At 69.5% G+C, this 51063-nt stretch carries 44 protein-coding genes and 1 pseudogene (1 of these 45 only partly in view); 18 read left to right on the top strand and 27 right to left on the bottom strand.

The features are described 5' to 3' along the window. The first annotated feature begins 100 nt into the window (after positions 1-100). Positions 101-514 carry a hypothetical protein gene (locus tag Q0A34_RS12395; RefSeq protein ID WP_291480305.1) on the top strand — a complete coding sequence of 138 codons (414 nt, stop codon included), beginning with the start codon at positions 101-103 and terminating at the stop codon, positions 512-514. A gap of 12 nt (positions 515-526) precedes the next feature. Here the strand turns inward: Q0A34_RS12395 and Q0A34_RS12390 are convergent, their stop codons facing one another. The 3 genes from Q0A34_RS12390 to Q0A34_RS12380 are packed head-to-tail and all read right to left on the bottom strand — an operon-like array spanning position 527 to position 2884. After that, a complete protein-coding gene (locus Q0A34_RS12390) occupies positions 527-835 on the bottom strand; it encodes a YdeI/OmpD-associated family protein (RefSeq protein WP_291480304.1) in 309 nt (102 codons plus the stop codon). 25 nt (positions 836-860) lie between these two features. Beyond that, the gene (locus tag Q0A34_RS12385; RefSeq protein ID WP_291480303.1) at positions 861-1622 is read right to left on the bottom strand and encodes a hypothetical protein; all 762 of its coding nucleotides are present in this window, start codon (positions 1620-1622) and stop codon (positions 861-863) included. After that, on the bottom strand, positions 1619-2884 hold the full coding sequence (locus Q0A34_RS12380) for a cystathionine gamma-synthase (protein WP_291480302.1): 1266 nt from the start codon (positions 2882-2884) through the stop codon (positions 1619-1621). The genes Q0A34_RS12385 and Q0A34_RS12380 overlap by 4 nt, the downstream gene beginning before the upstream one ends. Before the next feature lie 111 nt (positions 2885-2995). On the opposite strand from Q0A34_RS12380, the gene Q0A34_RS12375 reads away from it, so the two are divergent. Beyond that, the gene (locus tag Q0A34_RS12375; RefSeq protein ID WP_291480301.1) at positions 2996-3592 is read left to right on the top strand and encodes a sugar O-acetyltransferase; all 597 of its coding nucleotides are present in this window, start codon (positions 2996-2998) and stop codon (positions 3590-3592) included. Positions 3593-3744: 152 nt separating this feature from the next. Then, the gene (locus Q0A34_RS12370) at positions 3745-5634 is read left to right on the top strand and encodes a hypothetical protein (RefSeq protein WP_291480300.1); all 1890 of its coding nucleotides are present in this window, start codon (positions 3745-3747) and stop codon (positions 5632-5634) included. Between the two features lie 123 nt (positions 5635-5757). Here the strand turns inward: Q0A34_RS12370 and Q0A34_RS12365 are convergent, their stop codons facing one another. Further along, positions 5758-6702 (bottom strand): hypothetical protein, encoded by a 945-nt coding sequence (locus Q0A34_RS12365; protein ID WP_291480299.1) that lies wholly within the window; start codon positions 6700-6702, stop codon positions 5758-5760. 169 nt (positions 6703-6871) lie between these two features. Here Q0A34_RS12365 and phoA point away from each other — a divergent pair, with 169 nt between their 5' ends. From phoA to Q0A34_RS12350, 3 genes are all read left to right on the top strand, one after another. Further along, complete coding sequence (gene phoA, locus Q0A34_RS12360) at positions 6872-8419, top strand: alkaline phosphatase (protein WP_291480298.1); 1548 nt, start codon at positions 6872-6874, stop codon at positions 8417-8419. Between the two features lie 80 nt (positions 8420-8499). Next, positions 8500-9750, top strand: coding sequence for a dicarboxylate/amino acid:cation symporter (locus Q0A34_RS12355; protein WP_291480297.1), 1251 nt, complete (start codon positions 8500-8502; stop codon positions 9748-9750). Beyond that, on the top strand, positions 9750-10370 hold the full coding sequence (locus Q0A34_RS12350) for a histidine phosphatase family protein (RefSeq protein WP_291480296.1): 621 nt from the start codon (positions 9750-9752) through the stop codon (positions 10368-10370). Before Q0A34_RS12355 ends, Q0A34_RS12350 begins: the two co-directional genes overlap by 1 nt. An 8-nt stretch (positions 10371-10378) precedes the next feature. Here the strand turns inward: Q0A34_RS12350 and lepB are convergent, their stop codons facing one another. The 3 genes from lepB to Q0A34_RS12335 are packed head-to-tail and all read right to left on the bottom strand — an operon-like array spanning position 10379 to position 14097. Continuing rightward, a complete protein-coding gene (gene lepB, locus Q0A34_RS12345; protein WP_291480295.1) occupies positions 10379-11098 on the bottom strand; it encodes a signal peptidase I in 720 nt (239 codons plus the stop codon). Positions 11099-11108: 10 nt separating this feature from the next. After that, on the bottom strand, positions 11109-11888 hold the full coding sequence (locus Q0A34_RS12340; RefSeq protein WP_291480294.1) for an ATP-binding cassette domain-containing protein: 780 nt from the start codon (positions 11886-11888) through the stop codon (positions 11109-11111). 28 nt (positions 11889-11916) lie between these two features. Next, positions 11917-14097, bottom strand: coding sequence for a hypothetical protein (locus Q0A34_RS12335; protein ID WP_291480293.1), 2181 nt, complete (start codon positions 14095-14097; stop codon positions 11917-11919). Positions 14098-14594: 497 nt separating this feature from the next. Here Q0A34_RS12335 and Q0A34_RS12330 point away from each other — a divergent pair, with 497 nt between their 5' ends. The 6 genes from Q0A34_RS12330 (at position 14595) to Q0A34_RS12305 (ending at position 19642) form a co-directional block, all read left to right on the top strand. After that, on the top strand, positions 14595-15857 hold the full coding sequence (locus Q0A34_RS12330; protein ID WP_291480292.1) for an alkane 1-monooxygenase: 1263 nt from the start codon (positions 14595-14597) through the stop codon (positions 15855-15857). Positions 15858-15859: 2 nt separating this feature from the next. Then, the gene (locus Q0A34_RS12325; RefSeq protein ID WP_291480291.1) at positions 15860-16252 is read left to right on the top strand and encodes a hypothetical protein; all 393 of its coding nucleotides are present in this window, start codon (positions 15860-15862) and stop codon (positions 16250-16252) included. Between the two features lie 101 nt (positions 16253-16353). Then, positions 16354-16521 (top strand): rubredoxin, encoded by a 168-nt coding sequence (locus Q0A34_RS12320; protein WP_273370138.1) that lies wholly within the window; start codon positions 16354-16356, stop codon positions 16519-16521. A 51-nt stretch (positions 16522-16572) separates the two neighbouring features. Next, positions 16573-16755: a rubredoxin gene (locus tag Q0A34_RS12315; protein ID WP_244803277.1), complete on the top strand. Its 183-nt coding sequence runs from the start codon at positions 16573-16575 to the stop codon at positions 16753-16755. 65 nt (positions 16756-16820) lie between these two features. Further along, positions 16821-18098: an NAD(P)/FAD-dependent oxidoreductase gene (locus Q0A34_RS12310; RefSeq protein ID WP_291480290.1), complete on the top strand. Its 1278-nt coding sequence runs from the start codon at positions 16821-16823 to the stop codon at positions 18096-18098. 17 nt (positions 18099-18115) lie between these two features. Then, positions 18116-19642: a carboxylesterase family protein gene (locus tag Q0A34_RS12305; protein WP_291480289.1), complete on the top strand. Its 1527-nt coding sequence runs from the start codon at positions 18116-18118 to the stop codon at positions 19640-19642. A 30-nt stretch (positions 19643-19672) separates the two neighbouring features. Here the strand turns inward: Q0A34_RS12305 and Q0A34_RS12300 are convergent, their stop codons facing one another. Then, on the bottom strand, positions 19673-21046 hold the full coding sequence (locus Q0A34_RS12300) for a dicarboxylate/amino acid:cation symporter (protein WP_291480288.1): 1374 nt from the start codon (positions 21044-21046) through the stop codon (positions 19673-19675). A 283-nt stretch (positions 21047-21329) separates the two neighbouring features. Here Q0A34_RS12300 and Q0A34_RS12295 point away from each other — a divergent pair, with 283 nt between their 5' ends. After that, the gene (locus Q0A34_RS12295) at positions 21330-22127 is read left to right on the top strand and encodes a CPBP family intramembrane glutamic endopeptidase (protein ID WP_291480287.1); all 798 of its coding nucleotides are present in this window, start codon (positions 21330-21332) and stop codon (positions 22125-22127) included. A 34-nt stretch (positions 22128-22161) separates the two neighbouring features. Here Q0A34_RS12295 and Q0A34_RS12290 read toward each other — a convergent pair. The 3 genes and pseudogenes from Q0A34_RS12290 to dps form a co-directional block, all read right to left on the bottom strand. Then, positions 22162-23185: pseudogene (locus Q0A34_RS12290) on the bottom strand (DUF1524 domain-containing protein). A 63-nt stretch (positions 23186-23248) separates the two neighbouring features. Then, complete coding sequence (locus tag Q0A34_RS12285) at positions 23249-24508, bottom strand: glycosyltransferase 87 family protein (protein ID WP_291480286.1); 1260 nt, start codon at positions 24506-24508, stop codon at positions 23249-23251. A 147-nt stretch (positions 24509-24655) separates the two neighbouring features. Beyond that, on the bottom strand, positions 24656-25159 hold the full coding sequence (gene dps / locus Q0A34_RS12280) for a DNA starvation/stationary phase protection protein Dps (RefSeq protein WP_291480285.1): 504 nt from the start codon (positions 25157-25159) through the stop codon (positions 24656-24658). Positions 25160-25269: 110 nt separating this feature from the next. On the opposite strand from dps, the gene Q0A34_RS12275 reads away from it, so the two are divergent. Beyond that, complete coding sequence (locus tag Q0A34_RS12275) at positions 25270-26130, top strand: DUF4442 domain-containing protein (RefSeq protein ID WP_291480284.1); 861 nt, start codon at positions 25270-25272, stop codon at positions 26128-26130. Next, positions 26127-26987, top strand: coding sequence for a DUF4442 domain-containing protein (locus Q0A34_RS12270; RefSeq protein WP_291480283.1), 861 nt, complete (start codon positions 26127-26129; stop codon positions 26985-26987). Before Q0A34_RS12275 ends, Q0A34_RS12270 begins: the two co-directional genes overlap by 4 nt. 100 nt (positions 26988-27087) lie before the next feature. Here Q0A34_RS12270 and Q0A34_RS12265 read toward each other — a convergent pair whose 3' ends face one another. Both Q0A34_RS12265 and Q0A34_RS12260 read right to left on the bottom strand, forming a co-directional pair. Next, on the bottom strand, positions 27088-28107 hold the full coding sequence (locus Q0A34_RS12265; RefSeq protein WP_291480282.1) for a CNNM domain-containing protein: 1020 nt from the start codon (positions 28105-28107) through the stop codon (positions 27088-27090). Further along, positions 28100-29476, bottom strand: coding sequence for a hemolysin family protein (locus Q0A34_RS12260; protein ID WP_291480281.1), 1377 nt, complete (start codon positions 29474-29476; stop codon positions 28100-28102). The genes Q0A34_RS12265 and Q0A34_RS12260 overlap by 8 nt, the downstream gene beginning before the upstream one ends. 162 nt (positions 29477-29638) lie before the next feature. On the opposite strand from Q0A34_RS12260, the gene mgrA reads away from it, so the two are divergent. Beyond that, positions 29639-30685, top strand: coding sequence for an L-glyceraldehyde 3-phosphate reductase (gene mgrA / locus Q0A34_RS12255; RefSeq protein WP_291480280.1), 1047 nt, complete (start codon positions 29639-29641; stop codon positions 30683-30685). Positions 30686-30857: 172 nt separating this feature from the next. Here the strand turns inward: mgrA and ggt are convergent, their stop codons facing one another. From ggt to Q0A34_RS12230, 5 genes are all read right to left on the bottom strand, one after another. After that, complete coding sequence (gene ggt / locus Q0A34_RS12250) at positions 30858-32948, bottom strand: gamma-glutamyltransferase (RefSeq protein WP_291480279.1); 2091 nt, start codon at positions 32946-32948, stop codon at positions 30858-30860. Positions 32949-33000: 52 nt separating this feature from the next. Then, positions 33001-33570 (bottom strand): type 1 glutamine amidotransferase domain-containing protein, encoded by a 570-nt coding sequence (locus Q0A34_RS12245; protein ID WP_291480278.1) that lies wholly within the window; start codon positions 33568-33570, stop codon positions 33001-33003. Between the two features lie 67 nt (positions 33571-33637). Further along, the gene (locus Q0A34_RS12240; RefSeq protein ID WP_291480277.1) at positions 33638-35179 is read right to left on the bottom strand and encodes an aldehyde dehydrogenase family protein; all 1542 of its coding nucleotides are present in this window, start codon (positions 35177-35179) and stop codon (positions 33638-33640) included. 116 nt (positions 35180-35295) lie between these two features. Beyond that, positions 35296-35733 (bottom strand): DoxX family protein, encoded by a 438-nt coding sequence (locus Q0A34_RS12235; RefSeq protein ID WP_291480276.1) that lies wholly within the window; start codon positions 35731-35733, stop codon positions 35296-35298. Between the two features lie 110 nt (positions 35734-35843). Further along, positions 35844-36605, bottom strand: a complete 762-nt coding sequence (locus Q0A34_RS12230; RefSeq protein ID WP_291480275.1) for a class I SAM-dependent methyltransferase — start codon at positions 36603-36605, stop codon at positions 35844-35846. A 113-nt stretch (positions 36606-36718) separates the two neighbouring features. Between Q0A34_RS12230 and Q0A34_RS12225 the strand changes: the two genes are divergently transcribed. Next, a complete protein-coding gene (locus Q0A34_RS12225) occupies positions 36719-37921 on the top strand; it encodes a DUF418 domain-containing protein (protein ID WP_291480274.1) in 1203 nt (400 codons plus the stop codon). Between the two features lie 9 nt (positions 37922-37930). Here the strand turns inward: Q0A34_RS12225 and Q0A34_RS12220 are convergent, their stop codons facing one another. From Q0A34_RS12220 to deoC, 6 genes are all read right to left on the bottom strand, one after another. Beyond that, complete coding sequence (locus tag Q0A34_RS12220; protein ID WP_291480273.1) at positions 37931-38488, bottom strand: isochorismatase family protein; 558 nt, start codon at positions 38486-38488, stop codon at positions 37931-37933. A gap of 138 nt (positions 38489-38626) precedes the next feature. Further along, entirely contained in the window at positions 38627-40294 is a 1668-nt protein-coding gene (locus tag Q0A34_RS12215; protein WP_291480272.1) for an ABC-F family ATP-binding cassette domain-containing protein, read from the bottom strand. 145 nt (positions 40295-40439) lie between these two features. Then, on the bottom strand, positions 40440-40904 hold the full coding sequence (locus Q0A34_RS12210) for an SRPBCC family protein (RefSeq protein ID WP_291480271.1): 465 nt from the start codon (positions 40902-40904) through the stop codon (positions 40440-40442). Positions 40905-40934: 30 nt separating this feature from the next. After that, the gene (locus tag Q0A34_RS12205; RefSeq protein WP_291480270.1) at positions 40935-42773 is read right to left on the bottom strand and encodes an ABC transporter ATP-binding protein; all 1839 of its coding nucleotides are present in this window, start codon (positions 42771-42773) and stop codon (positions 40935-40937) included. Further along, entirely contained in the window at positions 42770-44527 is a 1758-nt protein-coding gene (locus Q0A34_RS12200) for an ABC transporter ATP-binding protein (protein WP_291480269.1), read from the bottom strand. The genes Q0A34_RS12205 and Q0A34_RS12200 overlap by 4 nt, the downstream gene beginning before the upstream one ends. A gap of 93 nt (positions 44528-44620) precedes the next feature. Beyond that, positions 44621-45277 (bottom strand): deoxyribose-phosphate aldolase, encoded by a 657-nt coding sequence (deoC, locus tag Q0A34_RS12195; RefSeq protein ID WP_291480268.1) that lies wholly within the window; start codon positions 45275-45277, stop codon positions 44621-44623. A gap of 237 nt (positions 45278-45514) precedes the next feature. Here deoC and Q0A34_RS12190 point away from each other — a divergent pair, with 237 nt between their 5' ends. Next, a complete protein-coding gene (locus Q0A34_RS12190; RefSeq protein WP_291480267.1) occupies positions 45515-47758 on the top strand; it encodes an acyltransferase family protein in 2244 nt (747 codons plus the stop codon). Here the strand turns inward: Q0A34_RS12190 and Q0A34_RS12185 are convergent. The 3 genes from Q0A34_RS12185 to Q0A34_RS12175 all read right to left on the bottom strand — a co-directional run. Then, positions 47742-48317 carry an NAD(P)H-dependent oxidoreductase gene (locus Q0A34_RS12185; RefSeq protein ID WP_291480266.1) on the bottom strand — a complete coding sequence of 192 codons (576 nt, stop codon included), beginning with the start codon at positions 48315-48317 and terminating at the stop codon, positions 47742-47744. The genes Q0A34_RS12190 and Q0A34_RS12185 overlap by 17 nt on opposite strands. Before the next feature lie 86 nt (positions 48318-48403). Further along, entirely contained in the window at positions 48404-50419 is a 2016-nt protein-coding gene (locus Q0A34_RS12180; RefSeq protein ID WP_291480265.1) for an oligopeptide transporter, OPT family, read from the bottom strand. A 104-nt stretch (positions 50420-50523) separates the two neighbouring features. Continuing rightward, positions 50524-51063, bottom strand: the 3' portion of a protein-coding gene (locus Q0A34_RS12175) for an MFS transporter (protein WP_291480264.1). 1032 nt of this gene lie beyond the right edge of the window; 540 of the gene's 1572 nt are visible here — the last part of the coding sequence; its start codon lies beyond the right edge, outside the window — the gene reads right to left on this strand; it ends in the stop codon at positions 50524-50526.

Below are 51063 nucleotides of genomic sequence, written 5' to 3'. Positions count from 1 at the left end.
ATGTCGGATAGTCGCCCTCCTGTGCAGCATTCGGGCCCGAATTCCTACCTGGGAGGGCGACTATCCGACATCGGGGTACGTGACTAAGCTGGGCCGGACCATGACGCCCACACCACACCACACCACCGCGAACACCGAGTCCCACCCCGGCTGGCCCTACATCGACGGCCTCGCCGACGCCCACCCCGGGACAGTGAAAGACGACTACACCATCCCCCGCACCGGCGATGCGCAGGCGAGACCCGCTGTCGAACGGCTCACCCGGGTCGACGGGGCCATAGTGACCCGGCTGGCGTTCCGCGACGGCGACCTGATGGCGGACCACAGTGCCGCCGCTCCGATCCTGATTCTCGGTCAGGTCGGCACCGTCGAGGTGACCATCCGCCGCGACAGCGACGGCGGCACAGACCCCGTCACCCTCTCCCCCGGCTCGGCGATGCACATCGACGCAGGTCGCGTGCATGGTCTCCGTGCCGTGGGGCCCGCCACCGTGACGTTGCTGGTCCTCGGCTGAGTCCGTCCTGCGTCAGCGGTGCCTGCATCCGGGCCAGCAGCAGGGGCGGCGTTTGCCTTCCTCGAGTTCCTCACAGGTGCGTCGCACGCGGCGGGCGCGTGTCGCGGACTGTTTGGCGTCCTCCACCCAGCAGATGAACTCGTTGCGCGCCAGCGGGGTGATGTCCTCCCACAGGTGCAGGACGCTGCGGGCCACCGACGGGCTACCGTCGTCGCCCGCGCCGCGCGGACCGCCGAGGATCGCGGCGCGCAGGTCGTCCGGCAGGTCGTGGACGACGCCGCCGGGGACTGGGGACGGTGCAGGGGTGGCTGTTCCGCTCATGGTCCTGAAGCTACACCGCAGTCGTTCACACGCGGTAGGCGCGGACGGCGTCCCACGCCGGGTCATTCTCCTCGTCGACGACCGTGTCGCCGTACTGCCAGGCCGACGCCACCGCACGCAAGGTGTTCAGCACCGACCTGTCGGCCACGGCCGGGGCCTGCGGGTCGAGGTAGAAGTGCAGGGTGTCCGCCCCGGGCCGGAACTCGGTGACGGCGAGGACGCCGGCGTTGTTCTCGTCGACGGTGTCGGCGAGTGCGTCGCGGACGGCGGCGGAGCGGTCCTCGATCTGGGCCATCGTCAGGTCGGACGACGCCACGGGGTCGGTCCCCAGCGTCACCTGGACGTGCAGGTCGCAGCCCGGCGCCACCGTCGGTGACAGGGGCAGGACGATCCGCGCCGTCCTGCGCGTCGCGTCCTGCCCGGTATTCAGGACGGTGTGCGCGGGACGGCCGTCGGGGCCCACGGCGTCCGCCGCCATACGTCCGACGCGGTCCTGCAGCTCCCCCATGCCGACCGCGTTCCGCGGACTGCGGTCGGTGACGGTCACCCGCCCCAGCCAGGCGGCGGCCCGGTCGGCGCCGAGGGCGTCGTCCAGCATCCGGTGGGCGACCGTGGCGTCCGGCGCCGCTCCCCCGGCGGGGCCGTCGGCGCCGAAGAGGCTGCGGCGCAGCGCGTCGGTGGCTGCGGTGCCCCAGTTCGGGTGCCACAGTTCCACGTGCAGGACGGCGTGACCGGGGGTGATCCCGATGCGGCAGGCCGCGGGGTCGTAGGTGGGGCCTGCGCTCACAGGGCGTCCAGCGCCTGCCCGAGGTCGGCGAGGAGGTCCTCGATGTTCTCGATGCCGATGGAGATGCGCACCAGGTCGTCCGGCACCTCCAGGGCGGAGCCGGCGGCGGACTGGTGGGTCATCTTCGCCGGGTGCTCCAGCAACGACTCCACCCCGCCGAGCGACTCCGCCAGGCAGATCAGCCGGGTGTTCTCGCAGAACTGCAGGGCAGGCGCCTCGCCACCGGCGAACCGCACCGAGACCATGGCGCCGAAACCGTCCATCTGCGCGGCGGCGGTCGCGTGCCCCGGGTGGTCGGGCAGACCCGGGTAGAGCACCTGCGAGATCTCCGGACGCGTCGTGAGGTACTCGGCCACGGCCTGCGCGTTGGCGCAGTGGCGGTCCATCCGCACACCGAGGGTCTTGATGCCGCGGTAGGTCAGGTAGGCGTCGAAGGGGCTGGGCACCGCACCGACACCACCCTGGAGGAAGAGGAGCTCCCCGTCCAGATCCTCGTCGTCGGTGACGATGACACCGCCCACCACGTCCGAGTGCCCGCCGAGGTACTTCGTGGTCGAGTGCATCACCACGTCCGCCCCCAGCGCCAGGGGCCGCTGCAGGTAGGGGCTGGCGAAGGTGTTGTCCACGATGAGCCTGGCCGGGTGGCCCTCCAGCGCACCGGCGGTGGCGGCGATGTCGGTGACGCCGAGCAGCGGGTTGGTGGGGGTCTCCAGCCACACCAGCTTCGTCTCGGGGCGCAGGGCCGCGGCGACCTGCGCGGTGTCGGCAGTGTCGACCACCGACACCTCCACACCCCAGTCCCGGTAGGTGGTGTCGAGCAGGCGGAACGTCCCGCCGTAGGCGTCGTTGCCGAGGATGACGTGGGCGCCGGGCTGCAGTAGAGCCCGCAGGACGGTGTCCGTAGCCGCCATGCCGGAGGCGAAGGCCCGCCCGAACTTCGCGCCCTCCAGGGCGGCGACCGTCTCCTCCAGGGCGGTGACCGTCGGATTGCCGCAGCGCGAGTACTCGAAACCGCCGCGGAGCCGGGCGACACCGTCCTGCGCGTAGGTGGTGGAGGCGTAGATCGGGGCGTTGATCGCGCCGGTCTGACCGTCCGGTTCATAGCCGGAGTGGATGGCGTTGGTGTCGAACCCGAACGGCCGGCCGGTGGCGTCCGTCAGACGCTGGCCCGCCTGCAGGGCGGCGGCGCGGCGGGCGGCGGTACCGGCGTCAGCGCGCGACTCATGCTCGGTGGGCTGGGCGGACGGGGCGTCGCTGCTCATCTCTGGTACTCCTGGGCTGCTCGGGACGGAACGTGCCCATCCTACCGAACCGAGCGGTCTACCCCGGGACGCGCCCCTGCCCTTCCTCCGCCTTCTGGCAGGGTGGGCCGCATGGACAGCACTGACCACAGCCTCCCCGACCCCGCCGACAACCGTTCCATGTGGGACCGCATGGTCGCCGGCGACCACTACCTGGCCACCGACCCGGAGATCGCCGCCGCCTCCCTGGCAGCCAGGTCCGCCTGTTTCCGCCTGTCGCAGACCGACCCCTCCGACACAGCGTCGTGGGACAGGCAGATCCGGGACCTGCTGGGAAGTGTCGGGGCCCGCACCGAGGTCTGGCCGGGGCTCCGGGTGGACTACGGGACGAACGTGCGCCTGGGCGACGACGTGTTCGTCAACGTCGACGCCACGATCCTCGACGTCTGCCCCGTGACGCTGGGCGACCACTGCCGGATCGGGCCGGGTGCACGGTTCCTGACCCCGCTGCACCCGATGGAGGACCATGACCTGCGCGCCAGCGGCTGGGAGTACGGTGCGCCGATCACCCTGGGCCGCAACGTGTGGTTCGGCGGCGGGGTCACGGTGTGCGCCGGGGTGACGGTCGGGGACGACGTGGTCGTCGGCGCCGGGTCGGTGGTGACGCGCGACCTGCCGTCGGGCGTCCTGGCGGTGGGGACGCCGGCGCGGGTCGTGCGGGAGCTCTGAGAGGAACCTGACCGTGACGGTCGTGGGGTACCCGCGGGGGTAAGGAAGTTACGGGTGTTACTTATGTGACTGAAGTGGCGTATGTTACTTATGTGAAACTTCCTCTCCTGTCACATCCGTCTTCCCTGCCGTAGCACCGAAAGCCTCAACCCGTGACTGTCTTCCGCCGCACCTGCCGCAGCATCGCCGCTGCCGCCACCGCCGTCGCACTCGGCGTGACCATGCTCCCCACCGCCGCCGCCCAGGAGGAACCCCTGGCCGGCCCCGAGGAACGACCGGCCTCCAGCCCCGCCGACATCGACCTCGGCCAGATCGGTGACCTGCTGGAGAACGAGATGATCCTCGACTACGTCGAACTCTGCCGGTCCGGCGACCCCGGCAACCTCCCCCTGAACATCGCCGACACCGACGGCACAAACGGCACCGGCGGCACAGGTACCGCACCGGAGGTCACCGCCGTCGCGGACTGCAGCCAGTCCACCGGAGACGGCATCGCCGTCGTCCTGCCCGAGAGCATCGAGGTGGGCGCCGCCGCCGAGGACATGACCATCGACCTGGGCGACGACATCACCATCCCGATCATCGGGACCTTCCGGCTCGGTGAGCGCAACCTGATCGAGATCCTCAGCGCCGTGGCCCTGGACCAGGACGCCCTCAGCCCCGCCGTACGCCGCGCCGCAGTGGCACTCGGCTACCCGAGCATCGAACCCCGCCGCCTCGGCGCCTACAGCACCTACGCACAGGTCCAGCAGGAGGCGGCACTGCCGTACAAGGCAGCATTCCGCACCGAGAACGGCAAATGCGTCAGGAAGGTCCTCGGCTTCTGCGTCGAATACGAGAAGATCCAGGTCGAATACGACGCCAACCTCACCAAGCGCACCGAGGCGCTGAAGATCGCCGAGTACCTGACCGGCCAGAAGTACGACTACACCAGGCCCGTCGAGCTTCCGGACCGTCCGGCGCCGCGCGGCACCTCCACCATCGTCGGTGACGGCACCCAGGTCGCCGCCTCCATGCGCGGCGGCGACGCGACCGCCGAGGCCCACGAACTCTTCGGACTGCCCGGGATCGCACTCGCCGCCGCCGACGAGGACCGCAGCTCGGTCGCCTACACACGCCTCGGCTTCGCCTCCGCGATGAACATGGACACCGACGAGATCGGCCTGACCTGGTTCGGCGGGGCCCTCGACTTCGACCGGCTCCGCGAGGACGGCATCGTCGACTTCGCCGGCGACGAGGTCGAGGACATGATCAACACCGTCGACGACCTCGACATCCCCGCCCTCAAGGAAGTCAGCTGCTTCGGCCTGAACTCACGCGCCACCGCCGAAGGCCTCGGCAAGTGCACGAACATCCTGGGCACCTTCGACACCTACCAGGACCTGCGTGACCCCGAGCCCGGCGAGCACCGGCAGACCCAGGTCGGCATCACGGACGTCACCTCCCTCGTCCTCGGCAACGACGCCCTGCTCAAGCAGTTCACCGGGGACGCCGAGAGCACCCCGTTCCTCGACGACCTGATGCACAACATCACCTCCGAGGACGACCGCCTGAAGTTCGCCAAGGACTTCGTCCGCCTCACCTCCGACACCTACACCGACGAGGTCGAGACCCCCGTCCTCGACGAGGACGGCAACCCCGTCCTGGACGACGCCGGCGAACCGGTCACCGAGACGACCACCCGCACCACCACCGCCGCCTGGCTGACCAGCGACTACGGCTTCCGGGACCCCGTCACCGTCGAGTGGCTGGGGCATCGCGTGGTGTTCTTCCCCGCCGTCGAGGTCAACGGCGACGAGCGCCCGAACTACCTCAGCCTGCCGGAGATCGAGGCCGTCGCCGATGACGCCGACGCCGGCCTGCTCCCCAAGGTCAGCCTGGTGACCTGGGACAACGCCTTCGGCCTCGGCACCGTGACCCTCGACGACCCCTCCCGCCCGGACGTCATCTTCGCCAACTGGCTGGACAGCGTGACGCTCGTGGACGACATCGTCTGGCTCAGTGGCCTGCTCGGCGGGTCTGAGCCCGCCGGCGCCTCCTGACTCCTCCTTGCCACGGGACGCCACGACGCTGACGGCGTACCGAAACGGGCATGGAGCCCCCGGATCGACACGATCCGGGGGCCCCATGCTCGTTTTCGTACAGTCCAGGTTCCGACAGGGCGGCTACACGCCGTCCTTCACCGACTTCCCCGCCTTCTCCGCGACGAGCTCACACTTGTCCGTGGCGCCGGGAGCGCAGATCACCGTCCAGTCCCCGTCCGAGACGGACGTCATCTCGTCCCTGCCGACCTCCTTGAAGACGTCCTTCTTCTCCAGGTCGTCCACGCTCATGCCGAAGGTGACGAGCATCGAGGACAGGTTGCACCAGGCCACCTCACCCTCCGCCGCCGGCTCCTCCCGGCACGAGATGTCCCAGGCCTCCAGCTGCTCCCGGGCCTCGTCGAGATTGTCCCAGCCGCTGTAGGTCTGCAGCTCGCGCTTCTTCTCCTCTTCCTCCCGCTTCCGCTGCTCCTCGTACTCCCGGGCGTCGCGCTCCCGGTCCTCCTTGCGCTTCTTCTCCAGTTCCTCGCCGGTCAGCGCGCCTTCCGGCAGTGTGGCCTCCAGGCCCAGGGCCTCGGCCACCTCGTCGCAGCCGTCCCGGAAGTCCTGGCACCAACCGACGACCTCGTCGCCCTCGAGGGCGCGGTAGTTGCTGCCGAGCTCCTCGCGGGAGAGGCCCCCTTCCGTGCCGTCATGGGCCTTCATCACCTTGTCGAGTTCCGCCTCGACCAACTCGCTCCCCGACTCCCGGTCCGCCCGGTCGAAGATCGAGATCTGCGGCAGTTCCGCCTCGGTGCAGGACAGCCGCACCGTGGTCAGGTCCTCGGCGGACGCCGGGGCCATCATGCAGTCGGGGTAGCCGTACTCCTCCGCCTTCACCTGCATGGCCTGCAGCACCTCGCTGCCCTCCAGCCCGGCGGCCGCGGCCGCCGCGTCGGTGGTGCCGGCGGCATCGGCGGCGTCGGCGTCGTCCCCTCCGCACGCGGTCAGCATCCCGCCGGTCAGCACCAGGGCCGCGGCGAACGCGCCGCCGGTGAGCTTCTTCTTCCTCATATAAGTGAACGTCATGTCATTATAAAACCATATGCCTTCACGGCCTCCTCAGGCAGTTCACGGCTTGTTCATCTTGTCGACGCCTGGAGGGCCCGGAGACCTCACCGCCGGTCCACCTCCGCGCCGTAGCGTCACGGTCTGTTCCTGACGTTGTCTCATCGAGAGTTCCCACAGAGAGTAGACCGTGAATCACAACCGCACCGCCGTCGCCGTCCTGAAGACCGGGCTGGGCCTTGTCGGCACCGTTTCCCTCCTCGCCACCGCCGTCGCCTGCAGCGACGGCAACGCCGACAACGGCGCCGGGTCCGGAACCCCCACCCTCCAGCACCGTGAGGCCGACGGCGACATCACCGCCAACGGCGGCGCCCGACGCCTCGACGGCGACCAGGGCGACTACGTCCGCGACGCCGTCGACGCCACCGGCGCCAAGAACGTCATCCTGCTCATCGGCGACGGCATGGGCGACTCCGAGATCACCGCCGCCCGCAACTACGCCGAAGGCGCCGCAGGCAGCTTCAAGGGCATCGACGCACTCCCCGTCACCGGCCAGTACACCCACTACTCCCTCAACGAGGACGGCACGCCGAACTACGTCACCGACAGTGCGGCGTCCGGCACGGCGTGGGCCACCGGCACCAAGTCCTACAACGGCGCCATCGGCGTGGACGTCAAGGGCGAGTCGCAGAAGAACCTCATCGAGAAGGCGAAGGAGGCCGGCCTGGCCACCGGCAACGTCTCCACCGCCGAGATCCAGGACGCCACCCCCGCCGTCCAGGCCGCACACGTCGGCCAGCGCAAGTGCTACGGCCCGGAGGACGCCGAGAAGTGCGGCGACGACCTGCTCGACAAGGGGGGCAAGGGCTCGATCTCCGAGCAGCACCTCGAGACCCGCGCCGACGTCACCCTCGGCGGCGGCGCCGAGAGCTTCAACCAGAAGGCCAAGGCCGGCGAGTGGAAGGGCAAGACGCTGCTCGAGCAGGCCGAGGAGCGCGGCTACCAGCTGCCCACCAACGCCGCGGAGCTCGACGCCGTCAGCGAGGCCAACCAGGACTCCCCCGTCCTCGGGCTCTTCTCCGACGGCAACATGCCCGTGCGCTGGGACGGCGACACCGCCGAGAAGGAGGGCTACCTCAAGCCCGCGCAGGAGTGCACCGACAACCCTGAGCGCACCGAGGACACCCCGAAACTCGCGTCGATGACCTCCAAGGCCATCGACCTGCTGAGCAACAACGACGACGGCAAGGAGAACGGCTTCTTCCTGCAGGTCGAGGGCGCCTCCATCGACAAGGAGGACCACGCCGCCAACCCCTGCGGACAGATCGGCGAGACCGTCGACCTGGACGAGGCAGTCCAGGAGGCGCTGAAGTTCGCCGAGGAGGACGGCGAGACCCTCGTCCTGGTCACCGCCGACCACGCCCACACCAGCCAGATCGTCGGCGGCGTCAGCGAGGACGACATCAAGGAGATCGCCGAGGAGAAGGGCGTCAGTGTCGAGGAGGCCCGTGCCACGGTGTACCCCGGCCTGTCCCGCAACCTCATCACCCGCGACGGCTCCGAGATGACCATCGCCTACGCCACGTCGGACAACGTCGACACCGAGGACCAGGGCCACACCGGCACCCAGCTGCGCATCGCCGCTTACGGGCCGTCCGCTGCGAACGTCTCCGGACTCACCGACCAGACCGACCTCCACTTCACCATCGCCGAGGCGCTCGGCATCGACGAGGACTGAGTGGCAGGCCGGGCACTACACCGGCCAAAACCACCACCCCCGCTATGCCCGGGGGCAGCTGGTGGCATATCGTCACCACCATGAGTTTCAAGAAGCTGGCGGGCTCCCTGCTGTTCCGGATCGTCGTCGCCATCATCCTCGGCATCGTCTTCAGCCTCTTCTTCCCCGAGTGGCTGGCGCGGGTGTTCGCGACCTTCAACGGCCTGTTCAGCAACTTCCTGGACCTGTTCATCCCGGTCCTGATCTTCGCCCTGATCACACCGGCCATCGCCGGCATCGGCCGCGGGGCGGGCAAGTGGCTCGGCCTCACCGCCGGCATCGCCTACGCCTCCACCGTCATCTCCGGCCTCGTCGCCTTCGGCGTGGCCGCGGCGAGCTACAGCTGGCTGCTGGGGGACGAGAAGGTCAGCACCCTCGTCGACATCGACGAAGGCGCCCTGACCCCCTACTTCGAGATCGAGATGCCCGCCCCCTTCGAGGTGATAACGGCCCTGATCCTCGCCTTCTGCGTGGGCCTGGCCATGACCGCCGTGAAGTCCGACACCCTCCACGCCGCCGCCCGTGAGCTCGAGGGCGTGGTCATGAAGGTCATCAGGACGTTCGTGATCCCCCTGCTGCCGGTGTTCGTGTTCGGCGTCTTCCTGTCGATGGGCATGAACGGCAACCTCGTGGACGTCATCTCGTCCTTCGCGAAGGTCCTCGTCCTGGCCGTGGTCATGACGATCCTGCTGGTCCTCGCGCAGTACCTCCTCGCCGGCGCGGTGACCGGGCAGAACCCGGTCAAGGCGCTGGGCAACATGCTGCCGGCGTACGCGACGGCCCTGGGCACGTCCTCCTCCGCGGCGACGATCCCGGTCACACTGGCCAGCGCGAAGAAGAACGGCGTGCCGGACAACGTCGCCGGTTTCGTGATCCCGCTGTGCGCGACGATCCACCTGGCCGGGTCGATGATGAAGATCACCCTCTTCGCCCTCGCCGTGGTCCACATGTTCGACATGGACGTGAGCACCGGGCAGATCATCGGCTTCATCCTGCTGCTCGGCATCATGATGGTCGCCGCACCGGGCGTGCCCGGCGGTGCGATCATGGCGGCGGTCGGCGTCCTGCAGACGAACCTCGGTTTCGACGCCGACCAGATCGCGCTGATGATCGCCGCCTACATCGCCATCGACTCCTTCGGCACCGCCGCGAACGTCACCGGCGACGGCGCGATCGCGATGGTCGTCAACAAGCTGTCGAAGGGACGCCTGCGTGCCGGGGACGGCGACGAGGCAAGCGACGGGGACAGCGAGATCGACACCCACGGCGTGCTGGACACCGGAAAGTCCTGATGCGGCGGCTGGTCGTCGTCACCCACCCCGAGGCCACACACCACGTCGACGAGCTGGTGGGCGGCTGGTACGACTCGGTGTTGACGGGCCGGGGACGCCGTCAGGCCGACCGTGTCGCCGATGCACTGGGCGGTCTCACCGGTGTCGAGATCGTGAGCTCCGACCTGACCCGGTGCCGTGAGACCGCCGCTGCGCTGGCGGAGAAACTGGGGTGCGACGTGCGTTACCTGTCGGCCCTGAGGGAGAAGTCCTACGGATCCGGGGAAGGACGTCCCGACGCCTGGTTCCGGGAACGGTACGCTCCTCCCCCGGCGGACGGCGACCGGCTCGGCCACGACGAGGGCCTCCACGCGGAGACGCTCGGCGACTTCGCCCGGCGCGTCTACGCGGGGATGGACGAGGTGGTGGGGTCCGCACGCCACGGGACGACGGTAGTCGTGACCCACGGCGGGTCGACGACGATGGTCATCGCCCACTGGTTGCGGCTGCCTGTCGAGGCCCTGGGGCACGCCCGGTTCAGAGTGACCCCCGGCAGCATCACCGAGCTTCAGGAGGACGACTACTTCCACAACAGGACGTTGGTCCGGCTCAATGACACCAGCCACCTGGACGGCGTCTGACCGGCGGCCTACTCCACTCCGCCGATGCGGCTGAGCGGCCAGACCTTGAACTGCACCTTGCCCACGACGTTGTCCAGCGGCACCATGCCCTGCTCCGGGTCGCCGGCGAGGTTGTAGTAGCGCGAGTCCTTGGAGTTGGTGCGGTTGTCGCCCATCAGCCAGACCTTGTCGTCCGGCACGGTCACCGGGCCGAAGTACTCGCCCTGGCAGGCGTCGGACCCGGTGGTCGGGTCGACGGGGTAGGCCTTGGGGTCCCGGGTGAAGGAGTCGTCGGTCTTCTCGCCGTCGACCATGATGCCCGGGTCCCCCTCCTGGCACTGGACGGTCTGCCCGCCGGTCGCGATGACCCGCTTGACCAGAGTGAACTCGTCGGGGGCGAGGATGCCGATCTTCTCCAGGCCAGTCTGCAGGCCCTTCACCAGCGGCTGCGAGGAGCGTGTGGACACGTAGTCCTCGGCCCAGGCGCCCGGCCCGGTGAACACCACGACGTCGCCCTGCTCCACGTCACCGAAGTGGTAGGACACCTTGTCCACGAAGATGCGGTCGTCGGTGCAGCCCTCGCAGCCGACGAGCGTGGGTTCCATCGACTCCGACGGGATCTGGTACAGACGTCCGACGAAGGTGTTGAACAGGCCGAGCAGCAGTATCGCCACCGCGAAAGTGACGAGGTACTCCACCCATGCCGGGCGCTTCTTCTTCTCTGTCACGGGTTCACTGGAGTCAGTCACCCTTGAGAGCCTATCCGCTGAAGGCGAACCACCGCCCGCCGACCCGCTGGAGGCGGACGTCCATGTCGTAGAGCACCGCGAGGTTCGCCGCGGTCATTACCTCGTCGACCGGCCCGGACGCCTGGATGCCGCCGTCGCGGACCATCAGCACGTCGGTGGTCGAGGCGGCGACCTCCTCCACGTGGTGGGTGATCAGCACGGTCGTCAACCGCGGGTGGGACGCCCGGAGGTCGTCGATGACGCGCAGCAGCGTCTCGCGTCCGGGAAGGTCCAGCCCGGTGGACGGTTCGTCGAGCAACAGCAGCTCCGGGTCCGTGACCAGCGCACGGGCGATGAGTGTGCGGGCCTTCTCCCCCTGGCTCATCTGGCTCCACATCCGGTCGGCCTTGTCGTCCATGCCGACCAGTTCCAGCATCCCGGTGGCGCGTGCCCGGTGCGGTGCGTAGTCGAAGCGCCGGACGTAGCCGTTGGACGCCGACACCCCGGAGAGCACCGCTTCACCTGCGGGGATGTCGTCGAGTCGTTGTTTCGGGTCAACGTAGCCGATGCGCTTCTGGAGTTCCCGGATGTCGGTCCGCCCGACCTGCTCGCCGAGGATCCGCACGCCGCCGGTGGTGGGGTACAGTCGCCCGCCGGCGAGTTTCAGGATGGTCGACTTCCCTGCCCCGTTCGGCCCCAGGACCGCCCAGTGGCTGCCGGAGGGCACGGTGAGGGTGACGTCCCCGACAAGACGGTTCGGCCCGCGCCGGACGGTGACGTCGGTGATCTGCAGTGCGTTGCGCTCGTCCATACGGGGTCAGGCTACTCCCCGTCCGGGGTCAGGACGGCAGCTCCACCTGCTTAGACGCCCAGGAGCCTTCAGCCTGCGGGGTGAAGACGCGCAGCCGGCCGTCCGCGAACCACAGTTCACCGTCGAACCACCGTGCGTACGTCCGGAAAGTCAGGTCGGGGTTGATCTCGACATCGAGAACGGATTCGAACGTCTCCGGGTCGAGCAGGCTGTAGCAGTCCTCAGGGTCATCCGGGCCCAGGATCCCGGGTCGCCGTCCGCGACGGTCGATCCCCAGCCACGGCCCCAGCTCCACCAGGCTCTCGACGTGCCATGGCAGCCGGCGGCGCACACGCACTCCGAGATCGCTGTCCCGCACGGTCAGCACGTTCTCCATCCCCGTGAAGATCCGGCCACCGACAGTCAACAACGACATCTGCGGGGCGTTGAGGAGGCTTTCGACCCAGGTGACGTCGCCGTCGTCACTGAGCCGACCGAGGTGCTGGAGGCACCCGCCGTCCTGTTCAACACCCCACTCGGTATACACGAAGGCCCAACCACCGTCGGGATGACGCCGGACGCAGCTCGGTGAGTCTTCGAGTCCGGGGATCCCGGGAAATGCCGGTGTCTCAGGAGGGGAGTCCAGGACGGTCCCGTCCCGGTCGACGAAGAACTCCTTGCCCGCGCACCGGGCATGCAGCGACGAGCCGTCATGCGCCGGAAACTCCCAGTACGGGGGATGCCCGTACTGATGCACCACCACCGGCAGGAGCACCCGCCCGGTGTCGCCGGTCTCCAGGTCAGTGCGCCACAGGGCAGGCAGCGCCCCGCCCTCCGGACGCCACAGCGTCGTGGCCCCACCGTCCCGGGACACCGCGAAATGGTGCACTCCCCGCGGTTCATGCGTCGTCTTGACCACCGGAGGTTCCGCAGCGTCGAGGTCCACGGTGATCAGGTAGTGGTCCACTCCACCGAACCATGACCCCATGTCCCAGTCCGGAAGATCTGTTCCTTCAACGACCTCAATGGCAGGTACCCGAACCTGAAGCACCTGCGCATCCCGATGCCGCAGGTCGCACCCGAGCCGGATCCTGGCGAGTTTCCCTCTGGTCGGGGAATACGGGTGCCCCATGTCTGGGGAGGCATAGAACACCCCGGTGACCTCGACATATCCGATGACCGGCCGGTCGGCATTCCACAGCGCCGTCCATCCGTCTCCCCGCAGGACGGTCTGCCAGCGAAAATCTCTTCGGTTCATCCTCTGGTCCACAGGCTCCCCGTCCTGCACTGGTTCCGCCCAGGCCCTGACCGTGCACGGATCGACGAACGTCGAGAAGTCACCCTCGTCAACTCCGCCGGTATCGCCCGACTCCACGAACCGCAGGCGCATGTCGAGAGTGGCGCCGCAGCGCCATGCAGGAAGTGAGTCGGATGGATCCACAGGGAGCCAGCCGACAATCAGCAACGCCCTGTGTCCATCCGGAACCGGTGCTGGAGCTGGCCGGGAGAAACTCTCGATGAAACGGGTGAACTCCCTGACAGGAGGTGCCGACACCGGGGCGGCATCCCCGCTGAACGCGCCGCCGTGATCCCCGGTGCTGCGTGGCCGCCACGGTTCAGGCGCGACGGGAACCCCGTGTTTCGCCGAGTCCTCAGGTCGCCATGTGAACTCGGTGGAGGGGAGCGTCGCCGGGCACTCGAGACCGGTCAGTTCTCCTCCGCCGTCACCGTTGTCGATCCTGACCACGACTCCGGTCTCGGCGTCGACGACCATGGACCGCGGCATCTCGGGTTGTCTGTAGTGCAGGGCCGGCAGACCGGGAACGCGCCAGGCCGCCCGACCGTCGTGCGTCACCGGCTCGGCCGGCCCGGCCGGATACACCCGGTCCAGCACCGTGGTCAGAAGACGCCTGCTGAGCAGCACTCCTGCGGAACTGGTCAGTGCGAGCAACCCCGTGGCCTCGAGAGGGCCTTCCCCGCCCATGACCACCACGCGTTCGCCGTCGTCGACCAGCCGCGGCGTACCGTCGAGGTCACGGACCGTACGAGCGCGACGATGTCGGGCGAAACGGTAGGCCCCGGGGGCGAGTGCGAGGGCGGCGATCCTCTTCCCTCCCATCACCCACCCGTACCGTGATCCGTCCGGTTCGCCCCACAGCGTCAGCGTCGCCCGAAGCGGGGCGTCACACCCCTTCTCGATGAGTTCACGCAGTTCGGACCATGTCGGCATGGCACGTACCCTACCGTGTCACGCCACAAGTGGCTTTGCCGGGGAACATGTCGTATCCTGTGTGCGGCACCGGTCGTTTGCTGACAGAAGCTTGTTCCGGGCGCCCACCCGGCCCCGCCACCCCTGGGGCCAGTGCGACGACCACGATGTCGCCGACGACAGAACCCCGGACCCGGGACACGGGTCCGGGGTTTCCTGCGTCCGGCCCCGCGCACGGTCGGGGTGCGCGCCCCGGCCCGCACCCTGCTCTTCCCCGCACATCCCTGCACGCCACCCTCGATGGCGTCACTCCCGTGCGGCTCTGCTAGGCGTCGCCCCCACGTGCCCTACCCCTTTCCGGAAGCGTAATCGCTGGTCGGAGGGTTCTGTAGCAGACCATCCAGATTTTTCCCGCTAAACATTGTGTTCCTCGAATACATATTGTACTGTGAACCACACTTTACATAGTGTGTGTTCCACAACACACTTCACGCCAGTCAGATGGAGGTCGCCTAGCCATGACGACAACGAACAAGAAGACGACACCCGCCAAGGGTGGTGTCGCCGCAGACAACGGGTTCACCGCTGAAGAACAGCAGTGGGTCGACAAGAAGAAGTACGCCTGGATCCTCAGCATGGTGCCAGCCGCCATCCCGCTGATCATCTGGGGCGTGGTCGAGTGGATGAAGGCCATCAGCGCGCCCGAGTTCCTCATCTCGGCATCCTGGTTCCTCGGACCGATCGCCGTGTTCATCATCGTGCCGATCGGTGACTGGGTCCTCGGCCGCGACGGCGAGAACGCCCCGGAGGAGTTCGTCCCCTGGCTGGAGGAGACCAAGTACTACCGGGTCATCTCCTACCTGTACTTCCCCATCATGCTGGCCAGCCTCGTGCTGTGCTGCTGGCAGTGGACCTACGGTGGGCTCGAGTGGTACGAGAAGGTCGGCCTGGCCTGGACCATGGGCATGACCTCGGGCATCGGCATCGTCGCCGCCCATGAGCTCGGCCACAAGAAGGGCAGCTTCGAGCGCTGGCTCGGAAAGATCGTCCTGGCGGTCCCCGCCTACGGTCACTTCTACGTCGAGCACAACAAGGGCCACCACGTGAAGGTCGCCACCCCGGAGGACCCGGTCAGCTCCCGCATGGGCGAGAACGTCTACGTCTACCTGCTGCGCTCCATCCCCCGTCAGATCCCCCGTGCCTGGGACATCGAGAAGAAGCGTCTCGCCCGTGGCGGCAAGAGCCAGTTCAACCTCGACAATGACGTCCTCAACGCCTGGCTGATCACCGTCCTGCTGTGGGGCGGCCTGCTGATCGGCTTCGGTATCGGCATCCTGCCGTACCTGCTGATCCAGGCGGTCATCGGCATCGCCCTGCTGGAGTTCGTGAACTACCTGGAGCACTACGGTCTGCTGCGCCAGAAGCTCGAGGACGGCCGCTACGAGCGCTGCTCCCCGGAGCACTCCTGGAACTCCGACAACCTGACCACCAACATCTTCCTGTACCAGCTGCAGCGCCACTCGGACCACCACGCCAACCCCACCCGGCGCTACCAGTCCCTGCGCTCCGACGTCTACGCCCCGGAGCTCCCCCAGGGCTACGCCACCATGATCGCCGTCGCCTCGTTCCCGCCGCTGTGGTTCGCGATCATGGACAAGCGTCTGATGCAGTACTACAACTACGACACCGAGCGTGCGAACCTCTACCCGCGCAAGGCCGCCAAGCTGCGCGCCAAGTGGGCCAAGAAGGCTCCCGCCGGAACCGCTGCCAAGGAGTCCTGACCATGACCGCGACAGCACACCAGAACCAGAACCCGGATTCGCCTGACCTCGCCGCACTGCGCTCCACCGGTGGCGCGGACATCCCCGAGAACCAGGCGCCCCCGCAGAAGATGACCGACCCGAAGAAGCACTACACCCTGTGCGTCGTCTCCACCCTCGTCGGTGCAGGTGCACTCGCCCTGGGCATATTCGGCGCCTACGGCACCGCCTACGTCGACGCGGTGGCCCCCTGGCTGATCCTCATCTCGCTGTTCTTCCTGCTCCCGGGCGTCGTCGGGCTCTACCGTGGTCCCGGAGTGCCCTCCACCCACGTGATCCCGCGACCGAAGAACCGCAAGCCGATCGACTACGCCGCCGGAGCAGGTGGAGCCGCCGGCCCCGCCCCCACGGCCTGACACCCCGGCGGACCCGTCCGCCACGGCCGGCGCGAGCTGTTCGCGCCGGCCACGACTGCACCACAACGACTTCCTGAGAAGAGAAAGGACTGGTGGCCACCGTGGCTGTGTACCAGTGCCCCCTGTGCGACTACCGAGTCGACACCGACAAAGGCGACGACGCTGAAGGATTCAACCCCGGTTTCGACTGGGACGCCGAGGTCCCCGAGGACTGGTTCTGCCCGGACTGCGGAGTCCGTGACAAGGTCGACTTCGAGAAGGTCAGCTAGATGACCGCGGCAACGGCGACGCCGGCTACCGGCTCAGGAAAGGAGCTCACCATGGACGACTACAAAGTCTACGAATGCCTGCAGTGCGGGTACATCTACGACGAGGCGGAAGGCGACCCCGCGGAGGGCTTCCCCCCGGGCACCCGCTGGGAGGACATCCCCGACGACTGGGAGTGCCCGGACTGCGGAGCGGCGAAGGCCGACTTCGAGATGGTCCAGATCAGCCGCAAGTAGGCGTCGCCACCCGTCGCCACCCGTCCCCACCGACCCCGCACCACAGAAAGAGACAGGACCAGCACATGACTCAGCCCGACCACCAGCGCATCGCCGTCATCGGCGGCGGTGTGGCCGCCCACTCGGCGCTCAAGGCCTTCCTCGCTGCGGCCGGGGACACCGTCGGAACCACCAGTGTCGACGTCTTCACCCGCGAGGCGCACCGGCCCTACCGCCGGCCGTCGGTGAACAAGGACATCCTCATCGACGGTAAGAGCGCCGACGAGGTCGCCCTGCCGGGTGCCGTCTTCGACGGTTCCGACTCCGTGGACGTCACCCTGCACCTGGACAGCGAGGTCACCGCGGTGGACACCGCCGCGCGCACCCTCACCGTCGACGGCGGGGACGTCGCCTGGGACCAGCTGATCCTCGCCACCGGCGCGTCGCCGCGCCGCCTCGACGCCCCGTGGCTGGAGGGGCGGGAGGTCCACTACATCCGCACGCCGGAGCACTCCACGGCGTTGCGGGAGTCCCTCACCGCCCTGAGCGCCGACGACAACGTCGTCGTCATCGGCGGGGGGATCCTCGGACTGGAGGCCGCCGCGGGCGCCTCGACCCTCACCGACGCCACAGTCACCGTGCTGGAGGCGCAGGACGACATCTGCCGTCGCATCATGCCGGCCGCCGCGGCCGCGTGGCTGCGGGAGAAGCACACCGCCCACGGCATCGACATCCGCTGCGGCCTGTCCGACGCGGAGATCAGCGACACCCTCGCCGACCTCGACCCGGCGGTGACGGTCGTCTCCGTCGGGCTCGACCGGGACGTCTCGCTGGCACGCTCGGCCGGGCTGCAGGTCAACCGCGGCATCGTCACCGACGAGTTCGGCCGCACGTCCGTCCCCGGGGTGTGGGCCGCCGGCGACTGCGTCGAGATCCACGCGGAGGACGGCACGGTCACCCTGCCGGAGGACGAAGGTTCGGCACGGCTGCTCGGCGGCATCGTCGGGCTGTCGATCGCAGGCCAGGAGACCGACCGTTTCCTGCTCAGCCCGCCGAAGGGCTGGTCACGCCAGTTCGGCGCCATGCTGAACCTGGCCGGCGCGACCGGCCGCCCGGTGCAGAGCGGTCAGCCCGGACCGTCCAGCAACCCCGCCGACCACGAGCTGGTGCTGGTCAGCGAGGAGGACGAGCTCGTCGTGTTCAGCCTGGAGTCGCGGTCCGGCGGCGAGTCCGTCGTCTCCGGCGTCACCACCGCAGGACGCAGCCCGCTCGTCCGCAAGGCGAAGAACGCCCTCGGCATGACCCTGGAGGAGGTCGAGTCGGAGTTCTTCACCGACGGGGCCCTCATCCCGACCACCACCTGACGGATAGGCTGGGGCGCATGCAGCAGGGACCGCAGACGCGCCAGACAACCGTCGCCGACCGGTGGACCGTGTCCACCACCACCGGTGACCTCAGAGGCCACGCCGTGAACCACGGCGTGGCCTTCCGTGGTGTCCCCTACGCCGAACCTCCCGTCGGCGACCGACGCTTCCGCCGGGCCGTCCCGCTCTCCCCGTGGAAGGGCACCTTCGTGGCCGACCGTCCCGGCGACTACTGCAGCCAGTGGCGCGACACCCGCCACGGGTGGGTCGGATCCGAGGACTGCCTCTGGCTGAACATCGTCGTCCCCCGCAGCGGCACGCGGGCCGGCACCACCGGGGTCGTCGACGAGGAGGCCAACCGGCCCGTCGTCGTGTACCTGCACGGCGGGTCCAACATCCACGGCTCCGCCCGCGAACCCCTGCTCTCCGGGGAGTACTTCGCCGCCGCCACCGACGCCGTGTACGTGGCCGTGAACTACCGGGTCGGTGTCCTCGGCCAGCTCGCGCTGGGGCACGCGGACGCCCTCGACCACGACCGGTTCGACACCAACACCGGGCTCTCCGACATCGTCACCGCGGTCGAGTGGGTCCACGCCAACGCCCGGTCCTTCGGCGGCGACCCGTCGCGCATCACCGTGATGGGTGAATCCAGCGGCGGTGCGATGGTGACCGCGCTGAGCGCGTCGCCGCGGATGGACGGCCTGGTGGCGGGATTCATCGCCCAGTCCCCCGCCGCCGCCATGGTCCACTCCCCCTCCCAGGCCCGCGACCTGGGCAACATGGCGCTCGACCTCCTCGGCGACCGTCCCGACCCCGACCCGTTGACCACCGACCACCGTGAACTGGCCTGGCTGACGGAGAAGCTCAACGCCGCGTCCTGGGGTGCCGCGGGCATCTCCGGCGCCTTCGCCCCGGTGACCGACGACCTCCTGCCGCGGCACCCGCTGGAACCGGGGGCGCCGCTGGACGTCCCGCTGCTCATCGGCACCAACCTCGACGAGTACGTGCTGATGCGGTGGAACCGGGTGTCGCGCCGCACCCTGCAGGGGCAGACCCGTGACTTCGCGGCGCTCATCGACAACCGGCACGCCCCGGAGATCCTGTCGAGGTTCTACTCCGACGGGCGACGACGCGGGGACGCGGGACGCTTCATCGGCGACGCCCTGTTCACCGCCCCCGCCATGCGGCTGGCCGACCAGCACCCGTCGGGCCGGGCCTGGATGTACCGCCTGGACCTGTCCACCCCGTCGCTGAATGTCTCGGGCATCGGCGCCACCCACGCCCTGGACCTGCCGATCCTCTTCGGACGCTACGACTCCGGTCGCGGCCCCGGCGCGCTGGCCCTGGGCGGACGTGACCGGATGGCGGCGACGACGGCGGTGATGCAGCAGCGGTGGCGGGAATTCGTCCACCGCGGCGACCCCGGCTGGACCCCCTACCGGGACGGCTTCGCCACCCAGGTCTTCGACGCCGGCGAGGAGACCGTCACCGACCCAGTCCCCGAACTGCGCGAGGCCTGGTCACAGGTGCGGTTGACCGGCTGATCCGGACAGGGGCCGGACAGGGGCCCGACCTCAGAGGCGGGCGTGGGCACGGTGGCTGTCCTCGCCGGCGGCGCCCTCGAACCCGACCTCCTCGGCGGCGTCCCAGATCTCCCGGTCCCAGATGCCGGCGCGCTTGGCCACCACCGTGGCGGCCAGCGACTGGCCGGTCACGTTCACCGCGGTGCGGCCCATGTCGATGATCGGCTCGATGGCGAGCAGCAGACCCACACCGGCCAGCGGCAGACCCAGGGTGGACAGGGTCAGGGTGAGCATCACGGTGGCACCGGTGGTGCCGGCCGTGGCGGCGGACCCGATCACGGAGACGAAGATGATCAGCAGGTAGTCGGTGACCCCCAGGTCGATGCCGTAGAACTGGGCGACGAACAGGGCGGCGATCGCGGGGTAGACCGCGGCGCAACCGTCCATCTTCGTCGTCGCGCCCAGCGGGACGGCGAAGGACGCGTACTCGGTGGGAACACCCATGGAGCGTTCCGTGACGCGCTGGGTCACCGGCATCACGCCCATCGAGGAGCGGGTGATGAAGCCGAGGGACGTCACCGGCCACACGCGCCGGAAGAAACCGACCACGGGCAGGCCGTTGAAGGCGAGGACGGCCGGGTAGATGACGAGCATGACGATCGCCAGGCCGATGTAGATGGCGAGCACGAACTTGCCCAGGGACCCCAGGGCGTCCCACCCGTAGTCGGAGACGGCGTGGCCGATGAGGGCGCCGGTACCGATCGGTGCCAGGCGGATGATCCACCACAGCACCTTCTGCACCACGGTGAGCAGCGACTCGGTGACGGCGAGGAAGGGTTCAGCGGACTTGCCGGCCTTCACCGCGGCCACACCGAGCACGATGGAGATGACCAGCAGCTGGAGGACGTTGAAGCTCAGTCCGATGTCGCCGTCGGAGTTCGCCGAGGCCGCGAGACCGAGGAAGTTGTCCGGGACGATGGACTCGAGGAACCCGAGCCAGGACCCGGAGCTCGTGGGTTCCGCGGCGCTGGAGGCGTCGACCGACGTCCCCTCCCCCGGCTTCATAACCAGGCCGACGGCGATGCCGACCAGGACGGAGAAGAACGCGGTGATCGCGAACCAGATCAGGGTGCTGACCGCCAGCCGTGCGGCGTTGGCGACCTTGCGCAGGTTCGCCACGGAGGTGATGACCGCGGTGATGATCAACGGCGGGATCATCAGCTTCAGCAGGGTGACGTAGGTGGAGCCCACCTCGTCGAGAAGTGTGCCCAGCCAGCTCTGCTCGCCCTCCGGGAGGCCGGTGCCCTGGGCGCGGGCGATGAACCCGAGGATCAGCCCGATGACGAGACCGGCGATGACCTGCGCCCCGAAGCCGGTGAGCCAGCCGGGGACGCGGCTGGTCCGGTGGTCCTGTGTTGTCGACATGTGTGTTCCTGACTCTCCGGGGCCTGCGCGGTGAGACCCCTGACGCTGTCCGTGTTCCCCGCCGGTGCGCGGGACGAACAGACTTATCTGTCTGTTGTGCTCATACTGTAACGCCACACTCCGCTGAATCCATTCCCGGCCCCTCGGGCGGCATTGAGCGTGAATATATTCAGCCTCTTTCTTGAGGTTCGCTGTCAGCCCGCTCAGGAGTCCATGTCGATCGGCGTCCCGGACGTCCACGGACTCGCGACGACGCGGCCGACCGGTATAACGTTGGACGGCAATGAGCCTGACCACCACACGTTTCACCCCGTCCTCCCTCTTCGGCCGGCGCCGCACCACCGCCACCACCGCAGCCGCCACCGCCGTCCCGCCCCGCGGCATCCGCACCCGCGACGTGCTCAACGTCGTCGCGGTGGTCACCGCGCTGGCGGTGATCAACGTCACGGCGCACTTCTCCCAGCTCGCGGCAGTCGCCGCGACCGTGCCGGTCGGTGTCGCCATCCTTCTCGTCATCGCCCGGGCGAACGGCATGACCTGGCGTGACCTCGGCCTGGCCAGGCACACCCACGGCCGCGGACTGCTCTACGGCCTGGGGGCGGCCGGCCTGGTTGTCGTGGCGGTGGGTATCGCCGTCGCACTGCCGTTCACCAGGGAGTTCTTCTTCAACGAGTCCTACGCGAGCCTGCGGACCGCCCTGGTGGCCGCACTGGTAATCATCCCCTTGCAGACCGTGCTCCCGGAGGAGCTGGCGTTCCGCGGTGTGCTGCACGGGACGCTGGCACGTATGGGAGGGACGAAGCTGGTGTTCTTCGGCAGCTCCCTGCTGTTCGGCCTGTGGCACGTCGCCAGTTCACTGAACCTGACGGCCACCAACGCCGGCCTCACGGCGTTCCTGGGCTCCGGGACGGCCGCCCAGTGGACCGGCGTGGGGGCGGCGGTCGTCGCCACTGCCGCCGCGGGCGCGGGACTGACCTGGCTGCGTCACCACACCGGCAGCGTGATCGCCCCGATCGGACTGCACTGGGCCCTCAACGCCGTCGGCGCACTCGCCGCCGCGGCCGCCTGGCAGCTCCTCTAGGAACCCCGGTTCGCGGCGGGTCGGGACCGGTCACTCACTCGCACGCGACCCCGTCGTTGTCCCCGTCCATCTGCGGCCGGTACCCGGGTTCCCCCCCGCAGCAACGGGGCCGCGCCCGCGGCCCGGGCCGCGGTGCAGTTCTCGTAGAAGACCTCCCCGCCCGGGTCCCCCGCCGGGACAGCGGGTTCCGGGGCAGGCGCCGGAGCCTCCCCGACCGGGGCGTCCTGGGCTTCCGGGGCAGCCGGTTCGACAGGGGCGGCCGGTTCGACGCCCTGCGCCCCGCACTTCTCCAGCTCACGGGCAATGGCGTCGCGCTCCGCAGCCGTCACCCACAACCCGTACTTCGCCTTGACCTGCACCTGCGTGGCCACGTAGGTGCACCGGAACGGCCGGTTCGCCGGCAGCCACGTGGCGGCGTCGCCGTCCCCCTTCTGCATGTTCGCCGGGCCGTCGACGGCGAGGAGGTTCAGGTGGTCGTTGGCGAGTCCCTCACGACGCTCCGGGGTGAGCTGCTGCGCGCCCTTCTGCCAGGCGTCCGACAGTGCGACGACGTGGTCGATGTGCACCGCGGTGCTGGTGTCCTGTCCGCGCACGAAGTTAATGGTTGTGGCGGTGTAGGGGTCCGCGAGAGTGCCGGTGAGCACCGTGCACGGCCCCTCGCGCCGGACGTCGGCCATGTCCCGGGCGAGCACGTCATTGCGCTGGTCGCAGCCGTTGCGGTCGATGTCCTTCCACCGTTGACCGAATTCGTCCCGGCTGTACCCGGTCTTCGGGGCACGGCCCTTGACCTCGAGCGTGCCGAGGGTGTCGACGGCGTCCCGGACCGTGGCGTCCGCACCGACTGAACCGTCCGCACCGTCCGACACCCCGCCGGCGCCACCGGCGTCTCCCGTCGCGTCGACGTCCGGAGCGGCGGACGTGACCGGCCGGGGAACCGCGGTCGTGCCCGAGACACCTGCCGCACCTGCCGCACCGTCCCCGGTGTCGCCGCAGGACGACAGGACGAGCGCGGCTGTGGTGGCGAGAACGACGGCGACCGGTCGCCCGATGAACCTCATGTGACCCCTGAGTCTGGTGTGGTTGTTACGCCCCACATACTAAAGGGCCGGACGACAGGGGTGTTATTCGGCCGGCGTACGGTGCGGACTCCGCCACGCCGCCACCAGCAGCAGCAGCACGAAACACAGGATCCCGGCCAGTCCCTGCAGGTTGCTCAGCAACCAGTTCCCCTCGAACATCGTGTAGAGCGGTTCCCGGGCCCCCACATTGTTGTCCAGCAGCAGGTTCGCCGCCAGCAGGAGCGAGACACCCACCAGGGTCAGCCGGTCGACCACGGTGCCCGGCCACCCCAGCACCAGCGACACCAGCAGCCCCACGGCCACGATGATCCCCGTCCAGTGGTGCGTGACCGCCACCGGTGCGGAGACACTCACCGCCAGCACCAGCAGCAGCAGGGTCGACACCGGCCGCCCCGCCCCGGCCAACCGGTACGCCCCCCAACCGGTCAGCACCGCGATGACCAGCAGGCCCGGGACCATCACCGTCTGGGCCAGGTCACCGTCCATCCCGCCACGCGACATCAACCCGGTCAACGCCTGGTTCGGCCCGTACTCCGGGGGCCCGCCACGCTCCCCGTTGAAGAACTCCTCGGTCCAGTAGAACAGGGACTCCGACGGCCGCATCACCCAGCCCAGCACCACGGTGACCAGGAACGTCCCGGCCGAGCGCGCCAGGTCACCCCACCGTCGGGACACCAGGAACGCCAACGCGAACGCCGCCGGGGTGATCTTCACGCCCGCAGCCAGCCCCACCCCCGCCCCGCGCAGCCACCTGGGCGTGTAGCCCAGCAGGTCGGCGGTGACGAGCAGGATCAGGAAGACGTTGATCTGCCCGTACATCAGGTGCGTCTGCACCGGCTCGAGGCACAGGGCGAAGCCCAGCATCGGCACCGCCACCCACGGCGCCCGGGCCAGACGGAGCCGGTCAGCGACCATCGCCAGCACACCCCAGGCCGCCAACAGCGACGCCACGGTCCACAGGGTCTCCATGACACCCTCGTCGAACCAGGTCAGCGGGACGAACAGGGCCGCGGCGAGAGGCGGGTAGATGAAGGCGAAACCGCTGCGGGAGTCGAAGTCGTCGCCGTAGAGGCCGCCACCCTCGACGACCGCCCGTCCGGCGTCGCGGAACACCCCGACATCCAGGAGGAAGTTGCCGCGGAAATGGCCGACGACCCCCACCAGCTGCCAGACCAGCAGAGCCAGGCCGAGGAGCACCACCGCCCACGCCACCCGCCGTCCGACAGCGGTCTGCGGCGCCCGACGCGGCGGCTCCGCAGGGTCACCGGGGGTGTCGGTACGCGACGGGGCGGCAAGTGTCATGGGGGTGAAGTCTCTCCGTGGGGGCAGTCGGGCCGAGGAACGAGGGACCATCCTAGGGGCGCCGGCTGAGGAGAACCGTCCTGCACACTGAAAAACCGCTGTCAGCCCGGTCAGGCTGGCAGCGGTAGGACGACGGTACCCGGTGCGCTACGCGCCGCCGGAGATGTTGCCGTTACCGTCCTCGAGGTGGGCGCGGATGAACCACTGGAACTTCTCCATCTCACGGACCTGGCCGACGATGAGGTCCTCGGTGACCGGGTCGAGCTGGTCCACGGCGGAGTCCGCCTCGCGGGTGTCGGTGATGACCTTGTCGTAGATCTCGTTCAGGGCGGAGAGGTGCTGCTGCACCGTGCCCTTGTTGATCGGGTACTGCAACGGGTCACGGCCGGGCGCGTGGGAGTCCGGCGTTCCCACCGGCTCCCCGCCGAGGGCGGCGATGCGCTCGGCGACGTCGTCGGCGTCACCACGGACGCGTTCAACCTCCGGGTCGAGCATCTCGTGCACGCCGATGAACGTCGGTCCGACGACGTTCCAGTGGGCGTGCTTGAGGATCAGGTGCAGGTCGTTGTAGGCGGTGAGCCTCTCCTGCAGAATGTCGATGACCTGCTTGGCGTCGCCTTCGGACAGGCCCGGGACTGTGAAGTTACTCATGGTGTGAATCGCTCCTTTCCCTTCCACAGCGTACGCCGCCCCGACAGGGCCCGCCATGTTCACATAATTGTTCTCGTGGACCTGCCACGGAATGTAGTGTTACGGATATTATGACTTCGCGAACAAACCCCTCCCGTCCCCGCCGTCTGGTCCGCAAGGCACAGGGGCAGGTCATGAAGCGTGTGTTCTCCGGCCCCCAGTCGTTCGAGCGCTCCCTCGACGTCTGGCCGCCGTTGGCCGGTGCCGGCGTGAAGGTCCGCAACATCGCCGACGACTGGTCCCGGGGCGACGTGATCCTGCGGCTCGGCCCGCTGAACCGCAACATGCACGGCGCCGCCTTCGGCGGCACCCTGTTCGCCATGACCGACATCCTCTTCGGCACACTGGTGATGAAACGCCTGGGCAAGGACTACGAGGCGTGGACCAGGACAGGGAGCTTCCAGTACCTGAACCCCGGCCGCAACGGCGCGAAGCTGGAGGTCGAGGTCACCGACGAACTGCTCGCCGAGATCATCGCCAAGGTGGACGCGCACGGCTACTACAACGTCGCCGCCACCTCCGTGATCCGCAACCCGGACGGCACCGTCGTGGGCATCGGACAGCAGGACCTGCACGTCCGCCCCCGCAAGGGGCGCGAGGCCAGCCGCCCCACGGCGAAGGACGGGTCCACCACGCCCCGCGGTGTCGGTGAGTCCGCCCCTCCCCTGGAGCCACGGGGCATCACCCTGGCCTCCCTGGTCACCGCCGTGGCCTGGCGCGCCTGGGGCAGTGACGACGACGCCCCGGAGCGCGGCGGCAAACTCAACTCCGTGCTCAGCCACGCCCGCCGCATCCCCCAGCCCGAGGACCAGGCACGCTACGTCGCCGCCGAGGCCCTGGAGACCGGGGCGCTGACCCGGGAACAGATCCTGGAGCTGCACATCCCCGAACGGCTCCTGCCCGGGGACAGCCGGGACGGGGACGCGTCATGACCACAGTGCTCAGCGGGCGTGCCGGCAGGCGCCGCCGCCCGATGCCGACACGGATCTACCGTTCCGTGGAGAGCTACATCACCCGGTACGTCTTCTCCACACCCCAGGGGCTCCAGAAGGTCACGCGGCTCTGGCCGCCGTTGGCGGGGTCGGGGATCCGCTTCCGCAACATCGCCGACGACTGGTCCCACGGGGAGGTCGTCCTGCGGCTCAGTCCGATGAACCGCACCCCGAACAACGCGGCCTTCGGCGGCACGCTGTTCGCCATGACGGACATCCTCTTCGGCACCCTGGTGATGCGCCGGCTGGGCTCCGACTACCAGGCCTGGACCCGCACCGGGTCCTTCCAGTTCCTCAACCCCGGGCAGAACGGCGCCACGTTGACGGTGGACGTCGACGACGACATGGTCACGCACATCCGTGACCGCGTCGTCGCGGACGGCTACGTCAACGTGAGCTACACCTCGGTGATCCGAAACCCGGACGGCACCGTCGTGGGGATCGGACAGCAGGACCTGCACGTACGCCCCCGCAAGGGCCGGGAGGCCAGCCGTGCCTTCGCGAAGGACGGGTCGACGGCCCCACGGTCCGAGTCCGAGTCGGCCCCACCGTACGAGCCCACGGGGATCACCCTGGCGTCTCTCGTCACCGCGGTGGCCTGGCGCGCCTGGGGCGGCCCGGAGAACGCCGCGGCGGGGGACGGCCGGCTGAACTCCGTCCTGAGCCACGCCCGCCGCATCCCCCTGCCGGAGGACCGCGCCCGGTACGTGTGCCGGGAGGTCCTGGCGGACGGGGCCCTGACCCGGGACGACATCACCGGGATGCGCATCCCGGGGCACCTGGTCCCGCGGGCGTAGCGCCACCTGCCGCGGGGACCGCGGAATCACCACCGCCCCAGGTACGTGTCCAGCATGGAACACGTACCCGGGGCGGTGGTGATTTCCCCGAGGGCGGAGGTCAGGCCCGGGTCACCCCGGGTTCCCGCGGCAGGACGAAGGCGAGGATCTCCGGCAGCGTGACCACCCGTGGCAGCAGCCCGTCACCGCTCACACCGACGAGCTGCTCGCTCTCCTCACGCATCCGGCGGAACGCCTCGTAGACCGGCATCGACGCCGGCAGCACCAGCAGGTCACGGGCCAGGGGCGCGGCCGGCTCCGACCTGTCGTGCGGCAGGGTGTCACGCACGTGCAGGACGCGCATCGTCGTACCGTCCTGCGGCACCTCCAGAAGGACGCGCATCTGCGCGGTCTCGCGGGCGGCGTCCTGCACCTCGGCGACAGTCGCCGACGACGTCAGATGCGGGACCCGGGTCCCCGGGAGCTCACCGAGGGTACGCTGCTGCAGATCCAGGGCGCCTGCGATCTGCGACTGGAACTCCGCCTCCAACGCCCCCTCCTCCGCGGAGTGCGCGACGAGGTGGCGCAGCGTGGCGGCGTCATGGCCAGCGGCGGCGGCCCGGTCGACCGGCTCCACCCCGGAGAGCTTCACCAGGCGGTTCGCCACACGGTTCATCCAGAGCAGCAGGGGCCGCAGCAGCCACGCCAGTGCCCGTGCCGGCAGCGCCACCAGGCGTGCCGCGCGCTCGGGGAAGGCGATCGCCCACGACTTCGGCGCCATCTCACCGACGACCAGGTGCAGGAAGGTCACGATGAGCAGGGCGACCAGGAAGGACACCGTGTAGGCCGCCCCGTCGGGGATGCCCCACGCGGTGAACAGCGGCGTCAGCCAGGACGACACCGCCGGTTTCGTCACCGCGCCGAGGGCGAAGGTGCAGGCGGTGATGCCCAGCTGGGCGGCCGCGAGCATCACGGTCAGCTCGTTCACGCCACGCAGCGCGGCGCGTGCCGGGGCGCTCCGGTCGGCGATCTCCTCGAGCCGGTGCCGTCGTACGCCGAGCAGCGCGAACTCGACCATCACGAAGAATGCGCTCGCCACCAGGAGCAGCAGCGTCACCAGGATCACGGTCAGGTCACTCATCCTCGGTCACCTCCAGTCGGACGAGGAGTTCGGTGGGCACGTGGTTGCCGATCTCGGTCACCTCGGCGACCAGCACCCGGTTCTGCGGGCGGTCGTCGACCACCTCGCGGGGGTCCCTGGGCAGGGTCACCTCGATGACCTCGCCGACCTCAGGCAGGGAACCGAGCTCCTCGATGACCAGGCCGGCGAGGGTCTCGAACTCGCCGTCGGGCAGGCGGACGTCGAGGACGCGGGAGACCTCGTCGAGGTGCTCGTCCCCGGCGATGCGCCAGGTCTCGGCACCGCCGGGCGCACCCTGTTCCCGGGTGATGTGGTGCTCCGGGGCGTCGTGCTCGTCGGTGAGCTCGCCGACGAGCTCCTCGGCCAGGTCCTCGGCGGTGAGCACACCGGACACGCCGCCGTACTCGTCGACGACACAGGCCAGCCGGTTGTCCGACTCCTCCAGCGCCATGAGCGCGTCCGGGAGGGCCATCACCTCAGGCACCACCACCGACTCGCGGACCAGTGTGTCCACCGTGGTCGACGGGTCGAGGTCCGGGTCGAGGACGTCATCCAGGTGCAGGACACCGTAGAGCCGCTCCTCCTCGTGCGACTCCCCGTCCTCCACCGACCCCAGCACGGGGTACCGGGTGTGTCCGCCGGCCATCCGGGCGCGGGCCTCGGCCACGGTGGTGGCCGGGTCCATCTCCCCGAGGCGTGCCCGGGGGACCATCGCGTGCTCCACGGTGCGTTCCGGGAAGTCCAGGATCCGGTCGATGAGCATCGACAGGTCACGGGGCAGCACACCGGACGCCCGGGAGTCCGCGACGATACGGCCGAGGTCCTTCCGGTCCGCGGTGGAGTCCACGTCCTCCACCGGTGTCACACCCACCAGCCGCAGCAGGGCGTTCGACGACCAGTCGAAGAACGCGATGAGCCAGCCGAACAGGAACAGGTACGCCTGGGTGGACCGGGCGAGGGCGCGGGCCAGGGGTTCCGGCGTGGCGATGGCGAGGTTCTTCGGGTACAGCTCGGCGAAGATCATCTGCACCACGGTGGCGACGAGCAGGGTGGCCGTCGCCGCGACCGCGGCCGTCCCCGCCCCACCGATCATCTCCCCCACCGAGCCGCCGATCAGCGGTTCGGCGAGCTCACCGACCAGCAGGCCGGTGACGGTGATGCCCAGCTGCGCGCCGGAGAGCATGAAGCTCGTCCGTCGGGTCACCGCGAGCGCGCGCGTGGCGGAGGCGTCCCCCTCCGCGGACAGGGCACGCAGGCGCGCCCGGTCGACGGACATGTAGGCGAACTCCTGGGCGACGAAATAGCCGTTGGCGACGATGAGGGCCAGGATGAGGACGATGCCGAGCAGCAGCATCAGCAACGGGCTCACCGGTCACCCCCTGAGGCCGGTGCAGACGTTGCACGGGGCGGGCGGCAGAGGCCGCCCTTCATACTCGGACAAGGACCATCGTCCATGACGGACGCTCAACTCCTTCAGGTAGTGAATGTAAGTGATACGCAGGATACACGATCGCGCGTACCCTCGGCACACATGAGTGACACCATCCCCGACATCTACCGTGCCGCCGACGACCGTTACACCACCATGCCCTACAACCGCAGCGGCGCCTCCGGGCTGAAGCTCCCGGCCGTCACCCTCGGCCTGTGGCACAACTTCGGCGGCGACCGGCCCCTGGACACCCAGCGTGCCATCCTCCGGCGGGCCTTCGACCGGGGCGTGACCCACTTCGACCTGGCCAACAACTACGGGCCTCCGGCGGGCTCCGCCGAGGAGAACTTCGGACGGATCCTCGACGCCGACTTCCGCCCCTACCGTGACGAACTGGTGATCAGCTCCAAGGCCGGGTGGTACATGCAGGACGGCCCGTACGGCTTCGGCGGCTCCCGCAAGTACCTCGTGTCCAGCTGCGAGGCCTCGCTGCGCCGGATGGGCCTGGACTACGTGGACATCTTCTACCACCACCGCCCCGACCCCGAGACCCCCGTCGAGGAGACCGTCGGTGCCCTGGACCACCTGGTGCGCTCCGGCAAGGCACTGTACGTGGGCATCAGCTCCTACTCCCCCGCCCTCACCCGGCGGGCGGCGACGGTGGCCCGCGAGCTGGGCACCCCGCTGACCATCCACCAGCCGTCCTACTCCATGTTCAACCGGTGGGTCGAGGAGGAGCTGCTGTCCACCTGTGAGGGGGACGGGCTCGGCGTGATCGCCTTCTCCGCCCTGGCCCAGGGGCTGCTGACCGGGAAGTACCTCGACGGTGTCCCGGCGGACTCACGCCTCGGCGAGCGGAAGATGTCGGAGTCCTTCCTCACCGACGAGACGTTGGAGGCGATCCGGGCGCTGAACGCCATCGCCGCGCGGCGTGGACAGTCGCTGGCGCAGATGGCGATCGCCTGGGTGCTGCGTCGCCCGGAGGTGACCAGCGCCCTTATCGGCGCGTCATCCGTGGAGCAGCTGGACGACTCCCTCGACGCCCTGGACAACCTGGACTTCACCGACGACGAGCTCGCCGAGATCGACCGGTGGGCGGTGGACCGGGGCATCAACCAGTGGGCGGGTGCCACCGAGTCGACGGAGTAGTGGCGTCCTGCCCTGGACGGCGCCGGGGCGGCGACAGCGGAGCCCGGCAGTCGTCGCACCCCGTCAGCTCCTTAAGGAACGGCGACCTGCACGTTTGTGGACATCATCAGCTTATCGGGTGCGATGTTCCACCCCGCGCGGCGTCCTGCCCCGGAGGTCGCCGGGCCGACGGCTAACCACCCAGGACGACACCCTCGCGACGCGGGTCCGCACCACCGACGAGCGTGCCGTCGTCCTGCCGCACGATGGCCGAGAGTCCACTGGACTGGTCCTCGGTACTGACCTCGTGTCCACGGTCCTCCAGGCCGGAGGTCAGCCGGTCCACGGCGTCCCCGCCGTCGCCGATGAGCGGGTTCTCCCCGCCGACACCGGTCTCCTCCGTGTTCCGCGCACCGAAGTTCGGCGAGCTCACGGCCTGCTGGGGGTCCATGCCCCAGTCGACGAGGGAGATGATCGTCTTCACCACGAACTGGGGGATCACCGCACCTCCCGGGGAGCCGAGCACCATGCGGACATCGCCCCGGCCGGTGTCGGAGGAGCCGTCGCCGTCGCCGCGGTCGAAGATGATCGTCGGCGCCATCGACGACCGGGGACGTTTCGCCCCCTCCACCCGGTTGGCCACCGGGTTGCCGTCCTCGTCGACGGCGTCCTCGGAGAAGTCCGTGAGCTGGTTGTTCAGCATGAACCCGCCGACCATGTGGAAGGACCCGAAGGCCGCCTCCACACTGGTGGTCATCGAGGCGGCGTTGCCGTCGCCGTCGATGACGCTGATGTGGCTGGTGCCGTTCTCCGGCTGGTCGGCCCCCTGCGCCACGGCCATCTCCAGCTCACCCGGCTCGGCCTCACCCACCGACTTCTCCGGGTCGATGCTCTCGAACCGGCTGCGCAGGTAGTCCTTGTCCAGCAGCGCGTCCGGGGAGTCTCCCGGCAGCGGGGTGAAGGCCGTGTCGGCGACGTAGGTGTCGCGGTCGGCGTAGGCCAGCCGTTCCGCCTCGCTGATGAGGTGCACGGCCTCGGGGTCCGGGACCGCACCGTCCGCGGTCACCTCCGACGGCGAGTACTTCCCCAGGTCGGCATTCTCCAGGATGCCCAGCGCGCTGAGGACGGTGATGCCGCCCGAGCTCGACGGGGGCATCCCGCAGACGACCGTGTCGCGGTAGGGCCCGCACACCGCGTCGCGGGTCTCCGGCGTGTAGGCGGCGAGGTCCGCGGTGCTCATCTTGCCGGGCGTGGTGCCGCCGTCCCGGCTGTTGACGCGCTCGACGATCCGTCGCGCCAGGTCTCCGGTGTAGAGGGCGTCGGCCCCACCGTCGGCGAGGGTGGAGAGTGTCGCGGCGTACTCCGGGTTCTTCAGCAGCTCGCCGGGTTTCTTCGCCTCGCCCCCGCGGTCGAGGAAGTAGGCCCGGGCGTCCTTGTCCCGGGCGAGGTCCTCGGCGGAGTCCGCGATGGAGGCCGAGAGCCGGTCGCTGACGCGGAAGCCGTCGGTGGCCATGGTCTCCGCGGGTTCCAGCAGGTCCGCCCAGTCCGTGGAGCCGTGCTTCTCGTGCAGGTCACCGAGGGCGGCGACCACACCCGGAACGCCGATGGAGCGTCCGGACCGGCGTGCGTCCGGTGTCGGGGCGCTGGTGTCCTCGCGGGACACCTGGCTGAGGTAGGTGCCCGTGGCGGCGACGGGTGCGGTCTCACGGCCGTCGATGGCGGTGAGTTCCCCGGACTCGGCGTCGTTGTAGAGGATGTAGCCGCCTCCGCCGACGCCGGAGGCCTGTGGTTCGACGAGCCCGAGGACGAACTGGGCGGTGACCAGTGCGTCCGCGGCGTCGCCGCCGTCACGCAGCACCTCGCAGGCCGCCTGCGTCGCCAGGGGGTTGGCGGTGGAGACGGAGAAGTTGTCGGTCTGCACCGGGACCATCCCCTCCCGGAACCCGGTGGCGATCTCCGGGTTGGTGGAGATGTCGCGGTCGCCTGCCCCGGAGGAGTCAGGGGAGGTCGGTGCGCTGGTCTCCGGGGCGGATTCGGTGGCCGAGGGCTCCGGCCCCGAGCCGTCGGCCTCCTCGCAGGTGTCGGGGGTCGCCGGTGCAGCGCTGGTCGACCGGCCGTCGCCTGCGCCACCGGACCCCGCCGTCTGCGAGGCGCCGGCGGCGTCGGTCCCACCGCCACCGTCGTCGTCGGGCATCTGGCACCCGGCCAGGAGAAGCGCGGCCGAGGCCCCGAGTGCCAGGACCGGTGTCCACGTCCGTCGTGTGCTGCGTCGCATTCCACTCATTCCCCGATACTAACCACACCGGACGTCGGTGTGTAGCCCCGGGAAAGGAGCGTCAGGCGGCGAAGGCGGCGACCACGGCGTCGTTGAACGCGGGCAGGTCGTCCGGGGTGCGGGAGGACACGACGGTGCCGGCCCCTTCAGGCCCCTCGCAGGTGTGCGCCTCCTCGTCGACCCACGTCGCACCCGCGTTGACCAGGTCGGTCCTCAGGCTCGGGAAGGAGGTCAGTGTCCTGCCCGCCAGCACGTCGGCGTCGGTGAGGATCCAGGCGCCGTGGCAGATGACACCCACGGGCCTGCCGGAGGTGACGACGGCGCGCACCAGCGACACGGCGGCCGCGTCGAGGCGGAGCGCGTCCGCGTTGGAGGTCCCTCCGGGCAGGAGCAGGGCGTCGACGGTCGATGCGTCGACGTCCTCCGTCGCGGCGTCCGCGGGCACCTCGGTGCCGTTCTTGCCGGTGATCGTCCCACCGCCGGGCGTGGCGATGAGCACCTCGGCCCCGGCGTCGGAGACCGCGTCGCGGGGGGAGGTCAGTTCGGAGTCCTCGAAGCCGTCCGTCGCCAGGACGAGGACGGTGCGGCCGGCGAGGAGCTCACGGCCGGAAAGGTCAGGCTGCTCAGACATTGTCGGTACCTCCTGTGGGGTCGATTACTCGTCCACCCACGACGGTACGCGTGGTGTCCGGTCAGTGTCAGAACAGGCCGTTGGGGTTCTCGTCGTAGGACCACAGCAGGTTCTTGGTCTGCTGGTAGTGGTCCAGCATCATCAGGTGGGTCTCCCGTCCGATGCCGGACTTCTTGTAGCCGCCGAAGGCCGCGTGGGCGGGGTAGGAGTGGTAGTTGTTCACCCACACCCGGCCCGATTCAATGGCCCGCCCGGCCCGGTAGGCCGTACGCCCGTCGCGGGCCCAGACCCCGGCGCCGAGGCCGTAGTCGGTGTCGTTGGCGATCCGGATCGCCTCGTCGAAGTCCTTGAAGGTGGTCACGGCGAGCACCGGGCCGAAGATCTCCTCCTGGAAGCAACGCATGGCGTTGTTGCCCTTGAGGATCGTGGGCTCCACGTAGAGCCCGTTCTCCAGGCCCTCGACGGTGCGCACCCCGCCACCGATGAGCACCTCGGCGCCCTCCTCCGGGCCCGACTTCAGGTAGCCGGTGATCTTGTCCATCTGCTCCAGGGACGCCTGGGCGCCGATCATCGTCGCCGGGTCGAGGGGGTTGCCCGCCCTGATGGACCGGACCCGCTCCACGGCGAGGTCGAGGAACTCGTCGGCGATGTCCTCCTGGATCAGCGCACGCGAGGGGCAGGTGCACACCTCGCCCTGGTTGAGGGCGAACATCGCCAGGCCCTCCAGCGTCTTCTCCCGGAAGGAGTCGTCGGCGTCCATGACGTCGCCGAAGAAGACGTTCGGGGACTTCCCGCCCAGCTCCAGGGTGACCGGGATGAGCTTGTCCGCCACCGACTTGTTGATGATCTTGCCGACCTCGGTGGACCCGGTGAAGGCGATCTTGGCGATGCGGTCGTTCGCCGTCAGCGCCGCGCCGGCCTCCTCGCCGAGACCGTTGACGATGTTGAGCACCCCGTCCGGCAGCAGGTCGGCGATGAGCTCGGCGACCAGCAGGATCGACGCGGGGGTCTGCTCGGCCGGCTTGAGCACGATGGCGTTGCCGGCGGCGAGGGCGGGGCAGATCTTCCACGCCGCCATGAGGATCGGGAAGTTCCAGGGGATGATCTGGCCGACCACGCCGAGGGGCTCGTGGAAGTGGTAGGCGACGGTGTTCTCGTCGATCTGGGAGAGCGTGCCCTCCTGGGCGCGCAGCGCTCCGGCGTAGTACCGGAAGTGGTCCACGGCCAACGGCAGGTCGGCGGCGAGCGTCTCACGCACGGACTTGCCGTTGTCCCAGGTCTCGGCGACGGCGAGCATCTCGAGGTTCTCCTCGAGCACGTCGGCGATCTTCAGCAGGACCCGCGAACGCTCCTGGACGCTGGTCCTGCCCCACGCGGGGGCCGCGGCGTGGGCGGCGTCCACCGCCTTGTCGATGTCCTCCGCCTGCGAGCGGGCGACCTCGGTGAAGACCTTGCCGTCGACCGGGCTGATGTTCTCGATGTACTGCCCGCCCACCGGGGGCACCCACTGCCCGCCGATGAAGTTCTCGTAGCGGGGCTTGAAGGATACGAGGGAACCCTCGGTTCCCGGTGCGGCGTAGGCGTTGCTGGCGGTTGCTGTGGTGGTCATGGCGTGGTGCCTCCCATGCAGGGGTCGTCGGTGGTGTCGTGCCACCGACCAACCTAACCCTTTTCCACTGTGATGACGACCACTATTTTTTCATAGTGTTGTCTGCGCCACGCGTGTCAGCGTGCTGCGGCACGGCCCCGCAGCAGGCCGTCCACGCCGAAGCGTCCTCCCGCGACCGCGCCGACGAGGGCGGCGCCGGCGGCGAGGACGAGGACCAGCTCGTAGCCTCCGTCGCCGACGAAGATCGTCCCGGCGGCCCGGTGCGCGAACCAGAACGCCCCGGCCATGTCGACGACCACGAGCACCGCGACCAGCGGTGTCAGCAGGCCGATGACGAGCAGCGCACCGCCGACCAGTTCGACGGCGGCGGCGAAGACCGCCGAGACCGTGGCGGCGGGGACGCCCATGGCGTCGAAGCCCTGGGCGGTGGCGTCGATGCCGTCGGTGAAGAACTTCTGCCAGCCGTGGGCGAAGAGGGTCACGCCGACCGCGACGCGGGCGAGGAGGATGACGATGTTGCTGACGGCACCGGTGGCGCCTGTGGAGGAAGACATGACGGGGACCTCGCGGCCTTTCGTACGGAGAGTGGTTGACACGTCAACAATAGAGGAAGTAGTTGACATGTCAACATCTTTCCGTCCCCCTGTGACGCAGCCCTCACCCGTCACAGACGCCCGGCGCGCACCGCCACCGGCCACGACACCTGACGCGGGCGGCCGTTGTCACCCCAGATGTCCACGATGTCCGAGGAGAAGTTCTGGAACAGGTCCGACCTGCCCTGCTGCTCCGCCTTCCGCACCGCCGACCACGTCCCGATGTAGCCGAGGAACGCCTCGCGGTCCAGGTCGGCGTCGATGCTGAGCTCCGGGGCCTCCAGCTCCTCGAAGGGGAACGGCATGGTCCGGTAGCCCTCGTCGACGTACCGGCGCTCCGGATCCCAGTACGGGCCGATCTCGTCGTAGTAGAAACGACCGAACCGCTCCTGGACGTCCTGGTCCGAGATCCGGAGGATCCCGTAGCTCACCAGCGCGATCAACGCACCGGGACGTCCGATGCGACGGGCCTCGGCGTAGAAGTCCGACAGGGAGAACCAGTGCGCCGCCTGCGCCGCGGTGACCAGGTCGGCCGAGGCGTCCGGCACCGGCAACGCCTCGGCGGACGCCACCTCGTAGCTGATGTTCGGGTGCTCCGCCGCCGAGGCGATCTGCGGTTCGCTCGGGTCGAAGGCCAGCACCCTGTCGAAGTAGTCCGCCAGCTGCACCGACAGCTGCCCCGTCCCGCAGCCGACGTCCACCGCCACCCCCGTCGCCGGCGTGTGCCCGGCGAGGAAACCTGACACCTGCGTGGGGTAGGACGGGCGGAACGTCGCGTACTCCGCACCGCCGGTGAACCAGTTGCTGCTGGGCGCTTCCCGCTTGTCAGTCATGGGCCCAGGGTACCGGGGCCGCGCAGAATCATACCCTCGTCATCCCCTCCCCGGGCGGGAGTCATACCCGGGGCTGACGACCCCGACGTTCGCCGATGGCAGTCTCAAGCACCGTGACCACCGTACACACGCGGAAGAACCGCATCATCGGACTCGACGTCGCCCGCGCCGTCGCCGTCATCGGCATGACCGCCGACCACTTCGGCCCGGCCGCCTGGGCACCCTGGCTGACAGGTTGGCCGTCGATCTTCTTCGCCTTCCTCTCCGGCACCTCCATGGCACTGATGACCGGACGCGGCCTCGCCGCCGGCGTGCCGACGTCGCAGATCCGACGACGCATCGCCGTCCGCGGCCTGATCCTGCTCGTCGTCGGCGTGCTGCTCGCCTCCGCCGGGCCGGACATGATCATCGTCCTGGCGACCCTCGGCACGTCCTTCCTGCTGTGCACCGCACTGGTCTCCCTCTCCGGCCCCGCCCTGCTGGCCCTCGGCGCCGCCGGAACGGTCGTCCTGCCGCAGCTGTCGTACTGGCTGCGGCGGAACATCTTCCCCCTCACCGGCGACGAACTCGCCGTGGTGCCCCGGCTCGACCACCTCACCTCCGTCGACGGGGCGGGCGTGGCGCTGCAGGCCCTGCTGCTGGACGGCATGTACCCCACACTCACGTGGCTGCCGGTGATCGTGCTCGGCATGGGCGTGATGACCCTCGGCGTGGACGGCGCGAAACGCCTCCGCTGGTCGGCGACCGGCCTGGCCGCGGTCCTGGCGTCCTGCGCCGTCACCTGGGTGGCGTACGTCCGCTTCGACGTGCAGCCGCTGATGATGCAGTACATGGACCTTCCCCTGCGCGACCTCGCCGAGGCGACGGGGACCGGCACCTTCGGGGCGACGGGGACCGGCACCTTCGGGGCGTGGCGCATGTACAGCACGTCCATGGGGACCACCTCGTCGGCGGGTGAACTGCTGCTCAACGGCGCGCATTCCGGCTCCACACCGGACCTGCTGCTCAACACCGGAATCAGCCTGGTCGTCATGTGCGCCTGCCTGTGGGCCGGCGATCTCCTGGGACGGTGGCTGTTCCCGCTCGCGGCGCTGGGCTCCTGCGCGTTCACCGTCTACGTGGGGCAGGCCGTCGTGTCCGCGGGGATCAACCACTGGCTCCCCGACGTGCACGACGAGCCGGGGGTCTCCCTGCTGCCGCTGACCTGCTACCTGGGAATCTCCCTGGTGTTCTGCACGGTGTGGAAGCACTTCTTCCGGCGCGGTCCGCTGGAGCAGGCGATGCACACGGCGTCGACCTGGAACCCCCGCCGGTAGGACCGTAGGTCAGGGCGCCGGGAACGACACCTCGTCGGCGGAGACGACGGCGGCGGTCTTGCCCACCCCCTCCTGGAACTGCCAGTAGAGGTTCGTGTGGTCGATGACCTGCTCCACCGGCGGCGCACCCCACCTCGTCTTGTCGCCGGCGGTGTGGGCGTCCGCCACCAGCGTGACGTCGTAACCACGGGCGAAGCCGCCGTGGATGGTGGAACGGATGCAGGCGTCCGTCTCCGCACCGGTGACCACGAGGTGCCCGACCCCGAGGTCGGCCAGCACCTCCTCCAGGATCGTGCCCTCGAAGGCGTCCCCGTAGGTCTTCGGGACGAGACGGTCCCCGTCCCGCCGCCGCAGCTCGGGCACGAACTCCCAGTCGTGCGTGTCCGGCGGCAGGTGCTCCGCCTCGTGCTGCACCCAGACCACCGGCACATCCTGCGCGTGCGCCCGGTCGACCAGACCTTTCACGGCGCCGACAACCTCGTCGCGGCGGAACGCACCGTCGACGACGAGGTTCTGCAGGTCAATGACCAGCAGTGCGGTACGGGGACGATCCTGGAATGCGGACATACCCGGAGTGTAGCCTGCGTCACATGACCGCGACGACCGTGAAGAGGGCACTGCCGTGGAGAACGGCGAACCCACGTCCGGTGTCGGGTACCGGGGACGCCATGCTCGCCCCCACCGCCGACCGACCGGCCGACTGAGCTACAGTTCCAGCCGCTCCCCGCGCCACCGGCGACGCAGCCACGCGTCGTGGGAGGCGACGACCACGGCGCCGGGGTAGGTCGGGACGGCCTCCTCCAGGGCGGTGACCAGCGCGAGGGACAGGTGGTTGTCCGGCTCGTCCAGCAGCAGCACGTCCGGCGGCGCGGCCAGAAGCACCGCCAGCGCGACGCGTCGCTGCTGGCCCAGGCTGAGCTCGCCGAGCGGCCGGTTGCCGTCTCTCGGGTGGATCAGCCCGAACGTCGCCAACGGCACCTGCTCGGCGAGGTCGTCTCCCAGCAGGTCGCGGTAGGCACGCTCCACCGTCCTGCCCGGGCCGCGTCCGGCGGGGTCCGGCAGCGCCACCTCCTGGGTGAGGTGCCCCACGCTCACACCCGCCACCGTCACCGTCCCGGACGACGGCGGCAGTGTCCCGGCCAGCACCTCCAGCAGGGTCGACTTCCCGGACCCGTTCGCCCCTGTCACCAGCAGCTTCTCGTCGCCGTTGACGGTGAGCGACGTCCGCGCCAGGCGCCCGTCGACCGCGACCTCGGTGGCGACGAGGACGGGTCCCGTCCTCGTCGCGGCGTCGCTGCGGCCCGCGGCCGTCAGTCCGGCGAAGGTCAGCTCCTCCGGCGGTTTGCGGACCTGTGCCTCCTCGAGCTTCTCCAGCCGCGAGCGCGAGTCGTTCACCCGGCGCGACACGACCTTTGCGTTGCGGTCGCCGTAGAACTTCTTGGTGATCTTGTTCTCGACCTGGATGTCCCGGTTGCTGTGCCCGAACGACTGGTTGTCGCGCACCCCGGCACGCAGCCGCTTCAGCTCGGCCTGCTCGTCGCGGTACTGGCGCTCCCACCGTTCACGGACGTCCCGCCGGGCGGCGAGGTAGTCGGTGTAGTTGCCGGTGTACCGGGTCACCCCGCCGTCCGCGCCGACCCGCGTCGGCGCGGGGTCCAGGTCGATCAGCGACGACGCCGCGACGTCCAGGAAGGCCCGGTCGTGGCTGGCGAACAGCACCGGCCCCTTCCACGCGTTCAGCACGCCGACCAGGTACTGCGTGGCGGCGTCGTCCAGGTGGTTCGTCGGCTCGTCCAGCAGCAACACGTCCGGACGGTTCAGCAGCAGCCACGCCAGGGACAGCCGCGCCCGTTGCCCGCCGGAGAGCTCCCCGGTGGGGCGCTCCAGCGGTACCGCAGCCAGGCCGAGCCCGGCGAGGGTCGCGGACACCCGGGCGTCTGTCTCCCAGACGTCGAGACGTTCCGCGAGGTCGAGGGCGGCGGCGTAGGCGTCGGCGTCGTACGGGTTGGCGGCTGCCTCCAGGTCGGCGGCGGCCCTACGCTCCGCGGCGACGGCCGTCTCCACCGCGTCGCCGACGCTCTCGTCGTCCCGGAACGGTGCCTGCTGGTGGAGCAGTCCGACGCGTGACCGTCCCACGTCCACTGTCCCGGCCGTCGTGGCTCCGGCGGGCAGGGACCCGTGCACGGCGTGCAGGACGGTGGACTTGCCGGCGCCGTTCTCCCCGATCAGGCCGGTGCGCTGCCCCGGCGGGACGGTGAAGGAGACGTCGGTGAGGACGCGAGTCCCGGCGATCTGGACGGACAGGCCGTCCACGAGGAGCGGGGAGACCGGGGACAGCGGCGACGCTGCAGAAGTGGAAGTGTGCGTGGACATGGGGAACTCCCTGAGTGGAGAAATGGTGTGTCCCACCGGGCAGGTGACGACGCCTCGGGCGTGGGACTGTTCAGGGGTTCTACTTCCGCATGACATCGAACCTAGCAGCGGCGACGGCCCCTCCGCAAGGGGCCGGGCGGCGCCGTCACCCCTCGAGGATCCCCTTGATGTTCTGCAGCGTCTCCGTGATCCCGTAGGTGGCGACGCCCTTCCGGTCCGCCTCCCGGGACTCTGCGTCCTCGCCGAACTTCTGCCGGAAGTAGGCCTCGCCCTCCTCCGTGAACACGGTGTACTCGGTGAGTACGGTGGCGTCCTCCCGACGGTTCACCGGCTCCATCCGGAACCCCCACCGGGTGCCGCTGGAGGTCACCCGCCAGCTGAACTCCTCACCAGGCCGGGCGGCGGTGACCTCGGAGACCGTCGACCACTCCCGCCCGTCCCGGCGGTTGTGCCCGGTGAACGTGGCCCCTTCACCCCGGGCGTCCGAGTCCCACCCGGCACGCCGGCACTGGGCACTCCACTCCCCTGTTCTCGTGACGTCACTGACCAGGTCGTAGACCTCGGCGGGGGACGCGGCAACGGTGACGGAATCGCTGATCTCGTAGGCCATGGTGTCCAGCGTAGTTCCCTGGGAGACGGACTACACCGCCCCGCCGGCGGCGAACTGACTGCGGTACAGCTCCGCGTAGGCGCCGTCGGCCTCCAGCAGCTGGTCGTGCGAGCCCTGCTCCACGATCGACCCGTCGACCATCACCAGGATGCGGTCGGCGTCGCGGATCGTCGACAGGCGGTGCGCGATCACGAAGGACGTGCGCCGCGCGCGGATCGCGTTCATCGCCTTCTGCACCAGCACCTCGGTGCGGGTGTCCACCGACGACGTCGCCTCGTCCAGGATCAGGATCTCCGGCTCCGCCAGGAACGCCCGCGCGATCGTGATCAGCTGGCGTTCACCGGCGGACACCGACCCGCCGTCCTGGTCGATGACGGTGTCGTAGCCCTCCGGCAGGGCGTGGACGAACCGGTCGACGTACGCGGCCTTCGCCGCGGCGATGACCTCGTCGTCGGTGGCGTCGAGACGTCCGTACCGGATGTTCTCCAGGATCGTGCCGTCGAACAGCACCGCGTCCTGCAGCACCATCCCGGTGCGCGAGCGCAGTTCCGCACGGCACATCGTGCGGGTGTCCACCCCGTCGACGAGGATCGCCCCCGAGGTGACCTCGTAGAACCGCATGATCAGGTTCACCATCGTGGTCTTGCCGGCGCCGGTGGGACCGACGATCGCGATGGTCTGCCCCGGTTCGACGTCCAGGTCGAGGTTCCGGATCAGCGGGGTCTCCGGCGAATACCCGAAGGACACGTCGCGGAACTCCACCCGGCCACGCCGCACCCCGGCTGCCGGCTCCGCCGACGTCTCCGGGTCCGGGTCCTGCTCCTCCGCGTCCAGCAGCTCGAAGACCCGCTCGGCCGAGGCCACACCCGACTGCACCATGGTCATCATCCCGGCGAGCTCGCCGAGCGGCTGGTTGAACTCACGGGAGTACTGGATGAACGCGGTCGCCGCGCCCAGCGACATCTGCCCGTTGGCCACCCGGAGCCCGCCGAACACGGCGATGACCACGTAGCTGAGGTAGTTGAGGAACTGCATCAGCGGCATCATCATGCCCGACAGGAACTGCGCCTTCGCACTGGCCTGGTACAGCTCCTCGTTGCGTTCGTTGTAGCTCACCGACATCTCGTCCTGGCGGCCGTAGGCCACCACCAGGTCATGGCCGGTGAACGACTCCTCGACATGGCCGTTGACCTTGCCGGTGCCGGCCCACTGCGCGCCGTACTGCTTCTGCGCCCGGGTGCCCACGATCGCGACCACCACCGCGGTCAGCGGCAGGGCCAGTAGCGCGACGACGGCCAGCTGCCAGGACACCCGGAACATCATCACGGTCACGCCGATGATCATCATCCCCGAGTAGGCGAAGTGGCTCAGCGCCTGCTGGAGTGCCTGCTGGACGTTGTCGACGTCATTGGTCGTGCGCGACAGCAGGTCACCGGTCTGCCGGGAGTCGTAGTAGCTCAACGGCAGCCGGTGGACCTTGCGCTCCACGTCGGTGCGCAGCTCCACGACCACCGCGACGACGATCCGGTTGAGGATGAACCCCTGCGCCCAGTTGAACACCCCGGCGACGAGGTACATGCCCAGCACGATCCCGATCAACCGGCCCAGCTCGGTGAAGTCGATGCCCGCGCCCGGCTCGCCGTTCCACACCGACAGCACGCCGTCGTAGATCACGTCGACGGCGTCGCCGAGCACCTTCGGTGCGTAGACCGTGAGCACCACACAGACCACCAGCAGAACGAACACCCACGTCAGTGCGATCTTGCGCGGCGCCATGAGCGCCACCATCCGCACCGCGGACGGCCAGAACGCCTTCGCCGAACGGGGTGCGGACTCGGCTCCCCGGTCAGCTTCCTCAGTGTCACTCATCGCTGCGCCTCCATCTGCGACTCGACGATCTCGCGGTAGGTCTCACTGGACTCCAGCAGGTCGTCATGGGTTCCGCGGGCGACGATGCGCCCCTTGTCCAGCACCAGGATCTGGTCGGCGCCGCGCACCGTCGACACCCGCTGGGCCACCGTGACCACCGCGGCGTCCCGGGTCATCGGGTGCAGCGCCGCACGCAACGCCGCATCGGTGCGCACGTCCAGCGCGGAGAAGGAGTCGTCGAAGACGTACACCTTAGGTGCCGCCACCAGGGCACGGGCGATGCACAGGCGCTGACGCTGCCCGCCGGAGACGTCCGTGCCGCCCTGCGCGACCGGCGAGGCCAGCCCGGCGGTCTCCCCGTCCCCACGGTTCCGGACGAACCCGTCGGCCTGCGCCACACGCAGTGCCTCCCACAGCTCGTCGTCGGTGGCGTCGGTACGTCCGAAACGCAGGTTCGACGCCACCGTCCCGGAGAACAGGTACGCCTTCTGCGGCACCAGGCCCACGTACCGGGCCAGGTCCCTGCGCGGCATGGACGCCACGGGCACCCCGTCGACGAGGACCTCGCCGGACGTCGGCGCGAACAACCGCGGGATGAGGTTGACCAGGGTGGTCTTGCCCGACCCCGTCGCACCGATCACCGCGGTCGTCTCCCCGGGACGCACGGTGAAGCTCACGTCGTGCAGCACCGGGGCGTCCGCACCCGGGTAGGTGAACGACACGTTCCGGAACTCCAGCTCACCGCGCACCTGCGACGGGGAGACCGGCTCCACCGACGGGTCCGCCTCCGGCTCGACGACCGACGGTGCGTGGCCGAGCACCTCCTGGATGCGTCCGGCGCACACGATCGCGCGCGGCAGCATCATCGCCATGAACGACGCCATCATCACCGCCACCAGGATCTGCAGCAGGTACTGCATGAACGCGGTGAGTGAGCCGACCTCGATCGCCTGGTCGGCGACCCGGTGCCCGCCGAACCACAGCACCGCCGCCGTCGCCGCGTGCAGCACCAGCATGATCACCGGCCCCATCAGCACGAACACCCGTCCGACGCGCTCGGACACCCAGGCCACGGCCTGGTTGGCGTCCTCGAAACGCTCCGTCTCGAACTTCTCGCGGACGAAGGCCCGGATCACGCGGATGCCGGTGATCTGCTCACGCATCACACCGTTGATGGCGTCGATGCGCTCCTGCATCGAGCCGAACAGGGGCACCAGCCGGGCGACCATCACCCCGACCACCACCAGCAGCACCGACACCGACACCCAGACCAGCCACGACAGGCCGGCGTCCTCGCGCAGTGCCATCACGATGCCGCCGACGCACATGATCGGCATGGTCACCATGAAGCTGAGGAACATGACGAACACCATCTGCACCTGCTGCACGTCGTTGGTGCCGCGGGTGATCAGCGTCGGCACGCCGAAGGTGCCCATGTCCTGGGAGCTGAAACGGTCGACGCTGCGGTAGACGTCGCGACGCACGTCCCGGCCCACCGACATCGCCAGGCGCGCGGCACACCACGTGGCCGCCACGGCCGCGACGACCTGCACGAAGGCGACGGCGACCATCACGCCGCCGGTCGACCAGATGTAGCCGACGTCACCGAGGGACACGCCCCTGTCGATGATGTCGGCGTTGAGACGGGGGAGGTACAGCGTCGCGAAGGTGGCGACGGTCTGGAGGACGAGGACTGCGGTGAGCAGCCCCGGATACTGTCGGGCGTAGGAGCCCACGAGCCGGAGTAGTTGCACCCGGACAGTGTATGGTCTGTCCGCCTGACCTGCCAGGAAGCATGGGTTTAGTTCGGGCGTCGACAGCTTGAACTCGACCTGCCGGGTGTCCGGTCAGGCCGGCCCCGCCTCGTCGAGCACCGCCGCCGAGGCTGACATACCCAGTCGCGTCGCACCCGCGGCGACCATCGCCTCGGCGGTCCCGAGCGACCGGATCCCGCCGGACGCCTTGACACCCAACCGTCCACCGACGGTCTCGTGCATCAACCGCACAGCCTCCACCGACGCCCCGCCGGCCGGATGGAAACCGGTGGAGGTCTTCACGAAGTCCGCGCCCGCCTCCTCCGCACACCGGCAGGCGGCCACGATCTCCCCGTCGTCGAGCACGGCGGACTCGATGATCACCTTCAGCACCGGCGGCGCCGGGACCGCGGCACGAACCGCCGCGATCTCCCTGGTCAGCTCATCGAACCGCCCCTGCTTCACCAGGGCCAGGTTGATGACCATGTCGACCTCCCCGGCGCCGTCCGCCACGGCCCGGGCCGCCTCGGCGGCCTTGACCTCGGGCTTCACCGCACCGGAGGGGAAACCGACCACCGTCGCGACCTGCACACCCGTGGGCGCGTCCACCGGCAGCTGGGACGGCGACACGCAGATCGCGTAGACACCCAGTTCCCCGGCCTCCGCGGCGAGTGCGGCCACATCAGCGGACGTGGCCTGCGGTGCGAGCAATGTGTGGTCGATCAGACGGGCGAGTTCGGTGCGCTGCATGGTGTGCAGCCTACCGGCCGGGACCCGTCACCCCTCTCCCCTAATCTCACAAGGTTCCCCGCTTCTGCCGAAACCTTGTGAGATTAGAGGGTGCCTAAATTAACAATCCGCAGGTCGCGGTGAAGTACGGGTGGGGGGTACCGGGAGTGTTCCCCACGTACTTTGGGCGGCACAGGCGGCGCGGCTACCGTAATGGGTTCACCACTGTCGTCCCCTGAGAGTCCTCCCGTTACGCACATGTCCACCAGTTCCCGTCCGTCCATCGTCCTCACCGCCCCCGGTGGTGCGCCGCCCGCGCCCTGCGCATCGCCGGCGCCGCAGGTCACCCGGGCTCCCCTGCCCCCGCGGGAGGTCGAGGCCATTGTGCTCACCGCACCGGACGGCCCGCCGCCGGCACCTGGGACCGCCGTGGCACACGGGACGGACACGGCGGTCAGCACGGACGTCGCGATCCGGGCTACCCCCGAACCTGTCCCCGAACCTGTTCCCGAGCCTGTTCGCGAGCCTGTTCGCGAGCCTGTTCGCGAGCCTGTTCCCGAACCCGCCCCGGTGGCCGTGGCACCGCCTCCGCCGGTGTCGACGGTGCCCGTCACGGCCCCGCTGAAGCCGGGACGGATCCGACGTGTCCCCGGGCTCGACGGCCTGCGCGGCATCGCCGTGCTCGCCGTGGTCGTCTACCACTTCTTCGGCGACGTGCTCCCCGGCGGGTTCCTCGGGGTGGACGTCTTCTTCGTCCTCTCCGGCTTCCTCATCACCTCGCTGCTGGTGCGCGAGGTCGGCGCCACGGGCCGGATCAACCTCAAGGAGTTCTGGCGGCGTCGGGCCCGACGTATCCTCCCGGCCGCCGTCACCGTCCTGCTGGTCTCCACTGCCGTGGCCGGGATCATCGGCGGGGATGTGGCGGTGGCCCTGGTGCCGCAGTTCCTCGGGTCACTGTTCTCGGTGAACAACTGGGTGCAGATCGCCCAGTCGAACAGCTACTTCGCCGACACCACACCGCAGATCTTCATGCACTACTGGTCACTGGCGATCGAGGAGCAGTTCTACGTCCTGTGGCCGTTGCTGCTGCTGGCGTGCCTGTGGTTCTCGCGGCGGGTCCGTCGCCGGAACCGCATCGGACGCACCGCCGGCCCGTTCCGCCTCGCGACGGTCGTCGCCACGGTGCTGGGTGTCGCGTCGCTGGTCGCGATGGTCGTCCTGCACGACCCGGACGCCGACCCGTCCCGCGTATACTTCGGCACGGACACCCACGCCTTCGGTATGCTCGCCGGTGTGGTGCTGGCGCTGGTGACCACGTCGGCGGGCAGTTCCTCGACGGATTCCTGGCCGGCGTTCTCGCCGACGGGGGCGTCGCGCCGGTCGGCCGCCCTGGCGTGGGTCGGCGGGACGGTGGCCCTGGTGGCGCTCGCCGCGATGTTCCTGACGCTGCCCGACACCGACCCCCTGACCTACCGTGGCGGCCTGTTCCTGGCGTCGCTGCTGTCCGTGGCGCTGATCGCCACCTCCCTCCGGGAGGCCGGCCCGGTGGCCGGGCTGCTGCGCTGGCGTCCGCTGCGATGGTTCGGCGAGCGGTCCTTCAGCCTGTACCTGTGGCACTGGCCGGTGGTCGTCTTCGCCCGGGCGCTGATGCAGGAGCCGGGGTCGGAGGTGCCGGACTGGGCCGTCGGCCTGGTGGCGACGGTGGTGAGCCTGGTGCTCAGCGAGGCGTCCTACCAGTGGGTGGAGACGCCCCTGCGCCGTAACGGCTACCGCCGGACGCTGCAGTCACTGGGCACCACGAAGCTGCTGGCGGTGCCGGGGGCGGTGCTGGTGGTCACGCTGTTGGCCGGGTCAGCGCTGGGCCAGAGCCCGGCGAAGTCCGAACTGGAGCTGCAGCTCGAGGAGATGGCGGCACTGCAGGACGACAGCGCCGGCTCCCCCGCCACCCCCCGCGACGCTGCACCGTCTGGGCCGGCGACCCCCGGCCTGCCGTCCGGTGACGAGATCACCGCCGTCGGCGACTCGGTGATGCTGGCGTCCACCCTGTCCCTCCAGCAGCGGTTCCCCGGGATCACGGTCGACGCCGAGACGTCCCGCCACTACACCGGGGGCGAGGAACCGATCGCCGCGATGGCCGCGAACGGGACACTCGGCGAGTACGTGGTGCTGGGCTTCGGCACGAACGGCCAGGCCTTCGACGGCCAGCTCGACCGGATCGTGGAGACCATCGGCCCGGGCCACAAGATCGTCCTCGTGGTGCCCTACGGCTACGCGGACGGGATCGCCCCGGCCGCGCAGCAGGCGATCGACTACGCCGCGGCCCGGCCGGACGTCTACCTCGCCCCCTGGTGCCAGATGGCGCTGGAGCACCCGGACTCCCTCATCGGCGACGGCGTCCACCCCAACGACACCGGCCAGGCCTACTACGCGGACGCGGTGGAGAAGGGCCTGCAGCAGGCCGTCGAGGGGAAGAAGGACCGCTCGATCAGCTGCGCGCTGTAGCGGACAGCCGGTCGCGGACCACCGCGAAGCCCTCCGCCCAGGCCATGAGGTCCCTGAGCAGCCCGGCGAAGGGGGCCGCGGAGGTCTCCTGCGGGGCGAACTCCCCGTCCTTCACGTCGGTGAAGATGGAGAAGGCGGCGACGTCGCGCACCGTCGCGGCACGGAAGTTGGCGAAGACCGAGCGCCAGGTCTCGACGGCCCGGACGCCCTTGTCGGCGCCGTAGGAGACGAAGGCGACGGGCTTGTGGGCGAACTCGGAGCCGACGAAGTCGATCGCGTTCTTCAGCGGGCCGGGCACGGTGTGGTTGTACTCCGGGGTGACCACGATGTAGCCGTCGAAGGGCTCCAGTGCCGCTCCCCACGCCACGGTGTGCTCGTTGGCGTACCTGTGGGCGCCGCCGGGGATCGCCTCGTCGAGGACGGGGAGGTCGTAGTCGCCGAAGTCGACGACGGTGCTGTCGATGTCCGCGGCGTCGAGCTGCTCCTTGACCCAGGCGACCACCTGGGGGTTGAAGGCGCCGGGGCGGGTGGATCCTGCGATGATGCCGATGCTGGTCATGGTTGTCCTCCTTGGTGAGGGGTTGCCGGGGTCCGCGGTTGCGTCACCGGCCCGACGATACCATAGTTGACACGTCAACTACTTTCTCACCTGGTCGGGGTCGGCTCCTCCGCAGCCTCGTCACCCGCACGCGTGGAGCGCTGCTGCGTCCACCGGTACACACCCAGGATGATGCCCACGAAGACCAGCGCACCGAGCCACTGCGACGCCCCGGCCCAGCCCTCGGGCATGATCGCCAGGGCCTCGGAGTCGCCCGTCCCGGCGATGATGCCGGCGTTGAGCACACCGAAGAGGCTCTCACCGACGATCAGCCCCGTGGCACCGAGCACACCCAGACGCTTCGCCGAGGCGGCGTTGGAACGGCCGTCGGCCCACCGGTTGTAGAACCAGCCCAGGAACGCGCCCAGGGGGATGATCAGCGTAAGGCTGATCGGCAGGTACATGCCCATGCCCACCGCCAGCGGCGGGAGGCCGAAACGCTTCCCGGACACCCGGCGCACGACCTCGTCGACGACGATCACACCCACGCCGATCAGCGCACCCAGGCCGATGAGGCTCCAGTCGAGGGAGTCACCGAAGATACCCTGTGCCACGGACGACAGCAGACCCGCCTGCGGCGCCGCCAGGGCGTCCGGACCGGCACCCGGGGTACCGGCGAAACCGAAGGCGGTGGCCATCAGGCCCATCACCGGCGGGATGATCAGCGAGCCGAAGACCACACCGATGATCAGGGCGGTCTGCTGCTTCCACGGGGTCGCGCCGACGAGCTGGCCGGTCTTGAGGTCCTGGAGGTTGTCGTTCGAGATGGTGGCGACACCGAAGACCACCGTCGCGGTGAACAGGGTGTAGGCGACCAGGGCGGTGGGGTGGCCGCCGTCGTCGTTGCCGGTGACGAGCTTGATCAGCAACGCCGCCAGCAGCACCACGATGACGCCGACACCGGAGATCGGGCTGTTGGACGACCCGATCAGACCGGCCATGTAACCGCACACCGCCGCGATGACCAGGCCGAGCAGCAGGACGAACAGGATGCTCAGCGTGATCAGCGACCCGGTGTGGTGGCTGACCCCGGTGCCGCTGAGGAAGGACCACAGCAGCCAGCCGATCGGCAGCATCAGGCCCAGGACCCCGACCACGAGGACCTTCACCGGGATGTCGCGTTCGGTTAGGGCGACCTGTTCTCCCTGCCTACGGGCCCGGGAGGCCGCCAGGGACGCGGCGATGCCCCGGACCACCGGGCCGATGATCTTCACCAGCGTCCACACCGCGGCCACGGCCATCGCCCCGGCGCCGACGAAACGCACGTCGCTGGCGAAGGTCTCGGAGACCACGTCGGAGATGTCCCCGACCACAGGCACCTCACCGCCGGTGAACGACGGCAGCAGGACGCCGAAGGAGATCAGCAGGCCGACGATCATCGCGACACCCACCGTGGGGCCCACGAGGTGGCCGACACCGATCAGCGCCAGCGACAGGCTGGAACCGAGCATGGTGCCGCCGGCGCCGACGCGGACGGTGGCCGCCAGCTCCGAGGAGGTGACCTTCAGTGCCGAGAGCAGGGACATCCCCGCCGAGGCCAGCCCGCCGACGACGATGGCGCGCAGGCCGTCGCGGTTGCTGCGGTTGTCGGGGTCGGAGGAGTCGTCGTCGCCGACCTTGAGCACCTCGGCGGCGGCCACGCCCTCGGGGAACGGCAGGTCAGAGCCGGTCACCAGCGCGCGTCGCAGCGGGATGGAGTACAGCACACCGAGGACGCCGCCGATCAGGCAGACCAGCATGGTGGTCCAGTAGGGGAAGCCGGTCCACCAGCCGATCATGATCAGGCCGGGGAGCACGAAGATGATCGCCGACAGGGTGCCGGCGGCGGACGCGATGGTCTGCACGATGTTGTTCTCGGTGATGCTGTGGTTCTGCAGTCGACGCAGCACCGCCATCGAGATCACCGCCGCCGGGATGGACGTGGCGAAGGTCAGACCGACCTTCAGACCCAGGTACACGTTCGCGGCGGTGAAGACCAGGGTGATCAGACCGCCGAGGATGACCGCGCGGACGGTGAGTTCCCGGATCGGGGAGTCGGCCTTGCTGGGGTTGTTGCCGGCCATGTCGTTGGCTCGCTTTCACGGACGTCACGGTGTCGGGGACGTCATCGGTTCAGTTGTGGGACCCGTGAAACTCTAGTCGCCGAACCGGCGGTTACAACAGCGGGCTATGTGTTCCTTCGTGTTCCCGGGCCCGCCGCGGCGTCGCGGAACTCCTGCTCGATGGCCTCCAGGGTCTTGTCCTTGGTCTCCGGCACCACCCGGTACACCCACACCAGGGCGAGCAGCTGCAGCCCGACGAAGATGAACACGGTGGGCCCGAAGCCGACGGCGTCCATGAGGTACGGGAAGAACAGGGCGACGCAGAAGTTCACCGACCACTGCACGCCTGCGGCCAGGCCCATGGCCTCGCCGCGGACACGCATCGGGAAGATCTCGGACATGAATAGCCACGTCATCGCACCGACGGCGCACTGCATGATGCCGACGAAGGCCACGATGGCCGCCAGGATGACCCACTTCTTGGCCGCCACGCCGTCCGGCACCGTCATCGAGACCAGCCCCATCAACGTCAGGGTGACGACCGTTCCGGTCAAACCTCCCGTCAGCATCCGGCGACGCCGGACCCGTGAGTTCAGCACCATCGACAGCACCATGCCGACCACACCGGCGACACCGATGAGCAGGTTCACGGTGAAGGCGGTGTT

This window comes from Corynebacterium sp. (genome assembly GCF_022712195.1).
Classification (GTDB): domain Bacteria; phylum Actinomycetota; class Actinomycetes; order Mycobacteriales; family Mycobacteriaceae; genus Corynebacterium.
The sequence above is the reverse complement of the archived record's forward strand: the minus strand, read 5'-3'. Positions and strand labels throughout refer to the sequence as shown.

Bases quoted from the DNA above. Each gene is read 5' to 3' on its own strand.
- ggt (WP_291480279.1), bottom strand. From the start codon at position 32,948: ATGAGTGGAATGCGACGCAGCACACGACGGACGTGGACACCGGTCCTG.
- mgrA (WP_291480280.1), top strand. From the start codon at position 29,639: ATGAGTGACACCATCCCCGACATCTACCGTGCCGCCGACGACCGTTAC.
- Q0A34_RS12380 (WP_291480302.1), bottom strand. From the start codon at position 2,884: ATGAGCAGCGACGCCCCGTCCGCCCAGCCCACCGAGCATGAGTCGCGC.
- Q0A34_RS12235 (WP_291480276.1), bottom strand. From the start codon at position 35,733: ATGTCTTCCTCCACAGGCGCCACCGGTGCCGTCAGCAACATCGTCATC.
- deoC (WP_291480268.1), bottom strand. From the start codon at position 45,277: ATGCAGCGCACCGAACTCGCCCGTCTGATCGACCACACATTGCTCGCA.
- Q0A34_RS12220 (WP_291480273.1), bottom strand. From the start codon at position 38,488: ATGTCCGCATTCCAGGATCGTCCCCGTACCGCACTGCTGGTCATTGAC.
- Q0A34_RS12295 (WP_291480287.1), top strand. From the start codon at position 21,330: ATGAGCCTGACCACCACACGTTTCACCCCGTCCTCCCTCTTCGGCCGG.
- Q0A34_RS12365 (WP_291480299.1), bottom strand. From the start codon at position 6,702: ATGACGTTCACTTATATGAGGAAGAAGAAGCTCACCGGCGGCGCGTTC.
- Q0A34_RS12340 (WP_291480294.1), bottom strand. From the start codon at position 11,888: ATGGACGAGCGCAACGCACTGCAGATCACCGACGTCACCGTCCGGCGC.
- Q0A34_RS12275 (WP_291480284.1), top strand. From the start codon at position 25,270: ATGACTTCGCGAACAAACCCCTCCCGTCCCCGCCGTCTGGTCCGCAAG.
- Q0A34_RS12315 (WP_244803277.1), top strand. From the start codon at position 16,573: ATGGACGACTACAAAGTCTACGAATGCCTGCAGTGCGGGTACATCTAC.
- Q0A34_RS12190 (WP_291480267.1), top strand. From the start codon at position 45,515: ATGTCCACCAGTTCCCGTCCGTCCATCGTCCTCACCGCCCCCGGTGGT.
- Q0A34_RS12265 (WP_291480282.1), bottom strand. From the start codon at position 28,107: ATGAGTGACCTGACCGTGATCCTGGTGACGCTGCTGCTCCTGGTGGCG.
- Q0A34_RS12355 (WP_291480297.1), top strand. From the start codon at position 8,500: ATGAGTTTCAAGAAGCTGGCGGGCTCCCTGCTGTTCCGGATCGTCGTC.
- dps (WP_291480285.1), bottom strand. From the start codon at position 25,159: ATGAGTAACTTCACAGTCCCGGGCCTGTCCGAAGGCGACGCCAAGCAG.
- Q0A34_RS12330 (WP_291480292.1), top strand. From the start codon at position 14,595: ATGACGACAACGAACAAGAAGACGACACCCGCCAAGGGTGGTGTCGCC.
- Q0A34_RS12240 (WP_291480277.1), bottom strand. From the start codon at position 35,179: ATGACCACCACAGCAACCGCCAGCAACGCCTACGCCGCACCGGGAACC.
- Q0A34_RS12375 (WP_291480301.1), top strand. From the start codon at position 2,996: ATGGACAGCACTGACCACAGCCTCCCCGACCCCGCCGACAACCGTTCC.
- Q0A34_RS12205 (WP_291480270.1), bottom strand. From the start codon at position 42,773: ATGAGTGACACTGAGGAAGCTGACCGGGGAGCCGAGTCCGCACCCCGT.
- Q0A34_RS12325 (WP_291480291.1), top strand. From the start codon at position 15,860: ATGACCGCGACAGCACACCAGAACCAGAACCCGGATTCGCCTGACCTC.
- Q0A34_RS12230 (WP_291480275.1), bottom strand. From the start codon at position 36,605: ATGACTGACAAGCGGGAAGCGCCCAGCAGCAACTGGTTCACCGGCGGT.
- Q0A34_RS12245 (WP_291480278.1), bottom strand. From the start codon at position 33,570: ATGTCTGAGCAGCCTGACCTTTCCGGCCGTGAGCTCCTCGCCGGCCGC.
- Q0A34_RS12180 (WP_291480265.1), bottom strand. From the start codon at position 50,419: ATGGCCGGCAACAACCCCAGCAAGGCCGACTCCCCGATCCGGGAACTC.
- Q0A34_RS12285 (WP_291480286.1), bottom strand. From the start codon at position 24,508: ATGACACTTGCCGCCCCGTCGCGTACCGACACCCCCGGTGACCCTGCG.
- Q0A34_RS12390 (WP_291480304.1), bottom strand. From the start codon at position 835: ATGAGCGGAACAGCCACCCCTGCACCGTCCCCAGTCCCCGGCGGCGTC.
- Q0A34_RS12300 (WP_291480288.1), bottom strand. From the start codon at position 21,046: ATGTCGACAACACAGGACCACCGGACCAGCCGCGTCCCCGGCTGGCTC.
- Q0A34_RS12210 (WP_291480271.1), bottom strand. From the start codon at position 40,904: ATGGCCTACGAGATCAGCGATTCCGTCACCGTTGCCGCGTCCCCCGCC.
- Q0A34_RS12215 (WP_291480272.1), bottom strand. From the start codon at position 40,294: ATGTCCACGCACACTTCCACTTCTGCAGCGTCGCCGCTGTCCCCGGTC.
- Q0A34_RS12395 (WP_291480305.1), top strand. From the start codon at position 101: ATGACGCCCACACCACACCACACCACCGCGAACACCGAGTCCCACCCC.
- Q0A34_RS12305 (WP_291480289.1), top strand. From the start codon at position 18,116: ATGCAGCAGGGACCGCAGACGCGCCAGACAACCGTCGCCGACCGGTGG.
- Q0A34_RS12185 (WP_291480266.1), bottom strand. From the start codon at position 48,317: ATGACCAGCATCGGCATCATCGCAGGATCCACCCGCCCCGGCGCCTTC.
- Q0A34_RS12350 (WP_291480296.1), top strand. From the start codon at position 9,750: ATGCGGCGGCTGGTCGTCGTCACCCACCCCGAGGCCACACACCACGTC.
- Q0A34_RS12335 (WP_291480293.1), bottom strand. From the start codon at position 14,097: ATGCCGACATGGTCCGAACTGCGTGAACTCATCGAGAAGGGGTGTGAC.
- Q0A34_RS12270 (WP_291480283.1), top strand. From the start codon at position 26,127: ATGACCACAGTGCTCAGCGGGCGTGCCGGCAGGCGCCGCCGCCCGATG.
- Q0A34_RS12310 (WP_291480290.1), top strand. From the start codon at position 16,821: ATGACTCAGCCCGACCACCAGCGCATCGCCGTCATCGGCGGCGGTGTG.